This window comes from Bradyrhizobium vignae (genome assembly GCF_004114425.1).
Classification (GTDB): Bacteria; Pseudomonadota; Alphaproteobacteria; order Rhizobiales; family Xanthobacteraceae; genus Bradyrhizobium; species Bradyrhizobium vignae.
Genome location: NZ_RDQF01000012.1, coordinates 57,672 through 114,477, shown reverse-complemented (window position 1 = coordinate 114,477; position 56,806 = coordinate 57,672). Strand labels below are relative to the sequence as shown.

General features: G+C 64.3%; 48 protein-coding genes and 2 pseudogenes (2 of these 50 only partly in view). 27 read left to right on the top strand and 23 right to left on the bottom strand.

Features of this window, described 5'->3' with window-relative positions; genetic code table 11:
• A protein-coding gene (locus EAV90_RS13155) for a ferredoxin (protein ID WP_129143565.1) crosses the window boundary here: on the bottom strand, positions 1–136 show its 5' portion. 74 nt of this gene lie to the left of the window's left edge; 136 of the gene's 210 nt are visible here — the first part of the coding sequence; the start codon lies at positions 134–136; its stop codon lies beyond the left edge, outside the window.
• Between EAV90_RS13155 and EAV90_RS41660 the strand changes: the two are divergent.
• Both EAV90_RS41660 and EAV90_RS40485 read left to right on the top strand, forming a co-directional pair.
• Positions 86–388: pseudogene (locus EAV90_RS41660) on the top strand (DUF2958 domain-containing protein); the annotation flags it as partial. The gene EAV90_RS13155 and the pseudogene EAV90_RS41660 overlap by 51 nt on opposite strands.
• Positions 294–551 (top strand): DUF2958 domain-containing protein, encoded by a 258-nt coding sequence (locus EAV90_RS40485; RefSeq protein WP_245509497.1) that lies wholly within the window; start codon positions 294–296, stop codon positions 549–551. The pseudogene EAV90_RS41660 and the gene EAV90_RS40485, both read left to right, overlap by 95 nt.
• A 134-nt stretch (positions 552–685) precedes the next feature.
• Here EAV90_RS40485 and EAV90_RS40480 read toward each other — a convergent pair whose 3' ends face one another.
• Genes EAV90_RS40480 through hglS form a run of 3 tightly spaced genes read right to left on the bottom strand, consistent with a single transcriptional unit; the run spans position 686 to position 4,224 of the window.
• Positions 686–1,216 (bottom strand): hypothetical protein, encoded by a 531-nt coding sequence (locus tag EAV90_RS40480; protein WP_164936892.1) that lies wholly within the window; start codon positions 1,214–1,216, stop codon positions 686–688.
• Positions 1,217–1,227: 11 nt separating this feature from the next.
• Positions 1,228–2,790 carry an L-piperidine-6-carboxylate dehydrogenase gene (gene amaB, locus EAV90_RS13145; RefSeq protein ID WP_122404288.1) on the bottom strand — a complete coding sequence of 521 codons (1,563 nt, stop codon included), beginning with the start codon at positions 2,788–2,790 and terminating at the stop codon, positions 1,228–1,230.
• Positions 2,791–2,826: 36 nt separating this feature from the next.
• The gene (gene hglS / locus EAV90_RS13140; protein ID WP_129143564.1) at positions 2,827–4,224 is read right to left on the bottom strand and encodes a 2-oxoadipate dioxygenase/decarboxylase HglS; all 1,398 of its coding nucleotides are present in this window, start codon (positions 4,222–4,224) and stop codon (positions 2,827–2,829) included.
• A 396-nt stretch (positions 4,225–4,620) separates the two neighbouring features.
• Here hglS and EAV90_RS13135 point away from each other — a divergent pair, with 396 nt between their 5' ends.
• Together EAV90_RS13135 and EAV90_RS13130 are read left to right on the top strand one after the other, a co-directional pair.
• Positions 4,621–6,390, top strand: coding sequence for a tannase/feruloyl esterase family alpha/beta hydrolase (locus EAV90_RS13135; RefSeq protein ID WP_164936895.1), 1,770 nt, complete (start codon positions 4,621–4,623; stop codon positions 6,388–6,390).
• Positions 6,391–7,244: 854 nt separating this feature from the next.
• A complete protein-coding gene (locus EAV90_RS13130; RefSeq protein WP_122404286.1) occupies positions 7,245–7,892 on the top strand; it encodes a TetR/AcrR family transcriptional regulator in 648 nt (215 codons plus the stop codon).
• Here the strand turns inward: EAV90_RS13130 and EAV90_RS13125 are convergent.
• The 4 genes from EAV90_RS13125 to EAV90_RS13110 all read right to left on the bottom strand — a co-directional run bounded on the left by EAV90_RS13125 (position 7,889) and on the right by EAV90_RS13110 (position 11,929).
• Positions 7,889–8,539, bottom strand: a complete 651-nt coding sequence (locus tag EAV90_RS13125) for an aspartate/glutamate racemase family protein (protein WP_122404285.1) — start codon at positions 8,537–8,539, stop codon at positions 7,889–7,891. The two genes, EAV90_RS13130 and EAV90_RS13125, sit on opposite strands and share 4 nt — an antisense overlap.
• Before the next feature lie 141 nt (positions 8,540–8,680).
• Complete coding sequence (locus EAV90_RS13120) at positions 8,681–9,691, bottom strand: amino acid ABC transporter substrate-binding protein (protein ID WP_129143562.1); 1,011 nt, start codon at positions 9,689–9,691, stop codon at positions 8,681–8,683.
• A 12-nt stretch (positions 9,692–9,703) separates the two neighbouring features.
• Positions 9,704–11,053, bottom strand: coding sequence for an aspartate aminotransferase family protein (locus EAV90_RS13115; protein ID WP_129143561.1), 1,350 nt, complete (start codon positions 11,051–11,053; stop codon positions 9,704–9,706).
• Positions 11,054–11,056: 3 nt separating this feature from the next.
• Entirely contained in the window at positions 11,057–11,929 is an 873-nt protein-coding gene (locus tag EAV90_RS13110; protein ID WP_122404282.1) for a MurR/RpiR family transcriptional regulator, read from the bottom strand.
• A gap of 88 nt (positions 11,930–12,017) precedes the next feature.
• Between EAV90_RS13110 and EAV90_RS13105 the strand changes: the two genes are divergently transcribed.
• Together EAV90_RS13105 and EAV90_RS13100 are read left to right on the top strand one after the other, a co-directional pair.
• The gene (locus EAV90_RS13105) at positions 12,018–13,202 is read left to right on the top strand and encodes an amino acid ABC transporter permease (RefSeq protein WP_129143560.1); all 1,185 of its coding nucleotides are present in this window, start codon (positions 12,018–12,020) and stop codon (positions 13,200–13,202) included.
• Positions 13,203–13,204: 2 nt separating this feature from the next.
• A complete protein-coding gene (locus tag EAV90_RS13100; RefSeq protein WP_122404281.1) occupies positions 13,205–14,311 on the top strand; it encodes an amino acid ABC transporter permease in 1,107 nt (368 codons plus the stop codon).
• A 165-nt stretch (positions 14,312–14,476) separates the two neighbouring features.
• Here EAV90_RS13100 and EAV90_RS13095 read toward each other — a convergent pair.
• A pseudogene (locus EAV90_RS13095) lies at positions 14,477–15,893 on the bottom strand (amidase).
• A 147-nt stretch (positions 15,894–16,040) separates the two neighbouring features.
• Entirely contained in the window at positions 16,041–16,817 is a 777-nt protein-coding gene (locus EAV90_RS13090; protein WP_129143559.1) for an SDR family oxidoreductase, read from the bottom strand.
• 154 nt (positions 16,818–16,971) lie between these two features.
• On the opposite strand from EAV90_RS13090, the gene EAV90_RS13085 reads away from it, so the two are divergent.
• Positions 16,972–18,045, top strand: a complete 1,074-nt coding sequence (locus EAV90_RS13085; RefSeq protein ID WP_129143558.1) for a tartrate dehydrogenase — start codon at positions 16,972–16,974, stop codon at positions 18,043–18,045.
• A 56-nt stretch (positions 18,046–18,101) separates the two neighbouring features.
• Here the strand turns inward: EAV90_RS13085 and EAV90_RS13080 are convergent, their stop codons facing one another.
• From EAV90_RS13080 to EAV90_RS13065, 4 genes are all read right to left on the bottom strand, one after another.
• Positions 18,102–19,175 (bottom strand): malate/lactate/ureidoglycolate dehydrogenase, encoded by a 1,074-nt coding sequence (locus EAV90_RS13080; RefSeq protein WP_129143557.1) that lies wholly within the window; start codon positions 19,173–19,175, stop codon positions 18,102–18,104.
• Between the two features lie 11 nt (positions 19,176–19,186).
• Positions 19,187–20,098, bottom strand: coding sequence for an NAD(P)-dependent oxidoreductase (locus EAV90_RS13075; protein ID WP_122404276.1), 912 nt, complete (start codon positions 20,096–20,098; stop codon positions 19,187–19,189).
• A gap of 12 nt (positions 20,099–20,110) precedes the next feature.
• Positions 20,111–21,361: a Zn-dependent hydrolase gene (locus tag EAV90_RS13070; RefSeq protein ID WP_129143556.1), complete on the bottom strand. Its 1,251-nt coding sequence runs from the start codon at positions 21,359–21,361 to the stop codon at positions 20,111–20,113.
• 124 nt (positions 21,362–21,485) lie between these two features.
• Positions 21,486–22,403 (bottom strand): LysR family transcriptional regulator, encoded by a 918-nt coding sequence (locus tag EAV90_RS13065; RefSeq protein WP_129143555.1) that lies wholly within the window; start codon positions 22,401–22,403, stop codon positions 21,486–21,488.
• 120 nt (positions 22,404–22,523) lie between these two features.
• Here EAV90_RS13065 and EAV90_RS13060 point away from each other — a divergent pair, with 120 nt between their 5' ends.
• From EAV90_RS13060 to EAV90_RS13035, 6 genes are all read left to right on the top strand, one after another.
• A complete protein-coding gene (locus EAV90_RS13060; RefSeq protein ID WP_129143554.1) occupies positions 22,524–23,339 on the top strand; it encodes a putative hydro-lyase in 816 nt (271 codons plus the stop codon).
• An 89-nt stretch (positions 23,340–23,428) separates the two neighbouring features.
• Positions 23,429–24,673 carry an ABC transporter substrate-binding protein gene (locus EAV90_RS13055; RefSeq protein WP_162500370.1) on the top strand — a complete coding sequence of 415 codons (1,245 nt, stop codon included), beginning with the start codon at positions 23,429–23,431 and terminating at the stop codon, positions 24,671–24,673.
• 187 nt (positions 24,674–24,860) lie between these two features.
• Positions 24,861–25,739, top strand: coding sequence for a branched-chain amino acid ABC transporter permease (locus tag EAV90_RS13050; protein WP_122404271.1), 879 nt, complete (start codon positions 24,861–24,863; stop codon positions 25,737–25,739).
• Positions 25,739–26,722, top strand: a complete 984-nt coding sequence (locus EAV90_RS13045; protein ID WP_129143553.1) for a branched-chain amino acid ABC transporter permease — start codon at positions 25,739–25,741, stop codon at positions 26,720–26,722. The genes EAV90_RS13050 and EAV90_RS13045 overlap by 1 nt, the downstream gene beginning before the upstream one ends.
• Complete coding sequence (locus EAV90_RS13040; RefSeq protein ID WP_122404269.1) at positions 26,719–27,450, top strand: ABC transporter ATP-binding protein; 732 nt, start codon at positions 26,719–26,721, stop codon at positions 27,448–27,450. The genes EAV90_RS13045 and EAV90_RS13040 overlap by 4 nt, the downstream gene beginning before the upstream one ends.
• Entirely contained in the window at positions 27,434–28,138 is a 705-nt protein-coding gene (locus EAV90_RS13035) for an ABC transporter ATP-binding protein (protein WP_122404268.1), read from the top strand. Before EAV90_RS13040 ends, EAV90_RS13035 begins: the two co-directional genes overlap by 17 nt.
• 234 nt (positions 28,139–28,372) lie before the next feature.
• Here the strand turns inward: EAV90_RS13035 and otnC are convergent, their stop codons facing one another.
• Positions 28,373–29,047, bottom strand: a complete 675-nt coding sequence (otnC, locus tag EAV90_RS13030; RefSeq protein WP_164936894.1) for a 3-oxo-tetronate 4-phosphate decarboxylase — start codon at positions 29,045–29,047, stop codon at positions 28,373–28,375.
• A 102-nt stretch (positions 29,048–29,149) separates the two neighbouring features.
• Here otnC and ltnD point away from each other — a divergent pair, with 102 nt between their 5' ends.
• The 6 genes from ltnD (at position 29,150) to EAV90_RS12995 (ending at position 38,534) form a co-directional block, all read left to right on the top strand.
• Positions 29,150–30,067 carry an L-threonate dehydrogenase gene (gene ltnD / locus EAV90_RS13025; protein WP_129143551.1) on the top strand — a complete coding sequence of 306 codons (918 nt, stop codon included), beginning with the start codon at positions 29,150–29,152 and terminating at the stop codon, positions 30,065–30,067.
• Positions 30,068–30,082: 15 nt separating this feature from the next.
• Positions 30,083–30,865, top strand: coding sequence for a 2-oxo-tetronate isomerase (otnI, locus tag EAV90_RS13020; protein ID WP_129143550.1), 783 nt, complete (start codon positions 30,083–30,085; stop codon positions 30,863–30,865).
• A complete protein-coding gene (gene otnK, locus EAV90_RS13015; protein ID WP_129143549.1) occupies positions 30,862–32,136 on the top strand; it encodes a 3-oxo-tetronate kinase in 1,275 nt (424 codons plus the stop codon). Before otnI ends, otnK begins: the two co-directional genes overlap by 4 nt.
• Before the next feature lie 168 nt (positions 32,137–32,304).
• Entirely contained in the window at positions 32,305–33,996 is a 1,692-nt protein-coding gene (locus EAV90_RS13010) for a methyl-accepting chemotaxis protein (RefSeq protein ID WP_129143548.1), read from the top strand.
• Positions 33,997–34,165: 169 nt separating this feature from the next.
• Entirely contained in the window at positions 34,166–37,345 is a 3,180-nt protein-coding gene (locus EAV90_RS13000; protein ID WP_129143547.1) for an efflux RND transporter permease subunit, read from the top strand.
• Complete coding sequence (locus EAV90_RS12995) at positions 37,332–38,534, top strand: efflux RND transporter periplasmic adaptor subunit (protein ID WP_129143546.1); 1,203 nt, start codon at positions 37,332–37,334, stop codon at positions 38,532–38,534. The genes EAV90_RS13000 and EAV90_RS12995 overlap by 14 nt, the downstream gene beginning before the upstream one ends.
• Positions 38,535–38,733: 199 nt before the next feature.
• Here the strand turns inward: EAV90_RS12995 and EAV90_RS12990 are convergent, their stop codons facing one another.
• Both EAV90_RS12990 and EAV90_RS12985 read right to left on the bottom strand, forming a co-directional pair.
• Positions 38,734–40,251: an acetyl-CoA acetyltransferase gene (locus EAV90_RS12990; RefSeq protein WP_129143545.1), complete on the bottom strand. Its 1,518-nt coding sequence runs from the start codon at positions 40,249–40,251 to the stop codon at positions 38,734–38,736.
• Between the two features lie 153 nt (positions 40,252–40,404).
• Positions 40,405–41,538, bottom strand: a complete 1,134-nt coding sequence (locus EAV90_RS12985) for a nitronate monooxygenase (protein ID WP_129143544.1) — start codon at positions 41,536–41,538, stop codon at positions 40,405–40,407.
• Between the two features lie 255 nt (positions 41,539–41,793).
• Here EAV90_RS12985 and EAV90_RS12980 point away from each other — a divergent pair, with 255 nt between their 5' ends.
• Both EAV90_RS12980 and yghU read left to right on the top strand, forming a co-directional pair.
• On the top strand, positions 41,794–43,449 hold the full coding sequence (locus EAV90_RS12980; protein WP_129143543.1) for a flavin-containing monooxygenase: 1,656 nt from the start codon (positions 41,794–41,796) through the stop codon (positions 43,447–43,449).
• Between the two features lie 168 nt (positions 43,450–43,617).
• A complete protein-coding gene (yghU, locus tag EAV90_RS12975; protein ID WP_122404258.1) occupies positions 43,618–44,490 on the top strand; it encodes a glutathione-dependent disulfide-bond oxidoreductase in 873 nt (290 codons plus the stop codon).
• A 114-nt stretch (positions 44,491–44,604) separates the two neighbouring features.
• Here yghU and EAV90_RS12970 read toward each other — a convergent pair whose 3' ends face one another.
• The 3 genes from EAV90_RS12970 to EAV90_RS12960 all read right to left on the bottom strand — a co-directional run bounded on the left by EAV90_RS12970 (position 44,605) and on the right by EAV90_RS12960 (position 47,448).
• On the bottom strand, positions 44,605–45,882 hold the full coding sequence (locus EAV90_RS12970; protein WP_027571275.1) for an acyl-CoA dehydrogenase family protein: 1,278 nt from the start codon (positions 45,880–45,882) through the stop codon (positions 44,605–44,607).
• 295 nt (positions 45,883–46,177) lie between these two features.
• A complete protein-coding gene (locus EAV90_RS12965; RefSeq protein ID WP_122404256.1) occupies positions 46,178–46,558 on the bottom strand; it encodes a VOC family protein in 381 nt (126 codons plus the stop codon).
• 110 nt (positions 46,559–46,668) lie between these two features.
• A complete protein-coding gene (locus tag EAV90_RS12960) occupies positions 46,669–47,448 on the bottom strand; it encodes an SDR family NAD(P)-dependent oxidoreductase (RefSeq protein ID WP_129143541.1) in 780 nt (259 codons plus the stop codon).
• A 165-nt stretch (positions 47,449–47,613) separates the two neighbouring features.
• Between EAV90_RS12960 and EAV90_RS12955 the strand changes: the two genes are divergently transcribed.
• The 3 genes from EAV90_RS12955 to EAV90_RS12945 are packed head-to-tail and all read left to right on the top strand — an operon-like array spanning position 47,614 to position 49,766.
• Positions 47,614–48,402, top strand: a complete 789-nt coding sequence (locus EAV90_RS12955) for an enoyl-CoA hydratase/isomerase (protein ID WP_100230120.1) — start codon at positions 47,614–47,616, stop codon at positions 48,400–48,402.
• Positions 48,399–49,385 (top strand): phosphotransferase family protein, encoded by a 987-nt coding sequence (locus EAV90_RS12950; protein WP_129143540.1) that lies wholly within the window; start codon positions 48,399–48,401, stop codon positions 49,383–49,385. Before EAV90_RS12955 ends, EAV90_RS12950 begins: the two co-directional genes overlap by 4 nt.
• Before the next feature lie 3 nt (positions 49,386–49,388).
• The gene (locus EAV90_RS12945; protein ID WP_122404253.1) at positions 49,389–49,766 is read left to right on the top strand and encodes a DUF6285 domain-containing protein; all 378 of its coding nucleotides are present in this window, start codon (positions 49,389–49,391) and stop codon (positions 49,764–49,766) included.
• A 161-nt stretch (positions 49,767–49,927) separates the two neighbouring features.
• On the opposite strand, the gene EAV90_RS12940 is transcribed toward EAV90_RS12945, so the two are convergent.
• Positions 49,928–50,707: an enoyl-CoA hydratase-related protein gene (locus tag EAV90_RS12940; protein ID WP_129143539.1), complete on the bottom strand. Its 780-nt coding sequence runs from the start codon at positions 50,705–50,707 to the stop codon at positions 49,928–49,930.
• A gap of 211 nt (positions 50,708–50,918) precedes the next feature.
• On the opposite strand from EAV90_RS12940, the gene EAV90_RS12935 reads away from it, so the two are divergent.
• Complete coding sequence (locus tag EAV90_RS12935) at positions 50,919–52,193, top strand: acyl-CoA dehydrogenase family protein (RefSeq protein ID WP_129143538.1); 1,275 nt, start codon at positions 50,919–50,921, stop codon at positions 52,191–52,193.
• A 76-nt stretch (positions 52,194–52,269) separates the two neighbouring features.
• Here EAV90_RS12935 and EAV90_RS12930 read toward each other — a convergent pair whose 3' ends face one another.
• Together EAV90_RS12930 and EAV90_RS12925 are read right to left on the bottom strand one after the other, a co-directional pair.
• Positions 52,270–53,847, bottom strand: a complete 1,578-nt coding sequence (locus EAV90_RS12930; RefSeq protein ID WP_129143537.1) for a fatty acid--CoA ligase — start codon at positions 53,845–53,847, stop codon at positions 52,270–52,272.
• A 278-nt stretch (positions 53,848–54,125) separates the two neighbouring features.
• Positions 54,126–54,998: an SDR family oxidoreductase gene (locus EAV90_RS12925; protein ID WP_129143536.1), complete on the bottom strand. Its 873-nt coding sequence runs from the start codon at positions 54,996–54,998 to the stop codon at positions 54,126–54,128.
• A gap of 104 nt (positions 54,999–55,102) precedes the next feature.
• On the opposite strand from EAV90_RS12925, the gene EAV90_RS12920 reads away from it, so the two are divergent.
• Complete coding sequence (locus EAV90_RS12920) at positions 55,103–55,912, top strand: crotonase/enoyl-CoA hydratase family protein (RefSeq protein WP_129143535.1); 810 nt, start codon at positions 55,103–55,105, stop codon at positions 55,910–55,912.
• 115 nt (positions 55,913–56,027) lie between these two features.
• On the top strand, positions 56,028–56,806 hold the 5' portion of the coding sequence (locus tag EAV90_RS12915; RefSeq protein ID WP_129143534.1) for an acyl-CoA synthetase. It continues 766 nt past the right edge of the window; only the first 779 of its 1,545 coding nucleotides appear in the window; it begins with the start codon at positions 56,028–56,030; its stop codon lies beyond the right edge, outside the window.

Below are 56,806 nucleotides of genomic sequence, written 5' to 3'. Positions count from 1 at the left end.
GCGGCACGCTGCCGTCGCCGGTTTCGTGCGCGTTGCCATATTCGTCCAGCTCGAAAAGTTCCGGCGCGAGTGCATTGCAGCGGGCATGGCCTTGGCATTTGTCGGGATCGACGTGGACCTTCAATCGCTCTGCCATTGCGGCTCCCTTGGTCGTGCGCGCAGAGCCCGAAGGCGGCGCGTTTCCTCACCTGAATTCTATTTAAGTTATATCCTATTACATTCGCGATGGACTTCCCCTGTCAAGCGCAAACTTATAGCGGACAGTCTCGCAAATCGTGCGAAAACGTCACCAAATGTCGCGAAAGTTTCCAAACCCGACGAGATCGACTTGGAACCTGTCGTCAAGCCGTTCAAGTCCGGCGGTGCCGCCACCTGGTTGCTCACCGAGATTGATCCCGGACGATTACACCGTTGCCTGGGCCCTTCGCGATCTTGGCATAGGCTTCCCCGAGTTTGGCACCGTCAGCCTGACGGAGCTCGCAGCCTTTCGCGGGCGATCAGAGTCGGGATCGAACGCGATCTTCACGGGCACGCGGGCCGATCTCGGCTGACGTTCAAATCGCCAGTAAAGCGTTGGATCGAGCATCAGGTTTCCCGGTTTCCCCAACGGTCTTTCCCAGGCTCAATCACCCGTTGGTCCGCCAGTTGCAGCCGCAAGCTGGCGGACCTGTCCTTTAAAGATCTCTCAGGCGCCGGGCCGCTGTCCCAACCAGCCTGGGCTCGGCTCGCCTCTCACTTCGCCAAAGTAGATCGCAAAGGTTTGGCGCCACCTTTCGACCAAGGCTCGATCTTCCATGAAGCGTGGAAACTCGGCGAAATTGGAGTTTGCATAGTCCCAAACCGGCTTCAGGCCGCCTTGCGGCTGCACGTCCGTGCGAACGGACCAGCCGTTATAGGCCTTGCGCTGGTTCTCCTCCGAGATCTGGCAATTCATGTACAGCTTGGCAGCAGCCTTGTGAGGTGCCTCCTTGAGGATCGCGGCTCGTTGCCCCCAAGCAAGGAATGGATGTCCGTCCGCGATGGCCCATTTCACCGGCGCGTTGGCCGGTGTCGTCAGCGATCCGGATCCGCCGAGACCGAGGATGATGATGATGTCCCGACCCCGGCGCTTCATCTCAGCGGCAAGCCCGCTGATCTTCAGGATCTCCGACACGCCGATCGACGAAAGGCGGCGGGAGGGGCGGAATAATGCCGAGCTGTGAAGAGGCGCGTTCATCTATCTTTTCTTTACGCCACGTCGAACTTGACGCCCTGCGCGAGCGGCAATGTGCGGCCGAAATTGATCGTATTGGTCGCGCGGCGCATGTAAGCCTTCCAGGCATCCGAGCCCGACTCGCGTCCACCGCCGGTTTCCTTCTCGCCTCCGAAGGCGCCGCCGATTTCGGCGCCGGATGGGCCGATATTGACATTGGCAATGCCGCAATCCGATCCGCGCGCCGACAGGAACGCTTCGGCCTCGCGAAGGTCGTTGGTGAAGATCGAGGACGAGAGTCCCTGCGGCACTGCGTTGTGCAGGTCGAGCACCGCATTGAAGTCGCGGTATTTGATCACGTAGAGAATGGGCGCGAAGGTTTCGTGCACGACCGGGCCAGTCTGTTCTGAGATCTCGACCAGCGCCGGGCGAACATAATACGCCTCATCGGCGCCGTCGGCGAAAACGCGCTCGCCGCCGAACACCTTGGCGCCCGCGGCGCGCGCCTCGCTCAGTGCCTTCTGCATCGAGGCGAAGGCTGCGGCGTCGATCAGCGGACCGACCAGGGTGCCGTCCTTGAGCGGGTCGCCAATGGTGACGGATTCATAGGCGCGCTTCAGTCGCGGCACGAACGTGTCATAGACGCTTTCGTGGACGAAGAGGCGTCGCAGCGTCGTGCAGCGCTGGCCTGCCGTGCCCATGGCGGCAAATGCGACGCCGCGCAGGGTCAGGTCGAGGTCAGCAGTCGGCGCGACAATTGCGGCGTTGTTGCCGCCGAGTTCGAGAATCGCGCGGGCAAAGCGTTTCGCGAGGCGCGGTCCGACGATACGCCCCATCGCCGTCGAGCCGGTTGCCGACACCAGCGGGACCTTGGCGTGATCGACAAGAATTTCGCCGATCTCGCGGCCGCCGAAGAGAACGGTGGACAGAGCGTCCGGCGCCTTGCCGCCTTCCGCCTTGAAGCGCGCGAGTGCGCGATCGAACAGTGCTTCCGTCGCAAGGGCCGTCAGCGGCGTCTTCTCGGACGGCTTCCAGACGATGCTGTTGCCGCAAATCAGCGCCAGCGCCGCGTTCCAGGACCATACGGCAACGGGGAAGTTGAACGCCGAGATGATCCCGGTGACGCCGAGCGGATGCCAGCTTTCCATCATCCGGTGGTCGCTGCGCTCCGTCGCGATGGTCAGGCCATAGAGCTGGCGCGACAGACCCACCGCGAAATCGCAGATATCGATCATCTCCTGGACCTCGCCGAGGCCCTCGGAGGCAATCTTGCCGGCCTCGATCGACACGAGCCTGCCGAGCGCCTGCTTGTTGGCGCGCAACTCCTCGCCGAGCAGGCGGACGAGCTCGCCGCGCTTCGGCGCTGGCACCAGTCGCCATTCGAGGAAGGCCGCATGCGCCTTGTCGATTGCCGCCTGTGCATCGGCGGCGCCGATCTCGTTGACATGGCCCGTGATCTCGCCGGTGATCGGCGATCGTGCGATCAGCTTGCCGCCGGTGTACCGGCTGCGCTTGACGCCGAGCGAGATCAGGAGCGCGTCTGCCTCGCCCGCCAGGGAATTGATGGCGCGAGTTGAAGTCTGGGTCGTGGTCGTCATGGCGGTTTTCTCTTGGACGTTTGAAAGGCGGTTCGATTAGGCCATCGCGCGGCGTGCGAGGTGCGGTGATCCGAGCTGGACCAGAGCTTGCTCCAGGGAATCCCTTTCCGCCCGCGCGTAAAGCTCCATCTCGTCGTAAACCTTGGCACCGAGGGCGGCTTCGAACGCAGTCCGGTTGGAACGCGCGGCGTAGTTCTGCTGCTGGTCGGCGCCGAGATTCGACTGGAAGATTCCTGCCGCGCTGACAGGGAGGAAATCCTCGTAGACGATCGGATCGTAGTGCAGAAAGCCCGCAGACACCAAATCCTCGAGGCTGGATGGCGGAGCGTGCCGCCTGCATGCCTCAATGCCTGCTTGCGTCGCCAAATAGCGGAAGAAGGCGAGCCCCTGCGAGCGAAGCTTCGACCAATCGTCCGGAAACGCTTTGAATTGATCGGCCAATTCGGTATCGTAGTCGCGCGCGGTCGCGCCCGCCTGCCGCACGGAGGCGAGCAATCGGTCGTAGAGCTCGCGGCCTTTGGGAGTGAGAGCGGCACCGCGCTGCTCGATCTCACCGAAGCGGGCCGTATGCGTCCCGGCGACCTTTGTGGCGTTTGCCTGTCTGAACAGCATGGGCTCTTCGAGCGCCTTGAAGCTGGTCTGGCGCAGCAGGATCGGGCAGTCGCGGCGCGGCGGCCCTTCGATCACGGCCTTCGGCGCAATGCCGCGTCGTGGCATCCCGGCCTGGACGGCATCGATGTCCAGCGTGCGCGGTGTCAGATGGTTGATGTGAGGCCCTCTGAAGCTCACCACGTCGGCGATCAGCCGATGCGTGTCATGCAGCCGCTTGTAGACCTCAAGGCTCACTGTCGCTTCGCTATGCCAACGGAAGGTGTCGAGCGCTTCGCGCACGAACTCCTCCGCCTGCGCGACGGTCAGGTGACCTTCCGTCTCGAAAATGTTCACGAGCTCGAGTGCGCGCGGCGTAAAGATGCGGCGCTCACCAAGGATTCGCTCCGCCTGGGCGCGAAGGGTCTCATCCTCGATCAGGTCGAGGCGCAGCAGCGAGGTGAATACCCGGAACGGGTTGCGCCGGAGAGCGGCATCGTCGATCGGCCGAAAGGCCGTGGCATGGACGGGCACGCCGGCCACCGACAGGTCATAATAGCCGACCGGGTGCATGCCCATCACCGCAAAGACGCGACGCATGTCGAACAATTCGTCCGCCCGCCCGAGGCGAATGGCGCAGTGACGCTCGACGTCTAACCGCTCGAGTTCATCACTTCGCTCGAGGCTCGCACGAAGCTCCTCGTGCTGGCGCAACGTTTCGCGATTGGTGTCGTTGACGAGTTCCATCAGGGTGCCGTATTGCGGCACTTCGACCCGGTACATGTCCGACATGGCGCGGGAGAACAGAGTGCGGATCTCGTCCGCGTCCGCGCGCAGCGCTGGCATCAAAATCTCCATCGACGGCGGATCGGCCGTCCTCGTTGGCTAGATCCAAGGATCATGCAGTTTCATCATGATCCTGGCGATTAGACCTTGCCTATTCGGCTAGTTCAAACGATGTTTAATCAGAAGATCATTCTAAAACGGAATGAAGAGGGATGATCTGCGCGCGCCTTGACCAGACGGGCGCTGCGCGCACGCGGCGGCGCGCGAGACGGCGCTTGGGCGGCGCCGATGTCGCGACCCGACTCGCCGCGCAGACCCGCGAGTCGCGGCCGCTGACGATTGTGGATTAAGGCGGCCGCGGGCTGCCAACAGAAAACAATAAGCGAGGGGAGAGAACCGATGCCGATCGCGCGAAGGAATTTATGGGCAATACTGCTGGTGGCTGCGACTTGCCAGATGACATCGGCATCCGCCGAGCCGATGGCTTGTGACGACGGCATCAAGGCTGCCTTCCATCCCGACGAGATCACGACGGTGATCGCGGTCCGCCAAGTCAAGAAGGGTGAGGAGTTGTTGGCGCCCGATGCGCCGAAGCCGATCACGGCGGCAGCCGATCTTTGCCTCGTGAAGCTGCTGGTCGGTCCCGGCGTCACGGCTGAGAAAGACAAGACCGCGCCGTCTTATTCAGAAGGTATCGGCATCGAAGTCTGGCTGCCAACGCAGGGTAACTGGAATGAGCGCATCCGCAACTATGGCGGCGGCGGCTGGGTCGGCGGCGGCCATCGCTACCCCGACAAGATCGGCAGCAAGGTGCCGGCGATCGTCAATGCCAATATCGGATATGCCTCCGGAACAACGGATGCGGGCCAGCCCTGGTATCAGGACGGCTCGTTCGCCTTCCTCTCCGACGGCAAGGTCAACGTCGAGGGCCTGCGCGACTTCGCGGTGCGGGCGATGGTCGAGCAGGCGGTCAAGACCAAAGCGCTGGTCAATCTCTACTACGGCAAGGTGCCGAAATTCGTCTACTACGATGGACACTCGCAGGGCGGCCGCCAGGGCCTGAAGATCCTGCAGGAGTATCCCGAGCTCTATGACGGCTACATGATTGCGCAGCCTGCGCTGAACATCGCGAAGTTCGGCACCACCAGCCTCTATCCGCAGATCGTGATGAAGACCGAGCTGGGCTTCACAGCAATCAACAAGCCAGAGGCCGCCGCTTTCGCCGCCAAGGTCGAGGCAGCCAATAAGCGCGCTGTTGCGACCTGCGACAAGGCCGGCCTCGGCTTCCTGCTTGATCCCTTCGCCTGCGACTACAATCCCGCGCGTGACGCGGTGCTGCTTTGTGCGGGCGAAGCGGGCGACGGCGTCACCGGCAGCAATGGCGACACGGCGGCCTGCATGAGCGCGAAGGAAGCGGGTGCGCTCAATAAGATCTGGTACGGGGCGACCCGCGATGGCAGCGTCGATCCGGCTCAGACGGCGGAAGCCCGTAGCGGTAAAGCGCTCGGCGTGAAGCAGCTGTGGTGGACTTTTACCAAGGGCACGTCGATCTCGATGCAGATCACGAGCGCGTCGACTGACAATTTTGCGCTCGGCATGCAGGACGTCAGCTACGCCGCCGATGCCAGCGCGACGTCAGCCATTCCGATCACCAACACCTCGACCGCCAAGCGTAACCGCTGGCTCGAGCTCGACTATGCCGACCTCGCCGCTGGCGTCGACAAGAACGTCGCGCTGCAGCCCACGCTGTTCAGCAATCTGATCACTGACAAGACGGATCTCTCCAAGCTGCGCGATCTCGGCCGCAAGGTGATCGTGTGGAGCGGACTTGCGGATGATGCGATCCCGCCGGCCGGCAACGTCAACTATCACGAGCGCGTGCTTGCTGCGATGGGCGGCGATGCCGAGGTCTCAAAATTCATGCGGATGTATCTGGTGCCGGGGGTCGCGCATTCCTCGCAGGGTCGCTCGTACACCGTGACCGGCAAGAACGACGCCGTGCCGCTGCCGAAGCTGCCAGGCAACGCCAACCAAACGCCGACCCGCGACAAGGACCAGTTCTTCTCCGCATTGACCGATTGGGTCGAGAAGGGAGTCGCGCCGGGCGAGATCACGTTGACCTCGCGCGATGGCAGTGTGAGCTATCCAGTCTGCGTCTATCCCCAGCGGACGACGTGGGATGGCCACGGCCCGGCGACGCAGTCTTCTAGCTTCAGCTGCCGCTAGTCCCTGAAGCGTTGCCGGCACCCAAACCTGATTGTTGCGATACCGGCCGAGGCGAGGGTCGCCGTCTTGGGGCCCATTTTGCAGGAGAAGCTATTTCCTCCTCGCGAATTGAACCTGCCCTGGGTCGATCATGGCGAGCTCAGCGTCATTGGTTGGGCAGCCGTTTGAAGCTTGCTGCAAATCGCGTCGTTTGAACGGGGAATGAGCACCGTCAAAACTAAGCTCTCACAAACAAAAGCGGGAGAGCCGGTTTTGGGTTAAGCATACGCCTTGAGACACCGAGGCAACTCGTCGGGTCCGGTGTGTGCTGGCTAACAATGCGCCGCCGTGGGCAGCCATGATCTAGATCGAGCTACGTTGGCGCGAGGGAGCTTCAACATATTTTGGGGAACGAGATGGCAGTGGTGGCGTGCGGGTATTCCGTCATCAGCGTCGTCCGCACCGTATCGAGATCGCGCGCGACGACCAGCGGCAATCTCACATCGAGGAGGTCTTTGAACCCAGACTACCGGCTTTGGGCCGTTCAGTACGGACCGGTCACGCATAGTGTTCGACAGCTGCTGGAAGCGCATGCCCTGGCTCATGGGTGCTGATCCTGACGGGTGCCGAAGAATTAGAACATTCAGGGCAGCTTCCGCCGCGGCGAGCCGGATCGCGTTGAACGTGCAATCCCACATCGAAGTCGCGTATGGATACAGAATGAGAATCCTTTCGCACGTTTTGCTCGACTTGTCGCTTTATCCCGCACTTTTTGCTTGGTAAGTTTCGCAATCGACGGGGAAACTAAATGTCTGAAAGTGCTGCAATGATATTCTCGGTAATTGCCTGACGGACCATATAGGCTTCGCCTCAACATGCACTCAAAACTCGCCCGCAAGCCCGTGAAGACCTACCACCATGGCGATCTTCGCGATGCGTTGATCAAGGCTGCGCTGCACGAAGCAGAGCAGGGTGGCGCCGAGGCGATCAGCATCAAGGCGCTTGCAAAGAAGCTCGGTGTCTCGCAGCCGGCGCCATACCGGCATTTTGCCGACCGCGAGGCGCTGCTCGCGGCAGTCACCGCGGAGGCATTCCGGCAGCTCTCGGCGCTTCTACGCGAGGCAATGGCAAAGCCGTCGAAGCAGTCGAAACTCTCGCGGCTCGCGCAGGCGACACTCGATTTCGGTCTGCGCCGAAATGGCATCTACCGATTGATGTTCGCTTCGCGCACGGTGTCCTGTGCGGCCAAGGGCAGCGAGCTGCACGAGGCGACACGGGAGACCTTTGCGCTCGTGATCGAAGCTTTGGAAGCGCCCGCTGTCGGCTACTTGCGTGAACGGCAGGCGCTCAAGATCTGGGCGGCGCTCCACGGTGTGGTGATGCTGGCCGAGCAGGGCTTGTTCACCGGCGAGGCGGCGCATGCCACGCGCGAGGAGCTGGTCGAGGATTTCGTCCACGAGACGAAGGCTGCGCTTGCGGTCGCGATCAAGGACGTCCAGCGTCGAAAAAGGGCTGGCGCTTAAGCCTTCGCCTTCAGCAGTCTCATCAGCTTGTCGACCGCGCTGTCCGGCGTCGTCACGACAGGGCGACCGGTTGCCTCCGCGACCAGCGGCGCCGTTGCCGCAATGCTGAACTGCGCCAGTGCGACGACGTCGCAATCGCGCAGCTCCCTTGAAGCCTCCGCAATCAGCCGGTCATGTGTGGCGCGGTCGCCGCGGTCGAGCGCAGCCAACGCGCCCTCGGCGAGTTTCGGAACGATTTGGACGGAGGTCGGAAATTCCGGCGGCATCGAGACCAGCGTCGGCGGAAAAGTCGAGAGCAGGCCGATGCGCTGGCCCATCGTCACCGCGCGCTCGATCATGGCCTCGTTCGGCTTGAGCACCGGCATCGATGCATGCGCGCGCGCCACCGCCTCGATGCAGGGGCCGAAAGCGGAGCAAGTGAACAAGATTCCATCCGCTCCCGTCGCCGCTGCGTAATCGCCGAGCGCGAGGAAGCGATCGGTCATGGTGTCGCTGAGCGAACCGTCGCGCGCCAGGTCCGCCGACAGGCTGTCATCGAGCAGGTTCATCAGCCGCGCCTCGGGCCACGCCTTTGCAAACGCCGCTTCGATCGGGGCGATGGAATGCTTGAGGGCGTGGATCAGGGCGATGCGAGGGGGCGTTGCCATTGAACGTATCTACTGGTTCCGTGCCCCGGACGGAGCGCAATGCGCAGCACTGCGCTCCGGAGCCGGGGTCCATTGTCGCTGCTGGGTCCCGGCTCTGCGCAGGAGCGTTGCACTGCAGCGCGTCCGGGACACGATCAATATCTACTTGAACGGAATGGCGTACATCAGGCCGCCCTTGCTCCAGAGGCCATTGAGCCCGCGATCGAGCTTGAGCGGGCTCGCCTTGCCGACGTTGCGCTCATAGATCTCGCCGTAGTTGCCGGTGGCCTTGATCGCCGTGGCCAGCCATTTGTTGTCGAGCCCGAGTCGCGAGCCGAGGTCGCCCGAGGTGCCCAGCAGGCGCTGGATCGCCGGCGTCTGCGACTTCGTCATCTCCTCGACATTGGCCTGCGTGACCCCGAGCTCCTCGGCCTCGATCAGGCCGTAGTGCAACCAGGTGATGATGTCGCTCCAGACTTCGTCACCGTTGCGGGTGAAGGGGCCGAGCGGCTCCTTGCTGATGGTCTGCGGCAGCACGACGTAGTCGGCCGGGTTCGGCGCCGCCGTAATCACCGCGCCGGCGAGTGCGGAAGCGTCCTGGGTCATGGCATCGCAGCGGCCGCCGAAAAAGGTCTGGTACATGGTGTCGACGCGATCGAACACCAGCGGCTTCCAGTCGATGCCGTTGGCTCGGCCGTAATCGCCGAGCGTGACCTCGTGCGTGGTGCCTTGCGCGACGCAGACGGTGGCGCCCTTGAGGTCCTTCAGCTCCTTCACGCCGAGGTCCTTCTTCACGACAAAACCCTGGCCGTCGTAGAAGTTGATCGGGCCCTGGCGCAGGCCCAACGTCACGCCGCGCAAGTAGGTCTGCGTCGAGTTGCGGTACAGCACGTCGATCTCGCCTGATTGCAGCGCGGTGAAGCGGTTCTGGGCCGTCAGCGAGACGTAGCGCACCTTGTTGGGGTCACCGAGCACGCCGGCGGCAAGCGCGCGGCAATAGTCGACGTCGAGACCCTTGTAGTTGCCTTGCGAGTCCGGCGCGGAGAAGCCGGCGAACCCGGCGCTGACGCCGCAGACCAGCGTGCCGCGGCTCTTCACCGTGTCGAGCGTCGCCGCCGACGCCATCACCGTTGATGCTGCGAGCACGCTCGCTGCGATAACCACTTTCCTCATACTACTCTCCCCTCAGTGATTGATGCTACGCAACACGTTATCGACGGCGGTGCCGAGCTTGTCGACGATCAGGTCGATCTCGTCGACTGATGCGATATAGGGCGGCGCCAGCAGCACGTGGTCGCCGCGCACACCGTCAACGGTGCCGCCGCCCGGATAGCAGCCGAGCCCGCCGGCGAAGGCTTCGGCCTTGATCTTCTGGTGCAGCTTGAGCGCTGGATCGAAGGAGGCGCGCGTCGCGCGATCGGCGACGAGCTCGATCGCCCAGAACAGGCCGCGGCCCCTGATGTCGCCGACATGGCGGTGATTGCCGAAACGTTCGGTCAGGCGCTGCTCGAGCTGCCGGCCGCGCTCCTTGACTTGCTCGAGCAGACCGTCCTCGCGGATCACATCCTGCACCGCGAGCGCGGCCGCGCAGGCGAGGGGGTGCGCGAGATAAGTGTGGCCGTGCTGGAATGCGCCCGAGCCCGAACGGATGGTGTCGATGATCTTGCCGCTTGCGAGCATCGCACCGATCGGCTGATAGCCGCCGCCGAGCCCCTTCGCGATCGCCTGGATATCAGGCGCCACGCCCTCCTGCTCCCAGGCATGCGTCGTGCCGGTGCGGCCCATGCCGCACATCACCTCGTCGAGGATCAGCAGAGCGCCGTGGCGATCGCAGATCTCGCGCACGGCTTTGAAGTAGCCGTCCGGTGCGGTCACGGCGCCGGCGGTGGCGCCGACGACGGGCTCGGCGAGGAATGCCGCCACGGTGTCGGGGCCGAGCCGCTGAAACTCGACTTCGAGCTCGGCGGCGAGCCGTGCGACGAACTGCGCATCCGACTCGCTCTCGCGCTTCTCGTGGTAGGCGAAGGCCGGCGTCACGTGACTGAAAGCGGTCGAGAGCAGCGGCGCATAGGGTGCGCGGCGCCAGGCATTGCCGCCGGCGGCGAGCGCGCCGAGCGTGTTGCCGTGATAGCTCTGCCGCCGGGCGATGAAGTGCTGCCGCTGCGGCTCGCCGCGCTCGATGAAATATTGCCGCGCCAGCTTGATGCTGGCTTCGATCGCCTCCGACCCGCCGCTGACGAAATAGGCGTAGGCGAGGCCGCCGGGCTCGTGTCCCACCAGCGTTTCGGCAAGTGCTTCTGCCGGCTCGGAGGAGAAGAAAGCAGTATGCGCATAGGCGAGAGTGGAGGCCTGCTTTGCCATCGCCGCGACCACGCGCGGATGCTGATGGCCGAGGCAGGAGACCGCCGCCCCGCCGGAGGCGTCGATGATGCGGCGCCCGTCCTCGGCGAAGAGATAAACGCCTTCGCCGCCAATCGCCTTCGGCGGCGTCTCGCGTAGCGAGCGATGCAGCACGCGGCTGGTGCGAGTACTCATGGATCAACCTTTCTCCGAGACGTAAGTCGAGGCCGCAGCAAGCCGCGCCTCGGTATTCTCCAGACGTTTTTTGGCGGCCGTACCGCCGAGCGAGAACATCACCGCAGCGAGCGACTGGGCGATCGCGATGGCGCCGGTGAGGCTCGGGAAGAAGCCGGGCGATGAGGCTGCTTCGAACAGCAGCACGTGGTCGGCGCCCTCGGCCATCGGCGCTGCGAGACTGTCCGCAATCGCGATCAGCGTTGCGCCACTGCGATGAGCGGCTTGCGCGACGCGGACGCTCGCATGTGTGTAAGGCAGGAAGCCGATCACGATGACGGCTTCGCCGGGACGGAAGGCGCCGAGATCGAGATCGTCGGGACCGGATGCGCCGACGAGCTGCACCTGCTCGGGGCGGAACAGTCGCAGCTCGTAATTCAGGAGCTCCGCAACGCTGCGGCAGCTTCGATAACCTGCGATCCAGATCCGCTTGGCATCGTGCAGCGCGCGCGCCGCTTCTGCAATGAGTTGCGCTGGAATGCGCGGAAGGCCGGCGGCCTCGGCCTCGAGCTTGTCGATGACAAGTGCGACATCGGCGTTCGGCCCATGGCGACGGCCTTTTGTGCGCCCGGAGAAGGGCGCGGTCTGCGACGGCCGCCGTGCCTCGGTCAGCGCCGCACGCAGTTCGTCCCAGCCAGAATAGCCGATCGCCTTGGCAAGCCGCGTGAACGCGGCTGGATCGGCGCCGGCCTCTGCCGCGAGATCGCGCATTGAGCGGGTGGTGGCGTCATAGTCATTGGCCGCGACGAAGCGCCCGACCTCCTGCAGCCGCATCGGCAGCGATGGCAACGCGATGCGCAGTTCGCTCAAGGGCGAGGATTTCGCGGGCTCAGCCATGAAACATTTGTTGCATGAAACGGGGTTTGGTGCAACACTTGACGTGCGCCGCCGGAAATCGCTGCATTTTGAGAAGGATTTTTGTGCTGTGACTGCCGATCATCCCAGACCGCCGCCGCGCCGCCGCCTGTTCGCGCTTGGGCGGAACGAATTGGAGGGCCTGTTCTGGCAGGTCCTGGTGGTCGGCATCGCGGTCGCAGTGATCGTCTTCCTCTGGTCCAACACCGTCACCAATCTCTCGGCCCGGCGCATCACGACTGGCTTCGCCTTTCTGGGCCGCGAGGCCGGCATGCCCATTGCCGACAGCCTGCTCGCCTACAATCCGAGGGACACCTATTTCTGGGCGTTCGTCGTCGGCATCGCCAACACCTTGCGCGTCGCGGTGATCGGCATCGTCCTTGCGACGATCTTGGGCACGTTGATCGGGATCTCGCGGCTGTCGGCCAACTGGCTGCTGTCGCGGCTCGCCGCCGTCTATGTCGAAACGCTCCGCGATATCCCGCTGCTGCTTCAGCTCCTGTTTTGGTACGTGCTGATGCAGGCCTTGCCGGCTGCACGCGCCGCCTGGCGACCCGTCGAGGGCGTGTTCCTCTCCAATCGCGGCCTGATCCTGCCGGCGATCCCGTTCGGTCCGCCGCAACTCGCGGTGCTCGGCGCTGCGGTATTGGGTTGCGCGGTGTCCTATGTCATTCGGCGATGGCTGGTCGCGCAGCAGATGCGCGACGGAAGGCCGCGGCCGGCCTGGCCGTTTGCGCTCGGCCTCATCGTCGTGATGCCGGTGGCGGTCTCGCTCGCGCTCGGCGTGTCCTGGTCGATCGAATGGCCGCAGCTGCGCGGCTTCAACTTCGTTGGCGGGCTGACGCTCGCGCCGGAATATTTCGCGCTGCTGATCGCGCTCGTCACCTACACCTCGGCCTTCATCGCCGAGATCGTCCGCAGCGGCATCCAGTCGGTGCCGCGCGGCCAATGGGATGCCGCCAACGCGCTCGGCCTGCGTCGCAGCTTCATGCTGCGGCAGATCATCCTGCCGCAGGCGCTCCGCGTCATCGTGCCGCCGATGACGAGCCAGTATCTCAATCTGACCAAGAACTCCTCGCTCGCGGTCGCGATCGGATACCAGGACGTGGTCTCGATTGCCAACACCACGCTGAACCAGACCGGGCAGGCGATCGAAGCCATCGCCCTGATCATGGCGGTGTTCCTGACCATCAGCCTTTCGATCAGCTTCTTCATGAACTGGTACAATGCGCGCATCGCGCTGGTGGAGCGCTGATCATGACCGCAATCACGGAGATTCCGGACGCCCCGCGCGCCGCCCGCCGTCCGCAGATAGGCAATCCGGTGCTGCGCTGGCTGCGCACCAATCTGTTCTCCTCGATCCCGAACGGCATCATCACGGTCGTGCTGCTGGCGCTGCTCGCCAAGGGCATCTTCAGCTTCGTGCAATGGGGCATGGCGAACGCGGTCTGGCTGACGCCGCCGAACGATTCCAGCGCCTGCCGCGCAGTGCGTGGCGTCGGTGCCTGCTGGGCGATCATCCCCGAGAAATATCGCTTCATCCTGTTCGGCACCTATCCATTCGACGAGCAGTGGCGGCCAGCGCTATCAGTCGGGCTGTTCATCGTGCTGTACTACCTCTCGACCCGCCGCGCACTGTGGCGGCGCGAGCTTGTCTATCTCTGGATCGGTGCGCTGGCGCTGATCAGCGTGCTGATGTGGGGCGGCGTGCTCGGACTGTCCTTCGTTTCGCAAGACCGCTGGGGCGGACTGCCGGTGACGCTGATCCTGGCGACGTTCGGTCTCGCCTTCGGCTTCCCGCTCGGCATCCTGGTCGCGCTCGGCCGTCGCTCGAAGCTGCCGGCCATCCGCTCGCTCAGCGTGCTCTATGTCGAGCTGATCCGCGGCGTGCCGCTGGTGAGCCTGCTGTTCATGGCGAGCGTGATGTTTCCGCTATTCATGCCCGCCGGATTCAACATCGACAAACTGCTGCGCGCACAGATCGCGATCATCCTGTTCGCCGGCGCCTACCTCGCCGAAGTGATCCGCGGCGGGCTTCAGGCGGTGCCGCGCGGGCAATATGAAGCCGCCGACGCGCTGGGCCTGTCCTACTGGCGCAAGCACCGGCTCATCGTCCTGCCGCAAGCGATCCGCCACGTCATCCCGCCGCTGGTCAACACCTTCATCGCCTTCTTCAAGGACACCAGCCTCGTGCTGATCATCGGCATCTTCGATCTGCTGACGACGGCCAAGACCGCGATCATCGATCCGGCCTGGCAGCAGTTCTCGGTCGAGGTCTACGTCTTCGTCGCCGCGATCTACTTTGTCTTTTGCTTTGCGATGTCGCGCTACAGCCGGAGCCTGGAGGCAAGGAGCGGGAGATGAGGTCTCGTGTCCCGGACGAGGTGCAGCGCGCCAGCGCTGCGCCGGAGAGCCGGGACCCAGGAATTCACGGGAGCTCGCGGAGAGATGGGCCCCGGCTCTGCAGCGCACCGCACCGGACGATCCTTCGCACCGCCCGGGACGCTGCGCTGCGCCCGGAGCACGAGGTTACCGCTTCACCTTTGGATCAATCGGCGTCGTGGCGCGAAGGTCCAGAATATCCTCCAGCACCTTCGCGCCGGCGATCACCTGCGCGTCGGCGCGGGGGGCGCCGACCACCTGCACGCCGACGGGCAAGCCTGATGCCGTGAAGCCGCACGGCAGCGACAGCGACGGGCAGCAGGCCAGCGTGATGGCGTAGACGATGCCGAGCCACTCGATGTAGCTCTCGAACCTCTTGCCGGCGCATTCGGCGACATAGCGATGTTCGATCGGGAAGGGCGGCACGATCGTCGTCGGTGTCAGCAGCAGATCGTAGGTCTTGAAGAATTCGACCGCGCGCGCGGTCATACCGACGCGTTGCTCCTCGGCGCGCGCCAGCCGATCGACCGTGAGCTTGAGGCCTTCCTCGATGTTCCAGATCACCTCAGGCTTGAGCAGGTCCCGCCTGGTGCGTAGCAGATTGGCCTTGCTGATCGCGAAATCGAAGGCGCGCAGCACGTGGAAGCATTCATGCGCCTCGCGCCAATCTGGATGCGCCTCCTCGACGATCGCGCCGGCTTCGGCAAAGCGTTCCGCCGCTTTGCGCGTAATCGCTTTCACTTCGGGATCGACCGGGGTGATGCCGAGATCGGGCGAATAGGCGATACGCTTCGGCTTCTTGCCTGCGCGCGCGGATGTCAGGAACGAGGTTGCGGGCGCCGGCAGTGACAGCGGATCGTCGGCGTAGTCGCCGCTCATGGCATCGAGCAGAAGCGCGAGGTCCTCGACGTTGCGCGCCATCGGGCCCTGCACGCCGAGATTGCGATCGATACCCGCCTTCGGCGTATGCGCGACGCGGCCGATGCTCGGCCGCATGCCGACGATGCCGCAGAAGCTAGCCGGGCTGCGCAAGGACCCGCCCATGTCGGAGCCCTGTGCCAGCCAGGCCATGCCGGTCGCAAGCGCCACCGCCGCGCCGCCGGACGATCCCGCTGCCGATTTCGTCGTATTCCAGGGATTGAGTGTCGCGCCGAACACCTCGTTGAAGGTGTTGGCGCCGGCGCCGAATTCCGGCGTGTTCGACTTGGCGTAGACGAGGGCGCCGTTGGCCTCGAGGTTCTCGACCATGAGGTCGGATTTCGCGGGGATGTTGTCCTTGAAGATCGGCGAGCCCTCTGTTCAGTACGCCCGCGACGTCGGTCAGGTCCTTGATCGGCACCGGCAGGCCTGCGAGCAGCCCGCGCGCACCGGCCGGCTTCTGCATCAGCGTCTTCGCACTCTCGCGCGCGCGATCGAAGCACAGTATCGGCAGCGCGTTGACCTTGCCGTCAACCTCAGCGATGCGCTTCTCCAGTACATCCAGGAGCTCGAGCGGCGAGACGTCGCCGGAGCGCAGCTTGTCGACGACGGTGCAGGCGGTTTCGCGGATCAGGTCTTGAGACAACTATCTTACTCCTACCTCTGGATCGTCATTCCGGGGCGCCCGAAGGGCGAACCCGGAATCTCGAGGGTTCTCAGGTGCGCAACTGCACCATGGTTCGCTGCTCTTGCATCGCCCCGGAACGACGGTGCCTAAATCATTTCGGGGCGGTTAACCCCACCCCGCGCTGATGCCGCCGTCCACCGTGTAGATCACGCCCGACGTGTAGCCGGCGCGGTCCGACGCCAGGAACGCCATGAGGTCGCCGATCTCGCGCGCATGCGCGGGGCGGCCGAGCGGCAGGCTCTTCTGGAATTCTTTGTAGCGACTCTCGTCGCCGAATTGGTGCTTGGCCCGTGTCTTGAGCAGGGTGACGTGGCGGTCGGTGCCGACCGGCCCGGGATTGATGCCGACGACGCGGATGTTGTCAGCGAGGCTCTTGCCGCCGAGCGCACGTGTGAACGCCATCAGGGCCGCATTGCCGGCGCTGCCGCAGATGTAGTTTGCGTCGAATTTCTCGCCCGCTGCGCCGATGTCGTTGACGATGACGCCGCCGCCCTTCGCCTTCATCTGCGCATAGATATGCCGCGTGAGGTTGATGTAGCCGAACACCTTCAATTCCCAGGCGTGCCGCCAGGTCGCCTCGTCGATCTTGTCGATCGAGCCGCCGGGGATATCGCCGGCATTGTTGACGAGCACGTCGACGTCGGCAGCTTCTTTCGCCAGCCGCGCGACGTCCTCTTGCTTGCGCAGATCGACGATGCTCGTCGCGGCGTCGATCTGGTGCGCTGCGCGCAAGCGGTCGGCCAGCGCGTTCAGCGCCTCACCGCTGCGGGCCGCCAGCAGGAGATGCGCGCCTTCCTCGGCGAACGCCTCGGCGGCGGCTGCGCCGATGCCCTTGGACGCGCCGGTGATCAGGACGCGCTTGCCACGCAGATGCAGATCCATGAGGGGTACTCGTTCGTGGGAACAGGATCAAATCAGTAGGCGCTTGGCCGCGCCATGGTCAAGATTGCAGTGCAGCGTTGCACTGCCGCCGCGTTTGGTCCATTGCAGTGCGGTCAAAACGCGGCGGCTGCCGGACCAACCAAGGACGTTATCGATGAGCAAGAAGCAATACCGGATCGCAGTCATTCCTGGCGACGGCATCGGCAAGGAAGTGATGCCGGAAGGTCTGCGCGTTCTGGAGGCGGCCGCCAAGAAGCACGGCGTCTCCGTGCATTTCGACCATTTCGATTTCTCGTCCTACGACTATTACGAGAAGCACGGCCAGATGATGCCTGATGACTGGAAGGACAAGATCGGCAAGCACGATGCGATCTATTTCGGTGCGGTCGGCTGGCCGGCCAAGATTCCGGATCACGTCTCGCTGTGGGGCTCCTTGATCAAGTTCCGCCGCGAGTTCGACCAGTACGTGAATTTGCGTCCGGTGCGGCTGATGCCCGGCGTGCCGTCGCCGCTGGCGGGTCGCAAGCCCGGCGACATCGATTTCTGGGTGGTGCGCGAGAACACGGAAGGCGAATATTCCTCCGTCGGCGGCCGCATGTTCCCGGATACCGACCGCGAGTTCGTGACGCAGCAGACGGTCATGACCCGCACCGGCGTCGACCGTATCCTGAAGTTCGCCTTCGAGCTCGCGCAGTCGCGGCCGAAGAAGCACCTGACCTCGGCGACCAAGTCCAACGGCATCTCGATCACCATGCCCTATTGGGACGAGCGCGTGGAAGCGATGGCCAAGAAGTTTCCGGGCGTGAAGTGGGACAAGTACCACATCGACATTCTCACGGCGAATTTCGTGCTGCATCCGGACTGGTTCGACGTCGTGGTCGGCTCGAATCTGTTCGGCGACATCCTCTCCGACCTCGGCCCGGCCTGCACCGGCACCATCGGCATCGCACCGTCCGGCAACATCAATCCCGAGGGCGATTTCCCCTCGGTGTTCGAGCCTGTTCACGGCTCGGCGCCCGATATCGCGGGGCAGGGCATCGCCAACCCGATTGGCATGATCTGGTCCGGCGCGATGATGTTCGAGCATCTCGGCGAGAAGGAAGCCGGCAAATCGATCGTCGAGGCGATCGAGCGCACGCTGGCCGAACGCACGCTCCGCACCAAGGACCTCGGCGGCAATGCCGATACTACGGCCTGCGGCAAGGCGGTCGCGGATATGGTGGACTAAGTTGTTCTGGCGCGTTCACGCATCCAAGGCGGAACGCGCCAGCGTCCGACAGTTTATCACCCCACGATCTTCTCGATCGCCGCCTGATCCAGCCCGAACTTCTTCCCGGCTTCTAGAATCTCCTGCCAAGTGGTCGGATCGATCGGAATGCCTTCGGCAAGGCGCTTCGTCTTGGTCTCGCGCTCGGGATCGCCGGCGATCCTGACCTTGTCGACGCCGGGTGCGGGCGGCGAGCCGGTGTGCCAGGCGACGAAGCTCTCGACTTCGCGCGCGAGATTTTCGCCGGTGCCGAGCTTGCCCGGGTCGATGACGATCGAGAGCATGCCGTTGAGGACGTTGTACTTGCCGTCGGACGGACCCTTGACCACCTGTCCGCCGGAGAGGGCGCCGCCGAGGATTTCGCAGACCAACGCGAGGCCCGACCCCTTATGCTCGCCGAACGGCAGGATGGCGCCGTACGGGGGAATCACGGTGTAGCGCGGATTGACCGTGGGCTTGCCTTCATTGTCGATGATGGTGCCGGGCTCCAGTTCGACGCCCTTGTTGTGGGCGACGCGGGTCTTGCCCTGCGCGATCCTGCTGGTGGCGAAGTCGAGCACGATGGGGTTCTTGCCCCTGCGCGGAATGCCGACGCAGAACGGGTTGGTGCCGTGGCGCGCATCGCTGCCGCCCCAGGGCGCCACGATCGGACGCGAGATCACGTTGACGAAATGGATCGACACCAGCCCGTGGTCGATGCACTGCTCGGCCCAGTGGCCGATGCGGCCGATGTGGTGCGAGTTGGAGAGGCCGACGAGACACACGCCGTTGCGCTTGGCGCGCTCGGCCGCCAGCTCCATCGCTTCATGGCCGATCACCTGGCCGTAGCCGGTGAGGCCGTCGAGGGTGAGGAGCGGACCGGTGTCGAGCACGATCTTGACGTGCTGGTTCACGGCGAGGCCGCCATTGGTGACGCTTTGGACATAGCGCGGGATCATGCCGACGCCGTGGGAGTCGTGTCCCTTCAGATTGGCCTCGACGAGGTTGGTGGACACGAGCTCGGCTTCGCGGTCCGAGGAGCCGCCGGCCTTGACGATGGCGCGGATGGCGTTGGTGAGCGGCTCTGCCTTGATGATACGATAGTCGGCCATTGTTGTTGCTCTTATCCTTGCACGATGCGGCGACAGTGGATCCAGGCCGCTTCAATCAGATTTTCGCTCGCTTCCGGCGTGCGGAATGCGGAATGCGCCGACAGCGTCACGTTCGGCAGCTTCGTCAGCGGATGATCGCCGGGCAACGGCTCGATGTTGAAGACATCGAGGCCGGCATGGCGGATGTGGCCGGATTTCAGCGCATCGATCATGGCGGCCTCGTCGACGATCGCGGCGCGGGCGGTGTTGACGAGGATGACACCGCGCTTCATCGCAAAGATCCTCTCGCGCGTGATCATGCCGCGGGTCTCGTCGTTGAGCAGCAGATGCAGCGACACGACGTCGCTTCTGGCCAGCACCGTATCGAGATCGGTGAACTCGACCCCGGGATGGCTCTTGGGCGAGCGGTTCCAGGCGATCACCTTCATGCCTGAGCCGGACGCGATGCGCGCAACCTCGGCGGCGATACCGCCGAAGCCGATCAGGCCGAGGGTCTTGCCGGTGAGCTGCATGCCGTCCTCGCGCAGCCAGTTGCCGGCCCGCATCTCGCGGTCCATCATCGCGATGACGCGGGCCGAGGCCCACATCAGCGCGATCGCGGATTCGGCGACCGCCGTGTCGCCATAGCCCTTGATCAGATGGACGGAGATGCCGAGCTCGCTGAGCTCCTCCGGGTTCATGTAGCTGCGCGCGCCGGTGCCGAGGAACACGACGTGCTTCAAGCCGGTGCATTTCTTTGCCACCTCGGTTGGCAGCGCGGTGTGGTCGACGATGGCGATCTCGGCGCCATCGAGGATCTCGGGGTATTGCTCGGGCTTGATGTCGGGATCCCGGTTAATCCGGACCTTGGGATCATCAGGCTTGTTCAGCCGCTCCATGATCGCCGCGAGGGTTTCATTGGCGTCGACGAAAACTCCGCGCATGGTTCTCTCCGGTCAGGATGCGACGCCGGCGATCGCCAGCACGGTATGCATGAGGACGTTGGTGCCGGCGGCGCAGTCGCCCTGCGTGGCGTCCTCGAGCTCGTTGTGGCTGATGCCGTCCTTGCAGGGCACGAACACCATCGCCGCCGGCATGACGGTGTTGAGGTTGCAGGCGTCGTGGCCGGCACCGGAGGTGATGCGGCGGGAGGAATAGCCGAGCGTCTTCGCGGCGTTCTCGACTGCCGCAATCAGCTTCGGATCGAAATGCGTCGGCGCCTTGCGCCAGACTAGATCGATCTTGACCTCGACCTTGCGGCGTGCGGCGATGTCTCCAATCGAGGCGCGCAAATCGCGATCGAGCGCGTCCATGATGGCGTCATCCGCGCTGCGGCAGTCCATGGTGAAGGCGATCTCGCCGGGAATGACGTTGCGCGATGGGTTTGCGATCACGGCTTCGCCGATGGTGCCGACTGCGTTCGGTCCGTGCTTCTTCGCGATGGACTCCATCGCCAGTACGATCTCCGACAAGGTCGCCAGCGCATCGCGCCGCAGCAGCATCGGGGTCGAACCCGCATGGCTCTCGAAGCCGGAGATCTTGCCGTCATACCACAATACGCCCTGACCGGAATCGACCACGCCGATGGTCTTGCCCTCCGCTTCCAGAATTGGACCCTGCTCGATGTGCAATTCGACGAAGCAGCCGAGCTTCTGGAAGCCGACCGGCTTGTCGCCGCGATAACCGATGCTGTCGAGCGCCTGGCCGACGGTCGTGCCTTCGGCGTCCTTGCGCGACAAAATGTCGTCGGTGGTGAAGTCGCCGACATAGGCGGCAGAGGCCATCATCGCAGGTGCGAAGCGCGAGCCTTCCTCGTTGGTCCAGTTGACGACGCAGATCGGCGCCTCGGTCTCGATGCCGGCATCGTTCAGCGTGCGGATTACCTCCAGCGCGCCGAGCGTTCCCAAAATGCCGTCATACTTGCCGCCGGTCGGCTGGGTGTCGAGATGCGAGCCGATACCGACCGGCGGCTTCGACATGTCGCGTCCCTTGCGCAGGCCGAATATCGAGCCAAGCGCGTCGACGTGGACCTCCAGGCCGGCATCCTCGCAGGCCTTGCGGAACCAGTCGCGCACCTGTTTGTCTTCGCTGCTGAGCGTCAGCCGCCGCACACCGCCCTTGGCGGTCGCGCCGAATTGAGCAGTCTCGTGGATGGAGCCCCACAGGCGGGCGGAATCGATTTGCAGATTGGTGGCGGCTCGGCTCATGCGGTCAGTCCATTTTGGCTGTCGTTCGGGAGCGGCTCGAAGAGCCGAACCCGGAATCTCGAGATTCCGGGGTCGATGCTGTCGCATCGGCCCGGAATGACGTTGAAGGTTGTCCGGCGCTTTTTCAATGACGCGCCAGCGCGGGCGCGTCAACCGCGAGGCTGCTCTGCGCAATCTGCCGTGCGAGTTCGGCAACGCGCTCCACGGCGACGACGTCGGGCGAGGCGAGCCAGCTCGCGGTGAAGGTCAGCGGCGCGATCGCAAGATCGGTGTCGAGCAGTTGCAGCCGCCCGTCGGCAAGCTCGTTCTCGACGATGGCGTCGGGGATTACGGCGATACCGAGTCCCTCGACCGCCATATGGATGACCGTCGCCAGTGAGGCGGAGGCATGCAGGCGGATCGGCGGCAGCTCCGGGCGGTCGAACACCTCGCGCACGACTTCGTAAGGCTTGGTCTTGCGCGGGAACGTGATGATCGGAAACCGCGCAAGCTCCGCCGGCGTCACCGGGCCATTGCCGAGCCCCAGCGAGGGGCTCGCGAGGAAGCCGATCGGATAATCGGCGAGTACGCGATTGTGCACACCGGAGGCGGACAACGGCCCCACCACGAAAGCGAGCTCGATCTCCTGCGCGAGCAGGCGCGCGGTCAGGTTCGGCGTGATGTCGACTTCGATCTCCAGCGACAGGTTCGGGTAGACCTCGTTCACGCTCTTCACGAGCCGCGGCAGCCAGGTGTGCACGATGGTTTCGGCGACGCCGAGCCGCATCACCCCGCGCATCGCCGAGCGGTCGCCGATCTCCGCCATCATCTGCGCGCGCAGGCCGATCAGCTTCTCCGCATAGACCATCATTTGCCGGCCGCTCGGCGTCGGCGAGGCGATGCGATGATCGCGGTTCAGGAGCTTCACGCCCATCTCGCGTTCGAGCTGGGCGATGCGCTGGGAGATCGCCGGCTGGGTGGTGTTGAGCCTTTGCGCGGCGCCACGAAAGCTGCCGAGCTTCACAACCCATAGGAACGTCTCGATCGACCTGAAGTCCAGCATTGGAAGGATTTTCCTAGTCGATAAATCAGATTTATCGAGATTGATTAGAAACGACGATTAGACTTTATAGCACGCTTGGTGTTGGCTTGTCTTTGTCGAGTTTATAGGCAGGTCGATCACATGACTGTTTTGGTGGCAGCGCAGCAAACTGAAACGCCCGACGCCCTTCCGAGCCGTAAGGCTCGGCTCGCCTACCGCGCGGGGCTGGTCGCCTCCACGGCCGGCGTCGCCCCCGGATACGTTCAGGGCAATCTGGCGATCCTGCCGGCGGAATATGCCGGCGCCTTTCACCGCTTCTGCCAGCTCAATCCGAAGCCGTGCCCGATCATCGGCATGTCCGAGGTCGGCAGTCCTTTCATCCCATCGCTCGGCGCCGATCTCGACATCCGCACCGACGTTCCCCGCTACCGCGTCTGGCGTGACGGCGAAGTCGTTGACGAGCCGACCGATGTGTCCAAGTATTGGCGCGACGATCTCGTGACCTTCGTGCTCGGTTGCTCCTTCTCGTTCGAGGAGGCGCTGCTGGAGGAGGGCATGCCGATCCGCCACATCGAGAAGAACGTGCGCGTGCCGATGTATCGCACCAACATCGCCTGTGGTGAGGCGGGACCGTTCGCCGGTCCCATGGTGGTGTCGATGCGTCCTTTCAAGCCGGCGGATGCGATCCGCGCGGTGCAGATCACCTCACGCTATCCCGCCGTGCACGGCGCGCCCGTGCATCTCGGCCATCCGCATCTGATCGGTATCAAGGACATTGCGAAGCCCGACTACGGCGATCCGGTGCCCGTCGCGGATGACGAGATCCCGGTGTTCTGGGCCTGTGGCGTGACGCCGCAATCGGTGATCAACGCCGCGAAGCTCCCATTCGCGATCACGCATTCGCCCGGCTTGATGCTGGTGACGGATCTCAAGAACAGGGCCATGGCCGTGATTTAGTGGGCAGCGTTTGCCGCTTCTTCAGGCTTTACCGAATCCATCAATCGCTTCATTCGATCGGCCGAAATTCAGTAACAGGGGACATTGCCATGACGATCACTCGCCGCGACGTGTTGTTGGGAGCCACCGCCACTGCCGCTCTGGTGCCGCTGGCAGCGCGCGCACAGACCTCGGAAGTCGTGATCGGCGTGATCTATCCGTTCTCCGGCGGCAGCGCGCAGCAGGGCGTCGACGCGCAGAAGGCCTATGAGACTGCGCTCGAGGTCATCAACAAGGACACTGATTTCGACCTGCCGCTGGCCAAGGGCGAGGGCCTGCCGGGTCTCGGCGGTGCGAAGATCCGTCTCGTGTTCGCCGACCACCAGGCCGATCCGCAGAAGGGCCGCGCCGAGGCCGAGCGCCTGATCACGCAAGAGAAGGTCTGCGCCATCATCGGCACCTATCAGAGCGCGGTGGCCGTCACCGTCAGCCAGATCTGCGAACGCTATCAGGTCCCGTTCGTTTCCGCCGACAACTCCTCGCCGAGCCTGCATCGCCGCGGCCTGAAATATTACTTCCGCGCTGCGCCGCATGACGAGATGTACTCGGCCGCGATGTTCGACTTCTTCGACGCCATGAAGAAGAAGGGCGCCAAGATCGAGACGCTGTCGCTGTTCCACGAGGACACCATCTTCGGCACCGACTCCGGCAATGCCCAGACCAAGATCGCCGGTGAGCGCGGCTACAAGATCGTCACCGACATCAAGTATCGCACCAACTCGCCCTCGCTCTCGGCCGAGGTGCAGCAGCTCAAGACCGCCAATGCGGACGTGCTGATGCCCTCGAGCTACACCACCGACGGCATCCTCTTGGTCAAGACCATGGCCGAGCTCGGCTACAAGCCGAATGCAATCGTGGCGCAGGACGCCGGCTTCTCCGAGAAGGCGCTCTATGATGCCGTCGGCGACAAGCTCGAAGGCGTGATCTCGCGTGGCACCTTCTCGCTCGACCTCGCGCAGAAGCGCCCGATGGTCGGCAAGATCAACGAGATGTTCAAGGCGCGCTCGGGCAAGGATTTCAACGACCTCACCTCGCGCCAGTTCATGGGCCTGATCATTCTCGCCGACGCCATCAGCCGCGCCAAGTCGACCGACGGCGAGAAGATCCGCGATGCGCTGGCGGCGACCGACATTCCGGGCGAGCAGACCATCATGCCCTGGAAGCGCGTCAAGTTCGACGAGATGGGCCAGAACAACGACGCCGACCCGGTGCTGCTGCAATATGTCGGCGGCAAGTTCGTCACCATCTTCCCGCCGCAAGCCGCGATCGCCGAGGCGATCTGGCCGATGAAGTAGGTGTTGGGGGGCAAGCATTTGGCAGTTTAGCCAATAGAGCTGCCTCCCCGCACGTCATTGCGAGCGAAGCGAAGCAATCCAGAAATGGATCCACGGAGACAGTCTGGATTTGCTTCGTCGCAAGGCCTCCTCGCAATGAGGAGGAGGTAGTTTCCGCGCTTATCCAGTCATTTGTGGGGGACGACTTTTGACAGCCCAAGCCATTATCCAAAGTCTCGCGAGCGGCCTTCTTATGGGCCTGCTCTATGGACTGATCGCGGTCGGCCTTGCGCTGATCTTCGGCCTGATGGACGTCGTGAACTTCGCCCATGGCGAGTTCCTGATGATCGCGATGTATGCGAGCTTCTTCCTGTTCGCATTCTTTGCCATCGATCCCTTGCTGTCGGCGCCGCTGGTCGCCGCGGCACTCTTCGTGTTCGGGGCAGTGGTCTACCTGCTCGTTGTACGCTTCGCCATGCGGGCCAAGGCCAATGCCGGCATGGTGCAGATCTTCTCCACCTTCGGCCTCGCCATCGTGATGCGGGGCCTCGCGCAATTCTTCTTCACGCCGGACTATCGCAGCATTCCGCAGTCCTGGCTCGGCGGCAAGACGGTGTCGATCGCGGGCATCTTCCTGCCGGAGCCGCAGCTGATCGGCGCGCTGGTCTCGATTCTCGCCTTTGCCGGCCTCTACTTCTTCATCAATCGCACCGATTTCGGCCGCGCGCTGGAGGCGACGCGTGAGGATCCCGGCGCCGTCGCCCTCGTCGGCATCGACAAGAACCGCGTGTTCGCGCTCGGCTGGGGCTTGGGTGCCGCACTGGTCGGTCTCGCCGGCGCGATCATGGCGGTGTTCTTCTACATCTATCCCGACGTCGGCGCGTCCTTCGCCCTGATCGCCTATGTCACGGTGGCGCTCGGCGGCTTCGGCAGCGTGTTCGGCGCCTTCGCCGGTGGCATCATCGTCGGCCTCGTCGAGGCGGTTACGGCCCTGGTGCTGCCGCCATCGCTGAAGTCGGTCGGCATCTACGCCGTCTATCTCCTGGTCGTGTTCATTCGGCCGCGTGGCCTGTTCGGATCGATGTGATGGACAAGAATTTCGCTGCGCGGCGCCGCCGCGACCTCATCATCGCCGCGGTGCTGGCCGGGCTCGCGGCGCTGGCGCCGCTGTTCATCAAGGACGTCTACGTCCAGAACATCCTGATCCTGACCTTGATGTATGCGGCGCTGTCGCAGAGCTGGAACATCCTGTCCGGCTATTGCGGCCAGATCTCGCTGGGTCACGCGCTCTATTTCGGCATCGGCGCCTACACCACCGAGCTCTTGTTCACCAAGTTCGGCGTGCTGCCCTGGTTCGGCATGCTCGGCGGCGGCGTGATCGCCGCACTCATCGCGATGGGACTCGGTTATCCCTTCTTCCGCCTGCGCGGCCATTACTTCGTGATCGCGACCATCGTCATTGCCGAAATTGGCCTGCTGCTGTTCCAGAACTGGGAGTGGGCGGGAGCCGCGATGGGCATCACCGTTCCGATCCGCGGCGACAGCTGGCTGAAATTCCAGTTCCTGCGCACCAAGCTGCCATACTTCTATTTCGCGCTGGCGCTCTGCTGCCTCGCCTGGTTCGTCACCTGGTGGCTGGAGGACTCCAAATGGGGCTTCTGGTGGCGCGCAGTGAAGGACAATCCGGAGGCGGCCGAGAGCCTCGGCGTCGTCGTGTTCAACTCCAAGATGGGCGCGGCCGCCGTTTCCGCCTTCCTGGTCGCCATCGGCGGGGCCTTCTATGCGCAGTTCCTCGCCTATATCGATCCTGAAAGCGTGATGGGCTTCCAGTTCTCGCTGCTGATGGCGCTGCCGGCCGTGCTCGGCGGCATCGGCACCCTCTGGGGGCCGGTGCTTGGCGCCGCCATCCTGATCCCGATGACGGAGCTGACGCGCTCCTATATCGGCGGCTCCGGTCGCGGCGTCGATCTCATCGTCTATGGTGCGCTGATCGTAGCGATCTCGCTGGCGTTGCCGCGAGGCTTGGTGAGCCTGTTCTCCCGTGCAAAACCGAAGGGAGCCACGCGATGACCGCACTCCTGGAAACCCGCGGCGTCTGGCAGCGCTTCGGCGGCCTGGTCGCCAACAGCGACGTCTCGATCTCGGTCGGCCGCGGCGAAATCGTCGGCCTGATCGGTCCGAACGGTGCCGGCAAGTCGACGCTGTTCAACCTCATCGCCGGCGTGCTGCCGCCGACCCAAGGCTCGATCTGGTTCGACGGCGAGGATGTCACCCACATGCCGGCGGCCGAGCGCTGCCAGCGCGGAGTGGGCCGCACCTTCCAGGTGGTCAAGAGTTTTGAGACCATGACCGTCGTCGACAACGTCATCGTCGGTGCGCTCGTGCGCAATACCGTGATGCGCGAAGCCCGTCGCAAGGCGCATGAGGTGCTTGAGTTCACCGGACTTGCCGGGCGCGCGGACGTGCTCGCGAGCGACCTCGTGCCGGCCGAGAAGCGCCGCCTCGAAGTCGCGCGCGCGCTCGCGACCGAGCCAAAGCTGCTGCTGCTCGACGAAGTCCTCACCGGCCTGACGCCGACCGAGGCGCAGACCGGCGTCGCGCTGGTGCGCAAAGTGCGCGATGCCGGCATCACCGTCTTGATGGTCGAGCATGTGATGGAGATCGTGATGCCCTTGGTCGACCGCGCCATCGTGCTCGACCTCGGCAAGGTGCTGGTCGAGGGCAAGCCTGCCGACGTGGTCCGCGATCCCAAGGTGATCAGCGCATATCTCGGAGATCGTCATGCTGTCGGTGCGTGAAGTCACGACGGCCTATCAGGGCCTGGTCGCGATCTCCGCGGTCTCGATCGAGGTCGAGAAGGGCGAGATCGTCTGCGTCGCCGGCGCCAACGGCGCGGGCAAGTCGACGCTGCTGAAATCCATCGCCGGCGCCGAACGTCCGCGTTCTGGCACGGTGACGTTCGACGGCAAGCGCCTCGAGGGGATGGCGCAGCATCACATCACCGCAACGGGCATCGCCTATGTGCCGGAAAACCGCCGCCTGTTCCCGCGCCTGTCCGTGCGCGACAATCTTCGCCTCGGCAGCTACCTCTATCGCAGCGAAGCCGACCGCGAGGGGCCGCTCGATCTCGTCTTCAACCTGTTTCCGCGCCTCTCCGAGCGCCTGGAGCAGCGCGCCGAGACGCTAAGCGGCGGCGAGCAGCAGATGCTCGCCATCGGCCGCGCGCTGATGACGCGCCCGCGGCTCTTGATGCTGGACGAGCCGTCGCAGGGCATCATGCCGAAGCTGGTCGACGAGATCTTCCAGGCGGTGAAGCGCATCCGCGACGCCGGCATGACCGTGCTGATCGTCGAGCAGCGCATGGCCGAATGCCTCGAGATTGCCGACCGCGCCTACATCCTGCAGACCGGCCGCGTGCTGATGCAGGGCCCGTCCGCGGAGATCAAGGGCAATCCGGATGTGAGGAAGGCGTATCTGGGGCTGTAACCACAAGCGCCCTGCCGTAGCCCTGATGAGCGTAGCGATATCCGGGACAGGCCGTCCCACATGTCGCTGCGCTCATGCGGGCTACGATGATCGCCACAATCTCAGTCATCGCGAGCGTAGCGAAGCAATCCAGAATCTCTCCGCGGAAAGACTCTGGATTTCTTCGCGGAGCCTGTCATCGGGCCGCGCTTCGCGCGGACCCGTTGGCTCGCAATGACGAGCAGGGAGGCGGGCTCAATGCCCGTGCCCATCCTCGGGCAGCGTTACCCCGAACACCTTCACCAGATCCTTCACCTGCTCCGGCGACAAGTACCGCGGGTTCATCCCGCGCAGCAGCAGGTACAGCTTCGCCGTCTCCTCCAGTTCCTCCGTGGCGAACACCGCAGCCTCCAGCGTGTCGCCGGCGACGACCGGGCCGTGATTGGCGAGCAGCACGGATGAATATTTCCCGGCGAGACCCTTGATCGCATCCGCAACGGCCGGGTCGCCCGGGCGGTAATAGGGCACGAGCGCGGTGGCGCCGCATTTCATCAGGTAATAGGCCGTCATCGGCGGCAGCGCGGCACGCGGGTCGATCTCGGGCAGCATCGAAAGCGCGACCGAATGGGTGGAGTGCAGATGCACGATCGCCCGCGCACTCCCGCGCGTGTCGTAGAGCGCGGTGTGCAGCGGAACTTCCTTGGTCGGCGCATCGCCCGAGACCAGCTGCCCTCGGCTATCCAGCCGCGACAGCTTCGCAGGGTCGAGGAAGCCGAGCGAGGCGTTGGTCGGCGTCACCAGCCAGCCGCCATCGTCCAGCCTGACGCTGATATTGCCGGAGGAGCCCGGCGTCAGCCCGCGCTCGAACAGGGACCGCCCGAAGCGGCAGATATCCTCGCGCAGCAATGTCTCGTTGCTCATGGCCGTCATGCCTGCTTGTCTCACGCTTTGGCAGCGCGGCCAAGCCGTGATATTCGGTTGCCAGGCTGCCGCAAAGGGCGGCTATTCGGGAAACGTTCAAGGGTCAGTTGCATGTCCGCCTCCACGTCACAAAATCAGCGTATCGCCGTCGTCGGGCTCGGCTCGATGGGTTTTGGCATGGCGACCTCGCTGAAGCGCGCCGGCCATGCCGTGACCGGCTGCGACGTCTCGGCGGATGCCGTCGCGCGCTTCGTGAAGGATGGCGGCGCGGGCGCCAGGACCCCGGCCGAAGCGGCCAAGGAGGCCGATATCGTCGTCAGCGTCGTCGTCAATGCGGCGCAGAGTGAGGCGATCCTGTTCGGCAAGGATGGTGCCGCCGAGACCATGCCGAAGGACAGTGTCTTCATATCCTCCGCCACCATGGATCCCGACGTGGCGCGGCGCCTCGCCAAGCAGTTGGAGGCGACCGGCCGGCACTATCTGGATGCGCCGATCTCGGGCGGGGCCCAGCGCGCCGCGCAAGGCGAGTTGACGATTCTCGCCTCCGGTAGCTCCGCCGCTTTTGCCAAGGCGCGGCCCGCGCTTGATGCCATGGCGGCAAAGCTGTACGAGCTCGGCGATGCCGCCGGACAGGGCGCGGCGTTCAAGATGATCAACCAGCTTCTCGCGGGCGTCCACATTGCTGCCGCCAGCGAAGCCATGGCCTTTGCGGCCAGGCAGGGCCTCGACATCCGCAAGGTCTATGAGGTGATCACGGCATCCGCCGGCAATTCCTGGATGTTCGAGAACCGCATGCCGCATGTGCTGGACGGCGATTACACACCGCGAAGCGCGGTGGAGATCTTCGTCAAGGACCTTGGCATCATTCAGGACATGGCGCGCAGCGCCAGATTCCCGGTGCCGGTCTCTGCCGCAGCGCTCCAGATGTTCCTGATGACATCAGCCGCCGGCATGGGCCGCGACGACGATGCGTCGGTCGCGCGTATGTATGCGCAGGTCACCGGCGTCAAGCTGCCCGGCGACAAGTAAGCAAGAGGATCTGCAATGCCGCGTTTCGCCGCCAATCTCTCGATGATGTTCACCGAGGTGCCGTTCCTCGACCGCTTCGATGCCGCCGCGCAAGCGGGCTTCACTGCCGTCGAGTTCCTCTTTCCTTACGAGCATCCGGCCGAGGCGGTCGGCGAGCGGCTGCGGCGCAACGGCCTGACGCAGGCGCTGTTCAACTTGCCGCCGGGCGACTGGAACGCCGGCGAGAAGGGTTTTGCGGCGCTCCCGGCGCGATTCAATGATCTCAAGGCGAGCCTGGAGACGGCGCTGCCTTATGCCAAGGCGACCGGCGCCAAGCGGCTGCACCTGATGGCCGGCATCGCCAACCGCGGCGAGCGCGTCGCGATCGAGGCCTTCTACAAATCGGTGGCATGGGCCGCGGAATTCTTCGCGCCGCACGGCATCGACGTCGTGATCGAGCCGATCAATGCGCGCAACGTGCCCGGCTACTTCCTCAACGATTTCGGCTTCGCACGTGATCTGATCCAGGAGCTGAGGCTCGCGAACCTGAAACTCCAGTTCGACATTTATCACTGCCAGATCATCCATGGCGACGTCACCATGCGGCTGCGCGAGATGATGCCGATCATCGGCCACATCCAGATTGCCAGCGTTCCCTCGCGCAACGAGCCTGACGGCGAGGAGTTGAACTATCCGTTCCTGTTCGAAGAGCTCGACCGGCTCGGCTATGCCGGCTTCGTCGGCTGCGAATACAATCCGCGCGGCAAGACCACCGACGGCCTCGCCTGGTTCAAGCCTTATGCTGGAGTGAAGTCGTGACACTTGCGTTGGGCTGCATCGCCGACGACTATACCGGCGCCTCCGACCTCGCCAATACGCTGACGCGCGCTGGCTTGCGTACCGTGCAGACCGTCGGCGTGCCTGCGGACGATCTCGCGCTGCCCGAGGTCGACGCCGTCGTGGTGTCGCTGAAGAGCCGCTCGATCGAGGCGGGCCTTGCCGTGTCGCGCTCGCGTGCGGCGGAGGCGTGGCTGCGCGGCCGCGGCGCGGGCCACGTCTTGTTCAAGATTTGCTCGACCTTCGATTCCACCGATGCCGGCAATATCGGTCCCGTCATGGACGCGCTGCGCGCCGATTGCGGCGAGGGTGCCGTTCTGGTGACGCCGGCCTTCCCGGAGACCGGCCGTACCGTCTACCAGGGCAACCTCTTCGTCGGCGCCGTGCCGCTCAACGAGAGCCCGCTGAAGGACCATCCGCTCAACCCGATGCGCGATTCCAATCTGGTGCGCGTGCTGGCGCGTCAGAGCAGGACGCAGATCGGCCTCGTCGATCTCGCCACCGTCACGCGCGGGGCGGATGCCGTGCGGGCGCGACTGGCCGAGCTGGCGGGCAAGGGCATCGGCGCTGCGATCATCGACGCCGTGTTCGATCGCGACCTCGAGACCATCGGCCTTGTCGCCGCCGGACATCGGCTCTCGGTCGGTGCCTCCGGCATCGGCCTTGGGCTCGCGCGCGCGTTGGTGTCGACGGGCAAGGTCAAGTCGGCGTCGCCGAGCGGCGAAACCGGCGCTGCGGTCGGCGGGCTGGCGGCCTGCCTTGCCGGAAGCTGCTCGCAGGCGACGCTTCAGCAGATCACCAACGCCGAGCGCATCATGCCGGTGCTTCATCTCGATCCAGACCGCATCATTTTGGGGGCAGGCGAAGTGCAGCGCGCGCTGGACTGGGCAAGACCACGACTGGGCGAGGGTCCGGTGCTGATCGCATCGAGCTCGACACCCGATCAGGTCACCGCGCTGCAAGCGCGCCACGGTCGCGACGCCGCCGGCCATGCGATCGAGCAGGCCATGGCCGATATCGCAGAAAACCTCGTCAAATCAGGCGTGCGGCGACTGATCGTTGCCGGCGGCGAGACGTCCGGAGCCGTTGTCGATCGGTTGAAGATTCCCGGATTTCTCGTGGGAGTGGAAATTGCGGCAGGCGTTCCGGTGCTGCGCGCGGTCGGCGCCGAAAGCGACATGCTGCTCGCTCTGAAGTCCGGAAATTTCGGCGGCGGAGAGTTTTTCTCCGATGCGCTTATGCTCATGCGCTGAGCACAGTGCATTCTTTGCTGCCTGTTCATTTCATTGGGCTCCGTACTCGTACGGAGTCGCAGTTAACATTTGCGCAGGTGCTCTGGTGTTGGATGTCGGTGCCGCTCCTTTTAGTTGATTCGTAAAGTTTCCGGACGCGCCACCGCGTCAGCACAAAGAGACCCGATTATGCTCGCCACCATTTCCATCCGCGCCAAGATTATCAGTGTCGTGGCGTTCCTGCTGGTCGTGATGGCCGGCATGGGGCTGCTCGCCGTCATGAAGATGCGGACGATCAACGCCAACACCGTCGATATCACCACGAACTGGATGCCCAGCGTCCGCGTGATCGGCGACCTCCGTGCCGGCGCCATCACCTACCGCAACGTGATCCGCGAGCACATGCTGGCGGAGACACTGGAGGAAAAGCTTGCGGCCGAGAAAACCCTGGCAACAGTGGTCGAGGCGAACACGAAGTTCCGCAAGTCTTATGAGGGTATGATCGCCTCGCCCGAAGAGAGAGCACTTTACAGCGATTGGTCGAAAAAGTGGGAAGAGTACAAGAATGGCACCCAGGAAGTCATGGCGCTGTCGCGCCGGGATGCCAACAAGATCCCGCACGACGCGCACGAGTTGGACAGCAAGACAGTCAACAAGATCGGGCTTGAGGCCGATGCCATCCTGGCCAAGGATATCGAGCTCAACACCAAGGGCGGTGATCAGGCCGCTGCGGATGCCGCCGATACCTTCTATTACGCCTTCATGCTGGTTGCGATCATCCTGGGCGCCGCCGTCATCTCCGGCATCAGTGTCGGCTTCTACCTCGTCCGCGACGTCTCCAGCGGCATCAATTCGATCATCCAGCCGATGCAAGCGCTCGGCAAGGGCGACCTTTCCGCCGAAGTCCCGCATCGCGGCGAGAAGACCGAGATCGGCGCCATGGCCGACGTGCTCCAGATCTTCAAGGAGGCGCTGATCGCCAAGAAGGCCGCGGACGAAGCCGCCGCGGCCGATGCCGAGGCCAAGATCGAGCGCGGCCGCCGCGTCGACAACATCACGCGCGAATTCGAAACGATGATCGGGGAGATCGTCCAGACCGTGTCGTCGGCCTCGAGCCAGTTAGAGGCCTCCGCCTCGACCCTGACTGCGACCGCCGACCGCTCGCAGCGGCTTGCGACCACGGTTGCCGGTGCTTCGGAGGAAGCCTCGACCAACGTGCAATCGGTGGCCTCGGCCACGGAGGAGATGGCGTCGTCGGTCGGCGAGATCAGCCGTCAGGTGCAGGAATCGGCGCGGATGGCGGGCGATGCCGTCGGCCAGGCGCGTGCCACCACCGAGCGCGTCAGCGAACTCTCCAAAGCCGCCTCGCGCATCGGGGATGTCGTCGAGCTGATCAACACCATCGCCGGCCAGACCAATCTCCTGGCGCTGAATGCCACCATCGAGGCGGCGCGCGCGGGCGAAGCCGGTCGCGGCTTCGCTGTCGTCGCCTCCGAGGTGAAGGCGCTCGCCGAGCAGACCGCGAAGGCGACCGGCGAAATCGGCCAGCAGATTTCCGGCATCCAGGCGGCGACCAACGACTCGGTCGGTGCGATCAGGGAGATTTCCTCGACCATCGAACGTCTGTCGGAGATCTCGTCGGCGATCGCGGCGGCGGTGGAAGAGCAGGGCGCGGCGACGCAGGAGATCGCCCGCAACGTGCAGCAGGCCGCGCAGGGCACCCAGCAGGTGTCGTCCAACATCACCGACGTTCAGCGCGGTGCGACCGAGACCGGCACAGCCTCCTCGCAGGTGCTGTCGGCGGCCCAGATGCTGTCGAACGATTCGAACCGGCTCAAGACCGAGGTCGGCAAGTTCCTCGCCAACGTCCGTGCGGCGTAGGACGCGCAGCTGCATGGCTGCGATGTAGATTCCGCAGTGCGGTAGCAGGGAAGTGAATGCGTGAAAGCCGCCGGAGGTTAGCGTTTCCGGCGGTGCTCAGGTAAAGGGGACGGAGGATCCCCGTGGGGGCGGATTCCGTATCCCTGCCTGACCTGGAATTTCCTGGCGCATGATTGCTCTGGTCCGTATTGCCCTGAGCCGGCCTTATACGTTCGTCGTGCTGGCGCTGCTGCTGCTGATCATCGGACCGCTCGCGGCGCTGCGGACCCCGACCGACATCTTCCCGGACATCCGCATTCCCGTGATCGGCGTGGTCTGGCAGTATACCGGGCTGCCGCCGGATCAGATGTCAGGCCGCATCACCACGCCCTTCCAGCGCGCACTGACGACCACGGTCAACGACATCGAGCACATCACGGCCAACTCCTACAACGGTTTTGGCATCATCAAGATCTTCTTCCAACCTAACGTCGACATCCGCACCGCCAACGCGCAGGTGACCGCGATTTCGCAGACGCTGCTCAAGCAGATGCCGCCGGGTGCGACGCCGCCCTTGATCCTGAACTACTCGGCTTCTACCGTACCGATCATCCAGGTGGCGTTGTCAGGTGAGGGGCTCACCGAGCAAAACCTCGCCGACATCGGCATCAACCAGCTTCGCACCCCGCTGGTCACCGTGCCTGGCGCTGCGATTCCCTATCCATTCGGCGGCAAGCAGCGCCAGGTCCAGATCGACCTCGATCCGACCGCGCTCCAGGCCCGCGGCCTGTCCGGCCAGGACGTCGCCAATGCGCTTGCCGCGCAAAACCTGATCACGCCGGTCGGCACCCAGAAGATCGGCCAGTTCGAATACAACATCCAGCTCAATAACTCGCCGCTTCGGATCGACGAGCTCGGCAACCTGCCGATCAAGACCGTCAACGGCGCCATGGTCTATGTGCGCGACGTCGCCACCGTGCGTGACGGCAATCCGCCGCAGACCAACATCGTCCATGTCGACGGCAACCGCTCGGTGCTGATGATGGTGCTGAAGGCGGGCGCGACCTCGACGCTCGATATCATCGCCGGCATCAAGCAGAAGGTCATCGACGTCAAGGATCAGTTGCCCGACGCGCTCAGGATCGGCTTCATCGGCGACCAGTCGGTGTTCGTTCGCGGCGCGATCGAGGGCGTCGCCTTCGAGGGCGTGATCGCGGCGCTGCTGACCAGCGTCATGATCCTGTTGTTCCTCGGCAGCTGGCGGTCGACCATCATCATCGCGGTCTCGATCCCGCTCTCGGTGTTGGGCGCCATCATCATGCTGTCGGCGATCGGCGAGACGCTGAACATCATGACGCTCGGCGGCCTCGCGCTTGCGGTCGGCATCCTCGTCGACGACGCCACCGTCACCATCGAGAACATCAACTACCATCTGGAGCAGGGCAAGCCGGTCGAGCAGTCGATCCTCGACGGCGCCAACCAGATCGTGACGCCGGCGTTCGTATCGCTGCTCTGCATCTGCATCGTGTTCGTGCCGATGTTCTTCCTGACCGGCGTCGCGCGCTTCCTGTTCGTGCCGATGGCTGAAGCGGTGATGTTCGCGATGATCTGGTCGTTCATCCTGTCGCGCACTTTGGTGCCGACCATGGCGAACTACCTCCTGCAGGCGCATGTCCATCACGAGGGCGCTCCGCCGAAGTCGCGCAATCCTTTTGTCTGGTTCCAGCGCGGTTTCGAGGCACGGTTCGAGCGCGTCCGCGGCTTCTATCGCGGGCTGCTGGGCCTTGCACTGGCGCATCGCGCGGTGTTCGCGATCGGCTTCGTCTGCGTGGTCGGCGCGTCCTTCGCGCTGGTGCCGTTCCTCGGCCGGAATTTCTTTCCCGCGGTCGATGCCGGCAACATCCTGATGCATGTCCGCACGCAAGTGGGCACCCGCGTCGAGGAGACCGCCAATCAGCTCGCCGACGTGCAGAAAGCAGTCCGCAAGCTGATCCCCGGCGAGATCGAGACCATGACCGACAATATCGGCATGCCGATCTCCGGCATCAACATGACCTACAACAACACCGGCGTGATCGGCCCGCAGGACGGTGACATCCAGATCAAGCTGAAGGAAGGCCACAAGCCGACCGAAGAGCACGTCAAGGTGCTGCGTGAGCAATTGCCGCGGCTGTTCCCCGGCGTCAGCTTCGCGTTCCTGCCGGCCGACATCGTCAGCCAGATCCTGAATTTCGGCGCGCCGGCGCCGATCGACCTGCAAATCCGCGGCGCCAATCTCAGCGCCAACTTCGCCTATGCCAACAACCTGCTGGCCAAGGTCCGCAAGATTCCGGGCGTTGCCGATGCGCGCATCCAGCAGTCGCCGAACAATCCGACCTTCAACATCGATGTCGATCGCACCCGCGCGCAATATGTCGGCCTGACCGAGCGCGACGTCACCAACAGCCTCGTGGTCAATCTCGCCGGCTCCTCGCAGGTGGCGCCGACCTACTACCTCAATCCTGACAACGGCGTGTCCTACTCGATCGTGATGCAGACGCCGCAATACCAGATCGACTCGCTCAGTGCGCTGCAGACGCTGCCGATCACGGCTGCCGGCAACGCGCAGTCGCCGATCCTCGGCGGCATCGCCGACATCAAGCGTTCGACCTCGAGCGCGGTGGTGTCGCAATACGACATCCAGTCGATGGTGCAGATCTTTGCCACGACCTCGGGCCGCGACCTCGGCGCGGTCGCCGCCGACATCCGAAAAGTGATCGCCGACACCGCCAAGGAGGTTCCGAAGGGCTCGTCCGTGCTGCTGCTCGGTCAGGTGCAGACCATGAACAGCGCCTTCACCGGACTCTTGTTCGGCCTGCTCGGGGCCGTCGTGCTGATCTATCTCCTGATCGTCGTGAACTTCCAGTCGTGGTCCGATCCGTTCGTGATCATCACCGCGCTGCCGGCCGCGCTCGCCGGCATCGTCTGGATGCTGTTCACGACGGAGACCACCCTGTCGGTTCCGGCGCTCACCGGCGCGATCATGTGCATGGGCGTTGCCACCGCCAATAGCGTGCTCGTGATCTCCTTCGCGCGTGAGCGCTACGAGGAGCTCGGCGATCCCATCGCCGCCGCGCTCGAAGCCGGCTTCGTCCGGTTCCGCCCCGTCCTGATGACCGCGCTCGCCATGATCATCGGCATGGCGCCGATGGCGCTGGGGCTCGGCGAAGGCGGCGAGCAGAATGCGCCGCTCGGCCGCGCCGTGATCGGCGGCCTGATCTTTGCAACCTTCGCCACGCTGATGTTCGTTCCCGTGGTGTTCAGCATGGTCCACAAGAAACAAGGCGTCAAAGCCGCCGCCGCATTGGAGACTCCGCATGTCGCCCACTGAACCCCGCTCGGCGGTGTCGCACCGGAAACTGGGCATCTTCGGCGTGGTGGCGTTGATCGCGGCGGGCCTTGTCGTCGGCACCGGCATCAGGGCCCGCGAGGAGCAGGGCATCAAGCTGAAGGAATGGACTGACGACCAGGCCGTTCCGAGCGTGGCGGTGACGCTGCCCAGCGCCAAGGACCTCAACGCCACCATCGATCTGCCGGGCCGATTGGAAGCCTACTACCGCGCGCCGATCTTCGCGCGCGTCTCGGGCTATCTGAAGAGCTGGAGTGCCGACATCGGTGCCCGCGTCAAAGCCGGCCAGGTGATTGCCGAGATCGAGGCGCCCGATCTCGATCAGCAGCTGCTGCAGGCGCGCGCCGACCTCGCCAGCCAGCAGGCCAGCGCCAGGTTGTCGGAGGCAACGCTCAACCGGCGCAAGACGCTGGTCGCCTCCAACTTCGTCTCGGCGCAGGAGATCGACGAACGCACCGCCGACCTCTCCAACAAGAAGGCGGCCGTCAATTCGGGGCAAGCCAATGTCGAGCGGCTGGAAGCGCTCGCTGGCTACAAGAAGATCACTGCGCCGTTCGACGGTGTCGTCACCGCGCGCGACACCGACGTCGGCGCGCTGATCAATGCCGGTGGCGGTTCGGGTCCGGCGATGTTCGTGATATCAGACATCACCAAGCTGCGCGTCTACGTCAACGTGCCCCAGAACTACGTGCCGGCGATCAAGATCGGCGCCAAGGCCACCATCACGCTGCCGGAATATCCAAACCGGACCTTCCAGGCGACGGTGGAGGCCTCCTCGCAGGCCGTCGATGTCGCCTCCGGCACCACGCGCATGCAGCTCGGGCTCGACAATTCCTCAGGCGAGCTGATGCCTGGCGGCTATGCCAGTGTGAAGCTGAACCTGCAGCGTGACGCCGCGCCGCTCAGCATTCCCGCCAGCGCCCTGATCTTCAACGGCAGCGGCCTGCGTGTGGCCACCGTCGGCGCGGACGACAAGGTGCGGTTCAAAACGGTGGCGATCGCCCGCGATCTCGGCCGCGAGATCGAGCTGGCCTCGGGGATTACCGCGGATGACCGCGTCATCACCGCTCCGCCCGATGGCTTGTCGGATGGCGATCCGGTTCGCGTCGTTGGCGCCGGCGCCAAGGGCAAGCCGGCGACCGCGTCCGAGAAGCAGCCGCCGCGGAGCTAAAGCATGATCCGGAAAAGTGCGAAGCGGTTTTCCGGAAAGATCATGCGTAAACAACAAGCTAAAGCGCGATGACGATTCATCCAAATCTCATCGCGCTTTAGGTCAGTCCAGTGCCCGGGACGCAGCGCAGCATGAAATGATGCGCTGCTGCGCCGGGATCCATCTCTCTCCCAGCGGTACACGTTGCTGTCTGAGTCAGCTACGCCACCCGCCACTCCGGCACGCCATCCGCAGCCATCGCTATCTCACCGAGCGAGCCCACCGGCGTGCGATCCATGTCGAGCAGATGCGCCAGCGTCGCACTATCGCTCGCCGGAATCCGCGCCAGCGTACGCCGATCATCGGTCGTGCGCAGCATCACCACGCCATGCTCGACATCGCCGCCGCGGCCGTAGAGCACGGTAAAGCTCTCGACTTTGCCCTTGCCTGAGGCCTCCGTGACGAACTCCGGCACCGCGTGCTTGTTGCGGTCGGCTTCGCCTTGCACGCTCGTCTCCTGCGCCAGAGACTCGCGCGGCGCCGTCTTCGACACCACCAGCGCGTGATGCTTGGTGACGAAGCCGCCCTGGCCGTAGAGCAGGCCGAGTCTTGCGCCGCCGCGCACACGCCGCACCATCGCGCAGGCCGCATGCGTCATGTAGGTGTTGAGCGGAGCGCCAAAGAAGGTGAGGCCGCCGGTCACGGTCGGCTGCACGTCGGCAGAAAGGCCCAGCGTCCGCCGCGCCATCTTGGGTACGCACGGAAAGCAGCTGTAGAGCTCGATCGCGTCGAATTTCCTGCCGTCGCCGCCGGCGAGGTCCATCACGCTTCTGAGCACCGCGTTCTGCGGATGGCTCTCGTAAAACTGGTCGCGCAACAGATAATCGCGCGGCTCTTCCGCCGAGGCGCCGCCGAGCGGATAGACCAGCTTATCTTGCGCGATACCGAGTGCCCGCGCCTTGGCAAGGCTCGTGAGCAGCAGGGCACCACCCATGTTGACGCTGGGATTGGCGACCATCAGCTTGTTATAGGGCCACGCGATCAGGCGGTTGTCGGCGGTCGGGGTCGTGATCTCCTCGGGCACATAGCGCCGCTTCAGCCAGGCATTGGGATTTTGTGCGGCGGCTTCCGAATAGCGCGACCACAGCGTGCCGGACTCCGCCATCGCCTCGCGCGGCGTCTGGCCCCAATGCGCAGCGGAGGCCGCCTCGTAGAAGGGATAGACCGTGACCGGGCGGAACACGCCGAGCTTCACCGCCAGCGGCTTCTGGAACGCCGCGCCGCGCTTGGGCTCCTCGACATCATGGGCGAACGGCGTCCATGGCAGCTTGACGCCGGCGCGCTCCGCCTTGGTCGCGGTCGACTGCGCCTCCGCGCCGCACACTGCGGCGACGCCGCATTCCCCGCGCGCGATGCGCTTGGCCGCTTCGTGGACGTAGCGGACCGGACTCTCGCCGCCGACCGGGCCGTAATAGCAATGCGCGGGCGAGATGCCGAAGCGCTGCGCCAGGAGCTTCTCCGGATCGCGATAGCGCCAGCTCAGGAAGTTGACGACGTCGAGCGACTGCACCTCGCCGAGCAGCTTTGCGCCGGCATCAGCCTCGGCGCGCCGCAGTGCCTGTTCGAGCAGATCGAGCGGCTCGAGACCATCGGTGATCTCTTTCGGGCGGTCGACGATCTCGCCAATGCCGACGATGACGGGGATGCGGTCTTCGGAGATGGGGTTCTTGTCAGTCATAATCTCGATTCACGACGTTAGTTGCTTCGTCAATTGCGAGGAGCCCGCGACAAAATTGCGAAGCAATTCTGCGCTGGCGACGAAGCAATCCAGAAATGGATCCGCGGAGGCAGTCTGGATTGCTTTGCTGCCCTCGCAATGACGATGTAGTGACTACTGCGCCACCAGCGCATTCATGTGCTCGACGGCTTCGGCGAACTCTTCCTTGAACTCCTGCACCACGGCACCCGCCGATTTCACGCTGTCGATCAGGCCGACGCCCTGGCCGACGAAATAGCTGACGAGATCGCGCGCCTTGGCGTTGCCGCTCGCGGCGGCTCGGTCGATGGAATGGAAGGCGTCGCGGCTGATGATGCTCTGCAGCGGCATCGGCAGCGCGCCCGGGCTGTCCGGCGCGCGGTCCCAGGCATCGGTCCAGACCGAGCGGAGCTGCCGTGCCGGCTTGCCGGTGCGGCCCTTGGAGCGGACGGCGTCGCGGGAGGACGCCGCGATCATCTTCTCGCGGAAAATCTCCGTGGTCTCGGCCTCGACGGTGGCAAGCCACACCGAGCCGGTCCAGACGCCGGCCGCGCCCATCGCCATGCAGGCCGCCATCTGCCGTCCCGTCATGATGCCGCCGGCCGCCAGCACCGGCACGTCGCGAATGGGCTTGATGGCCTTGATCACCTCCGGCACCAGCACCATGGTTGAGACCTCGCCGCAATGGCCGCCGGCCTCGGTGCCCTGCACCACGAGGATGTCGACGCCGGCCGCGACCTGGCGCAGCGCGTGCTCCTTGGCGCCGACCAGCGCCGCGACGGGGACGCCGCGCGTCTTGCCCATTTCGATCATCGCCTTCGGCGGCACGCCCAGCGCATTGGCGATCAGCCGGATCGGATGATTGAAGGAGACCTCCAGCAGCTGAAGCGCGGTCTTCGCATCGAACGGTTGCGGCTGGTTGTCCGCGACGTCGGTGGTGGTCAGTTCGATGTCGTACTTCTTCAGGAGATTTCGCGTGTAATCGCGGTGCTCTTGCGGCACGCGCGTTTCCAGGCTCTTCCAGGTGACGTCCTTCTCACCCGCGGTCGAGATGTTTTCGGGGATCAGCACATCGATGCCATAAGGCTTGCCATCGACGTGATCGTCGATCCACCTCAGCTCGCGCTCGAGCGTATCAGGCGTGTGCACGGTCGCGCCGAGCACGCCGAAGCCGCCGGCGCGGCTGACGGCGGCGACGACATCGCGGCAATGGCTGAAGGCGAGCAGTGGGAATTCGATGCCCAGCATGTCGCAGATCGGCGATTTCATGGTTCTCTCCCGGCAGCAGCCTTCCGCGTTGCTGTTGTTGTTTTGCTTGCGAAGGCCCCGCGACGCTAGCCCATCGTCGCCCGCGATGCCAATCCGGATTTGGCGGCGCATCTTGCGTACAGGCGCCACGAAGCGGATGAGCCATTCCGCTCTACAAAATAAGCAGCCCAGAGCCTGCCGATTTGCCTCTTGCGCTTTCGAGGACGAAAGCAAATGCTGGCGTACAACAACAGAAAAATCAGGGAGCGCCAATCAATGTCGTCAGCGCAATCGAACCCCGCCCGCGCCGCCGAGGCCTACGATGTGGTTGTCGTCGGCGCCGGCTTTGCCGGCATGTACATGCTGCATCGCTTGCGCGGGCTCGGCTTCTCCGCACGCATATACGAGCAGGGCGGCGGCGTCGGCGGCACCTGGTATTGGAACCGCTATCCCGGCGCGCGCTGCGACGTCGAGAGCATGCAATATTCCTACTCGTTCTCCGAAGAGCTCGAGCAGGAATGGGACTGGAGCGAACGCTACGCGCCGCAACCGGAGATCCTGAAATACGCCAATCACGTCGCCGATCGCTTCGATCTGCGTCGCGACATCCAGTTCAACACCCGGGTCGAGCGCGCTGTGTTCGACGAGCGCGCGGAGCGCTGGTCGGTGACGATCTCCGACGGCAAGACCGTTCAAGCGCAGTTCGTCGTGCTTGCCACGGGCTGCCTTTCGAATGCACGCAAGCCCGACATCAAGGGGCTCGAAGATTTCAAGGGGCCCGTCTACCACACCGGCGACTGGCCGCATGAAGAGGTCGACTTCACGGGCCTGCGCGTCGGCCTGATCGGCACGGGATCATCGGGCATCCAGTCGGCACCCGTCATCGCCGAGCAGGCGAAGCATCTCACCGTGTTCCAGCGTACAGCCAATTTCTCCGTTCCGGCCCGCAACGCCGCGCTGACCGCTGAGGAGCGCAGCGCGTTCCGCAGGAACTATCCCGAAATCCGTCGCTTCGCCCGCGAGGTCGCCCGCAATGGCATCTATGCCGCGCAGCCGGATCGTGGCGCGCTCGATGACGACGACGATGTCAGGCGCGCAAAGTATTCGGCGCGCTGGGAGCGCGGCGGGCTCACCTTCATGTACGCCTATAACAATCTCGCCCTCGACCGGGCCGCGAACGACACCGCGGCGGATTTCGTGCGCGGCAAGATCGCCGAGATCGTGAAGGACCCTGAGACCGCAAAGCTGCTTCAGCCGAACAGCCATCCGATCGGCACCAAGCGCATCTGCGTCGACACCGACTATTTCGCAACCTTCAACCGTTCCAACGTCTCGCTGGTCGACATCAAGATCAATCCGATTCAAGAGATCACCGCAAACGCCGTGCGCGTCGCGGGGAAGGACCACGAGGTCGATGCGCTGGTGCTTGCGACGGGATTCGACGCGATGACCGGCTCCGTCGCCAGGATCGACATTTTGGGTCGTGGCGGGCAGACGCTGAAGCAGAAATGGGCGGGAGGTCCAAAGACCTATCTCGGCCTGATGAGCGCGGGCTTTCCGAACCTCTTCATCATCACCGGCCCGGGCAGCCCCTCGGTCCTGTCGAACATGATCGTGTCGATCGAGCAGCATGTCGACTGGATCGCAGACGGCCTCCTCCACATGCGCAAGCAGGGCCTCGCGACGATGGAGGCGGGCAGGGAAGCCGAGGAGAGATGGGTGGCGCATGTCAACGAGATCGCCCACGGCACGCTCTATCCGCAGGCCAATTCCTGGTACATGGGGGCCAACATCCCCGGCAAGCCGCGCATCTTCATGCCCTATATCGGCGGCGTCGGCGTTTACCGGCGGATCTGCGAGGAGGTCGCCGCGAAGGGATATGAAGGATTTGTGATGAAGCATGAGGAGCAGCCGCAAGCCGCGGCGTCCTAGGTGGCGCCGTCATTCCGGGCTCGTCCTGCGGGTGCCCCGAAATGAGATGGGGAGGGGTGCCATGACAAAACGTGGAGTTGGCCCATCCGACAATGCATTTCGGCGCCCTTGTCATCGGCCGTTCGCGGGCTAATTAATGCAGGCGCATCTTTCCGCCGGAGCCCTTGCATGACTGACACCCCTTACGTGCCGCCCAAAGTCTGGACCTGGAACAAGGAGAATGGCGGGCAGTTCGCCAACATCAACCGGCCCATTGCCGGCCCCACCCATGACAAGGAGCTGCCGGTCGGCAAGCATCCCCTCCAGCTCTATTCGCTGGCGACGCCGAACGGGGTGAAGGTGACCGTGATGCTGGAGGAACTCCTGGCGCTCGGCCACAAGGGGGCCGAATACGACGCTTGGCTGATCAGGATCGGCAACGGCGAACAGTTCGGCAGCGGCTTCGTCGACATCAATCCGAATTCCAAGATTCCAGCGCTGATGGATCGTTCCGGCCCCGAGCCGATCCGAGTGTTCGAGTCCGGCTCGATCCTCCTCTACCTCGCCGAGAAGTTCGGCGCCTTCCTGCCGAAGGACATCAAGACCCGCGCCGAGGCGATGTCCTGGCTGTTCTGGCAGATGGGCAGCGCGCCCTATCTCGGCGGCGGTTTCGGCCATTTCTACGCCTATGCGCCGACCAAGATCGAATATGCCATCGACCGTTTCGCGATGGAAACCAAGCGCCAGCTCGACGTGCTCGACCGGCGCCTTGCCGACAACGAATATCTCGCGGGCAAGGAGTATACCATCGCCGACATGGCGGTGTGGCCCTGGTATGGCGCGCTCGCCAAGGGGCTGGTCTATGGCGCCGGCGAATTCCTCTCGGTACAGGACTACAAGAACGTGCAGCGCTGGACCGACCAGATCGCCAAGCGTCCGGCGGTGAAGCGCGGCCGCATGGTCAACCGCATCTCGGGTGACCCCGCCAGCCAGCTCCATGAGCGTCACGACGCATCCGATTTCGAGACCAAGACGCAGGACAAGCTCGCGCCCGCGATGTAGTTCGAACGGTGTAAGGTGGACAAAGCGAAAGCGTGCCCACCACTTCTTGCGAGGTCACGGTGGTGGGCACGGCGCGAAGAGCGCGCCTTTGCCCACTCTACGGCACCTCGTGACTCACGCCATGCTCAGCTCGTGGCGTCCGACCACCATCCAGTGCACCTCGTCCGGACCGTCGGCGAAGCGCAGGTGCCGCACGTCCTGGTACATCTCCGCGAGCGGGGTCCAGTGCGAGATGCCGGTGGCGCCGTGCATCTGGATCGCCTGGTCGATGATCTTGCAGGCGCGCTCCGGCACCATGGCCTTGACCATGGAGACCCAGACGCGGGCCTCCTTGTTGCCGAGCACGTCCATCGCCTTCGCCGCCTTCAGCACCATCAGCCGCATCGCCTCGATCTCGCAGCGCGCCTGCGCGATGATCTGCATGTTGCCGCCGAGATGGGCGATCTTCTTGCCGAAGGCTTCGCGGGTGAGGCCCCGCTGCACCATGAGGTCGAGCGCCTTCTCGGCCTTGCCGATGGTGCGCATGCAGTGATGGATACGTCCCGGGCCGAGGCGGAGCTGCGAGATCTCGAAGCCGCGGCCTTCGCCGAGCAGGATGTTCTCCTTCGGGACGCGCACATTGTTGAAGCGCATGTGCATGTGGCCGCGCGGGGCATGATCCTGGCCGAACACGTACATGGGGCCGAGCACCTCGACGCCGGGCGTGTCGCGCGGCACCAGGATCTGCGACTGCTGCTTGCTCGGCGGCGCGTCCGGATTGGTCTTCACCATCACGATGAGGATCTTGCAGCGGGGATCGCCGAGACCCGAGATGTAGTACTTCTCGCCGTTGATGACCCATTCGTCGCCGACGAGCTTCGCGGTGGTCGAGATGTTCTTGGCGTCGGAGGAAGCGACGTTCGGCTCGGTCATGACATAGGCCGAGCGGATTTCGCCGTTGAGCAGCGGCTTCAGCCACTTCTCCTTCTGCTCCTTGGTGCCGACGCGCTCCAGCACCTCCATGTTGCCGGTGTCGGGCGCCGAGCAGTTCATGGTCTCGGATGCCAGCGGGCTCTTGCCGAGCTCGGCGGCGATATAGGCGTAGTCGAGATTCTTCAGGCCCTGGCCGGTCTCGTCATCGGGCAGGAAGAAATTCCAAAGGCCTTCCTGCTTGGCCTTGTTCTTGGCCTTCTCCAGCACCTCGAGCTGCTTCGGCGTAAAACTCCAGCGATCCTCCTTGCCTTCGCCCGCCTTGGCGAACTCGATCGACATCGGCTCGACGGTGTCGCGGATGAACTTCTTGACGTGGTCATAGAGCGGCCGGACCTGGTCCGACATCCTGAGGTCGTTGAGTTCGTCGCCGGGATTGAGCGTGTAATTGGTGGTGCGGGGAATGTAGGTGTGTTTTGTCATTGTTCCTCCCGGGGACGCTGAGATCGTTCTGGGCGCAAGAATAGTCGCAGCGCTGCCAAAGTGCGAGCGCGCATTTTGCGCGCAAGCCATGCCATGCGATGGAATATCGCGAGGACGTTTGAAATGTTGTTTGAATGGGGCGGCGTAGGGAAGCGGCAGGTCCGCGCCTCACTCTCCGCTGTCATCGCCCGACTTGATCGGGCGATCCAGTACTCCGAAACGGCAGCGATTGAACCGAGAAGCTGCGGCGTACTGGATTCCCCGCCTCCGCGGGGAATGACGGCATCCTGCGCGATCAGTTCGCCATCCGATGCATCGCGCAGATCTTGTTGCCGTCGAGGTCGCGCAAGTAAGCGAGATAGAGCTTCACTCCGGAGCCCTCCCGGATGCCGGGCGGATTTTCGATCGGCGTTCCACCAGCGGCGACGCCCGCGGCGTGCCATCTGTCGACCTGCTCAGGCGAATTGGCGGCAAAGCCGATGGTGCCGCCGTTGGCGCAGGTCGCTGGCTCGCCATTGATCGGCTTCGAGACCGAGAACACGCCGGTCTTGGTGATATAGAAAATGCGATGGCCGTCAACCTTGGCTGGCCGCACCTCGAGCGTGCCCAGCAGTTGGTCGTAGAACGCCTTGGCTTTGTCGAGGTCGTTGGTGCCGACCATGATGTGCGAGAACATTTGCCCATTCCCTCAGTGTTGTAGCCCGGATGGAGCGCAGCGAAATCCGGGTCTTGCCTCACGGTTACGCCGGTCCCGGATTGCGCTGCGCTCCATCCGGGCTACGAAAATCAAAACGCCGTATAGCCGCCGTCGATCACGAACGTATCCGCCGTGTGATACGACGACGCCTTGCTCATCAGATACACCGCGATGCCGCCGAAATCGGAGGCTTCGCCGAAGCGCCGCATCGGAATCCGCGGCATCACGTTGGCGACGAACTTGTCGTTGGCCATGAGCCCTGCGGTCATGTCACTCTTGATCCAGCCTGGCAGGATCGCATTGGCGGTGACGCCGTAACGCGCCAGCTCGACCCCGAGTGCGCGCACCAGGGCGTTGATGGCGGCCTTGGTCGCGGCATAATGCTCGTTGCGCGCCGTGCCGAAGATCGAGGCGAGGCTCGAGGTCGCGACCAGCCGGCCGAAGGGATCGCCTGCATTGGCGCGATCGGTCATGTGTTTCGCCGCGGCCTGGAACGCGTGGAACACGCCATCGAGATTGGTCGCGAACATCGTGCGCCATTCCTCCTCGGTGCGCTCGATGAAGGCGCGCCGGCCGCCGCCACCGATGCCGGCATTGGCGAAGCAGCCGTCGACGCGGCCGTAGGTGTCGAGCGTCGCCTTCATCGCCGCATTGACCGAGGCCGGATCGGTGACGTCGCAGACGCGGGTGTCGACCTTGCCGGCAAGGTCGGCCAGGCTCGCGGCGGCACTCTTGTTCTTGTCGGGATTGCGGCCCCAGATCGAGACGTTGCAACCCTGGGCCGCAAGCGCCTGCGCGATGCCGAGCCCGATGCCGCCGTTGCCGCCGGTGATCACGGCGACGCGGCCGGAGAGGTCGAAAATGGTCATGGCGCGTTTCCTGTTTTTGGTCTGCGGCCCGTCAGCCGCTGCGCGCAAGATTGCTTGCTATGCTCTGATCACCATGGACAAGACCGCGACAAAAATCAAATATGCACTCCGGCAAAAACTAATTCCGGTCTGCGAAACATCGCGGCCGCAACTGACGAGGAAACAATGCAGTTCAAACACGTCACGCTCGATTTCGATGGCTCGGTCGCGATCCTCAAGCTCGACCATCAGGAGGTGATGAACGCGGTCTCCGTGGATATGCTGGGAGGTCTCGCCGAAGCGCTCGACGCGATCGAAGAGAAGAAGGACGAGGTGCGCTGCGTCGTCTTGACCGGCGCGGGCCGCGCGTTCTGCACCGGCGCGAATCTTCAAGGCCGCAACAACCAGTCGAAGAAGACCAAGGCCGGCCTGACGCTCGAGACCGGTTTTCACCCCTTCCTGCGCCGCATCCGCAACCTGCACTGCCCGATCGTCACCGCGGTCAACGGCCCGGCTGCCGGCGCCGGCATGAGTTTCGCGCTGCTCGGCGACATGATTTTGTGCGCGCGTTCCTCCTACTTCCTGCAAGCCTTCCGCCGCATCGGCCTCGTGCCGGACTGCGGCTCGACCTGGCTCCTGCCGCGTCTCGTCGGCCGCGCGCGCTCGATCGAATTGTCGCTGATGGGCGAGCGGCTGCCGGCCGAGAAGGCGCTGGAGTGGGGCCTCGTCAACCGCGTCTATGACGACGGCGTGCTGATGGAGGAGGCGATGAAGCTCGCACGCGAACTCGCCAGCGGCCCCACGGTCGCGCTGTCACTGATCCGCAAGCTCTATTGGGACAGCCCGGAAAACTCCTTCGAGGATCAGCTCAATCTCGAATTCCAGTGCCAGCTCCGCGCCGGCGACACCCAGGATTTCCGCGAGGGCGTCGGCGCGTTTCTGGAGAAGCGTCCCGCGCAGTTCAAGGGCAAATGATCGAGGCGGAGCTCTCGCGCAGCGTTGCGCGCTGGTGCCCGGGCGCGACCGGCGTCACAGGCGCCGCAAAACTGTCCGGCGGCGCGAGCCAGGAGACCTGGCGCTTCGACATCGTGCATCCCGATGGTCCGATCGGTGCGATCCTGCGCCGCTCGCCGAAGGGCTATGGCGCCGCACCGACGCGTGCAGCGGGCCTTGGCGCTGAAGCGCAGCTGATGCAGCTCGCCTATGAGGCCGGCGTGCCGTCCCCGCGCGTGATGCATGTGCTCACGCCGGAGGACGAGCTCGGCACCGGCTTCATCATGCAGCGGGTCGAGGGCGAGACCATCGCGCGCAAGATTCTTCGCGATGAGGAGTACGCGGCGGCGCGGCCGCTTCTCGCGCGGCAGATCGGCGGCATTCTCGCTGGCCTCCACAGGCTGCCGCAAGACAAATTGCCTGCGCTGCGCAGCCGGGGGGCGACACAGGAGATCGGCGAGTTCGAGCGCGACTATCGTAGCCTGAACTGGCCCAAGCCCGTGTTCGAGCTGGCACTGCGCTGGCTGCGCGACCACGATCCCGGTCCCGCGGCCGAGACCACGCTGGTGCACGGCGATTTCCGCAACGGCAATCTCATCATCGGCTCGGACGGCGTTCGCGCGGTGCTCGACTGGGAGCTCGCTCATCTCGGCGATCCCATGGAGGATCTCGGCTGGGTCTGCGTCAATTCCTGGCGCTTTGGCGAGATCGACAAGCCGGTCGGTGGGTTTGGCACGCGCGAGGAATTGTTCGCGGGCTATGAGGCCGCAGGCCGCAAGGTCGATCCGGCGCGCGTAAAATTCTGGGAAGTGATGGGGACGCTGCGCTGGGGCATCATGTGCGGCGGCATGATGCAACGGTTTCGCGAAGGGCCGGACCATTCCATGGAGCGCGCCATGATCGGCCGCCGCGCCTCGGAGACCGAGATCGATCTGTTGCGGCTCTTGGCGCCGCGCGGGAGCTGACGCATGCAGGATGAACCGACGCCCATCGAGCTGACGAAAGCAGTCGCCGATTTCCTCCGGAGCGACATCACGCCGCTGATCTCCGGCCACCAGGCCTTCAAGCTGCGCGTCGCCATCAACATCCTCGAGCTCGTCACGCGGCAGCTGACGCGGGAGAAGGAGAGCGACGCTGCGGAGGTGGAGCGCCTGCGTACGCTGCTTGGCATCGACGGCTCGGTCACCGAGCTCAACCGCGCGCTCGCCGAGCGCATCGCCCAAGGCGAGGTTGATCTGACAACGCCCGGTCTCGCCGAGCATCTGTGGGCGACCACGATGGACAAGCTCGCCGTCGATCAGCCGAATTATGCGTCCTACAAGCGGGAGCTGTCTCGAGGCGGGTAGGCGGCGCCTCAACCTCCGCCGTCATCGCCCGCGAGGGCGGGCGATCCAGTATTCCAGAGACCGCAGGGAGATACGGAGAAGCCGCGGCGTACTGGATGCCCCGGTCAAGCCGGGGCATGACACAGATGGTGTCGGGCGTCTCATCGTGAGGAGCGGAGCCGCTACTTCCCGACCCATTTCGGCGGCCGCTTCTCCGCAAACGCTTTCGGACCCTCGATATAGTCCTGCGAGGCCACCATTGCCTTGACCGCCGGATACTCCCGCTGCTCGGCGATCGCCTGCTCCAGCGACACGCCAAGCCCACGCTGGATGGCCTGCTTCGAGGCCCGGATCGACATCGGCGAGTTCTTGGCGATCATCTCGGCCCAGCGCAGCGCGGCGTTGAGCGCCTCGCCCTGTGGCACCACCTCATTGACGAAGCCGAGCTCAAGACCTTCCTTTGCGCTGACATGGCGCGCGGTGAGGATCATGCCCATGGCGCGCTTGAGGCCGATCTGCCGCGGCAGACGGTGCAGGCCGCCGGCGAGTGCGGCGAGGCCGACGCGCGGCTCGGGCAGCGCGAAGGTTGCGTTCTCCGCGGCGATGATGAGGTCGCAGGCCAGCGCGATCTCGAAACCGCCGCCCATGGCAACGCCGTTCACTGCGGCGATGATCGGCTTGTCGCAGTCGAAGCGCGAGGTGAGGCCTGCAAAGCCGCCCCTGTCCCAGCCGCGCTTGCCGCCGGCGGCCTGCCATTTCAGATCGTTGCCGGCGCAGAACGCCTTGTCGCCGCTGCCCGTGACGATCGCGATCCACTGCTCGGGATCGGCGGAGAAATCGTCGAACACTTTTTGCAGCTCGAAATGCGCATCGGTATGCAGCGCGTTGTAGACCTCGGGCCGCGACAGCGTCACGATCGTGATCGATCCCTTGCGTTCCACCTTGGAAAAGTTCAGCTCCATCGCGCGGCTCCCGCATTTTCTTGTGAAGGAATATCGGCGTCATACTAGCGCGCGTCGCCGCTCGAGCACCATCGAATTGCGTAGGTGCGCCTTGCGCCGCCGGCACGTCTCGGCTCGCTTGACTTGGCGAGGCTCTTCTCACCTTAATCATGCGAAGCAAAGACGCGCCTAGCGCCTCAACGCAAAACGAAAATCAATCCGGGAGAGAACCGTGGATTTCTCATTGCCTGCCGATCTCGTCGCTTATCTCGGAGAGCTCGACCGTTTCATCGAACGCGAGATCAAGCCGCTGGAGGAGGCCGAGGACAACATCCGCTTTTTCGATCATCGCCGCGAATGGGCGCGCACCGATTTCGAGAATGGCGGTCTGCCGCGGCATGAATGGGAAGCGCTGCTGCGCAAGGCCAAGGATCTCGCCGACGCCGCCGGCCATCTGCGGTTCCCGGTGCCGAAGCAATATGGTGGGAAGGACGGCTCCAACCTCTGGATGGCCGTGATCCGCGAGCATTTTGCCGCAAAGGGCCTCGGCCTGCACAACGATCTCCAGAACGAGCACTCGATCGTCGGTAACTTCCCCGTCGTCACCATGCTCGACCGTTACGGCCGCGACGACCAGAAGGCGATGATCGACGGTTCGATCAGGGGCAAGTACCGCATCACCTTTGGCCTCACCGAGCCGCATCACGGCTCGGACGCCACCCACATGGAGACGCGCGCGGTGCCGGCCACGCGCGACAACGTCAAGGGCTGGATCATCAACGGCGAGAAGATGTGGACCACCGGCATGCACGTCGCCACCCATTGTGCGCTGTTCGCGCGCACCGGCGGCAATGACGGCGATGCCCGCGGCATCACCTGCTTCCTGGTGCCGGCCAAGAGCCCCGGTGTGAAGGTCGAGGAATACATGTGGACCTTCAACATGCCGACCGACCATCCGCGCGTCAGTTTCACCGATGTGTTCGTGCCCGAGGATGCGCTGTTCGGCGAGGTCGGCCGCGGCCTCTCCTTGGCGCAATGTTTCGTGCACCAGAACCGCATCCGCCAGGCCGCGAGCTCGCTGGGAGCGGCCGTCTACTGCATCAACGAGAGTGTGAAATACGCCCGAGAACGAAAACCGTTCGGCAAGGCGCTCGCGGAAAACCAGGCGATCCAGTTCCCGTTGGTCGAGCTCGCCACCCAAGCCGAGATGCTGCGCCTGTTGATCCGCAAGAGCGCCTGGGAGATGGACCAGCTCACCGAGGAGCAGATCGAGCGCACGCTCTCCGACCGCGTCTCGATGTGCAACTACTGGGCAAACCGCCTCTGCTGCGAATCCGCCGACCGGGCGATGCAGGTCCATGGCGGCATGGGCTACTCACGCCACAAGCCGTTCGAGCACATCTACCGCCATCACCGCCGCTATCGCATCACCGAGGGCAGCGAGGAGATCCAGATGCGGAAAGTGGCGGGTTTCTTGTTCGGCTATATGGGGCCGGGGAAGCATTAGCGTCATTGCGAGAGCAGCGAAGCAATCCAGAAATGTTGCCTCGGAGGGACTTGGGATTGCTTCGCTCGCAGCGGGGCTAATTCACCCGTCGATCCTTCCCCGCCCAATACGGCTCGCGCAATTGCCGCCGCAAAATCTTGCCGCTCGGATTGCGCGGCAGCGCCGGCAGGAATTCCACGCTCTTCGGCGTCTTGTAGCCGGCGATGCGCGTCCGGGTGAAATTGATGATGTCGGTGGCAGTCGCCTGTTTGCCGGGCTTCATCACCACGACGGCCTTCACCGCTTCGCCCCATTTGTCGTCGGGCACGCCGATCACGGCAGCTTCCGCGATATCAGGATGATCGCAGAGCGCGCTCTCGACCTCGGCGGGGTAGATGTTCTCGCCGCCGGAGATGATCATGTCCTTGATGCGGTCGTGGATGTAGAGGTAGCCGTCCTCGTCCATGTAGCCGGCATCGCCCGTGCGCAACCACCCGTCACTGCGCAGCGTCGCAGCGGTGGCCTCCGGCAAATTCCAGTAGCCGACCATATTGGAGCCCGAGCGCGTCGCGATCTCGCCGACCTGGCGCGGCGGCAGCGGCTTGCCGTCGGCGTCCAGAATTGCGATCTCGACGCCCGGCAGGGCCTTGCCGGCCGAGCGCATCCGCTCCAGTCCCTCGACATGGTCCTCAGGCGGCAGCGCGACGATGGTGCCGGTCGTCTCGGTCATGCCGTACAGCTGCACGAAGCCGCATTTGAACACCTCGATGCACTCCTTCAGCAGCGCCGCCGGGATCGGCGAGGCGCCGTACAGCATGTATTTCAGCCGCGAGAAGTCCATCGTCTTGGCCCGCGGCTGCCGCACCACGAACTGCATCGCCGCCGGCACCATGAACAGTTTTGTGATGCCCGACTGCTCGAAGAAATCCAAAACCTTGGTGGGGTCGAACTCGCGCGCGATCACGCCGCGGGAGCCGTGATAGAGCCCCATCACGCCCCAGCCTGAGCCGCCGATGTGGAAGATCGGCATCGCTACCAGCGAGACGTCGTCGGTCGACCACCGGTTCCACTCCGGCTTGTCCTCGGCATTGCCTGTCTGCACGAGGTTGAGGAAGTTCGCGTGGCTCAGCATCGCGCCTTTCGGCTTGCCTGTGGTGCCCGAGGTGTAGAGCTGGATCGCGATGTCCTTCGTGTCGATCGGCACCTTTGGATCGTCGCCGCTCTGTGCATCGCGCCACGCCGTAAAATCCCGCCACTCCGGCGCGCCGCCCTCGGTGGTGATGACGGTGCGCACGCCCGGTATCTGATCCCTGATCTGGCGAACCTGTGTGATGAACTCCGGCCCGACGAACAGCACTGGCGCCTTGCAATCCGAAACGATGAAAGCGACTTCGGGCCCCGCGAGCCGCCAGTTCACCGGCGCCATCACCACACCGGCCTTGATCGCGCCCAACAGCAGCTCGAAATAGAGATCGCTGTTCTTGCCGAGATAGGCGATGCGATCACCCTTCTTCACACCCATTGCAATCAGCGCGTTGGCAACCTTGTTCGTTTTGATGTCGAACTCGGCAAAGCTGGTGAGGCGGCCCTCGAACTCGTAGGCGATGGCATCGCCGCGGCTGTTGGCGCGCTCACGCACCATGTCGGCGAGGTCAGCCAGTTTCTGTGTGGACATGTTTCTCCCGTGACGTTTTGTTTTTATTGCGGGGGAGTTTGGCGGCATCTGCGGGTGAAGACAAGGTGGGGGAGCCCCGCGGTCGTCCCGGACAAGCGCAGCGAAGCGGAGCGCAATCCGGGACCCATAGCCCCTAAACGCAATTTGGCGAAGACTGGTCATTGCCAATCTTCGCCAAGCTAACTTCTGTGGTTATGGGTCCCTGCGTTCGCGGGGATGACAGGTGAGGGTGGCGTGAGGGGGCGTCAGCTCCTCACGCCTTCATTCGGGCGACACAACTAGCCCCGCTTCGCCCGGTCCTTTTCGTTCTGCGCCATGATGCTCTCGCGCGCGGTCTTCCAGTCCTCGTCGCTCCAGTCGCGCAGCTGGTAGAAATTGCCGCCCATGGCCAGCGCCTGGGCGCCGTCCATGGCGATGGTCTCGCCGTTGATCCAGTTGCAGCCGCCTGAGATCAGGAACACCGCGAGGTTCTGCAATTCCTCCATGGTGCCGACGCGGCCCATCGGGTTCATCGCCTTGGTGCGCGCGCCGGCCTCGTCACCCGGCTTGATGCGTTTGCTCATGCCCTCGGTCGGGATCTCGCCGGGGGCAATCGTGTTGAGGCGGATGCCGTAGCGGCCCCATTCGGTCGCCAGCGACATCGTCATGGCGTGGATCGCCGACTTGCTCATCGCTGACGGCACCACATAAGGCGAGCCGTTGCGCACCCAGGTCACGGTGATCGACACGACGTTGCCCGGCTGCTTCAAGGCGATCCAGCGCTTGCCGACCGCATGCGTCACATAGAACGTGCCGTGCATGACGATATTGGCGACTGCGTCGAACCCGCGCGGCGAGAGCTCCTCGGTGCGGGAGATGAAGTTGCCGGCGGCGTTGTTGATGAGATCGGTGAGGGGACCATCGCGGAAGATGGCCTCGATCATCTCCTCGACCGCGAGCGCATTGCGGATGTCGACGCCGTGGCTGGTGACGCGGCCGCCATAGAGATCCATCAGCTCGGTCGCGGTCTCGTCGCACACGATCTTGCGTCGGCCGCAGATGTGCACCTCGGCGCCGAGCTGGAGGAAGCGCGCCGCCATCGACTTGCCGAGACCGGTGCCGCCGCCGGTCACGAGAATGCGCCGGCCGGCCAGAAGATTTTCCTTGAACATGGCTGTTTCCCCCGTAGGGATTGTCAGTTAATTGGTCGATTGACTAAATCCGGCCTCCAGCGTCCTGTAAAGCGGCACTGAACAAGAACAGGGAGAATTCGTCCATGGAAGATCGCGTCTCGATCTCGATCTCGGAAGGCGTCGCCGACGTGCGACTGGTGCGCAGCGACAAGATGAATGCGCTGGATCAGCCGATGTTCGAGGCCCTCGTTGCCGCAACCGACCGACTTTCCAGGGAAAAAAGTGTCCGCGTCGTCGTGCTCTCAGGTGAAGGCCGCGCCTTCTGCGCCGGGCTCGACATGGGGCGTTTCGCCGCCATGAAGGAGAAAGGCGGCGATGGAATTCCGGGTGGCGAAAATCGGGATCTCACGGTGCGCACGCATGGCAAGGCGAATTTTCCGCAGCAGGCAGTGTGGGGCTGGCGCCAGCTTCCGGTGCCGGTCATCGCGGCGGTGCACGGCGTTGCCTTCGGCGGCGGCTTCCAGCTCTCGCTCGGCGCCGACATGCGCTTCCTGGCGCCCGATGCGCGGATGTCGATCATGGAGATCAAATGGGGTCTCGTCCCTGACATGGCGGGCACGCCGATCCTGGCCTCACTGGTGCGCGACGACATCTTGCGCGACCTCACCTACACGGGCCGCATCTTCTCCGCCCAGGAGGCGATGACGTATGGGCTCGCCACGCGCATCTGCGATGACCCGCGCGCCGCGGCGCTGGAGACCGCGCGCGAGATCGCCGGCAAGAGCCCCGATGCGATCCGTGCGGCCAAGCGGTTGCTGAACAATCTCTCGGTCGATCCGGGCCCGGCGCTGCTCGCCGAGTCCGTCGAGCAGCAGAAGCTGATCGGCAGCCCCAACCAGACCGAAGCGGTGCGCGCCAACCTGGAAAAGCGTGCGCCGAAGTTCGCGGATTAGCCCTTGTCGTTCCGGGATGGTCCGAAGGACCAGACCTCGGGTGCGCAATTGCGCACCAGAGTTCGGCTCTCCGAGCCGCCCCGGAATGACAAACACAACAACAAAGAAAAACAAAATGAGCGAAACGTCCCCATTCCTCGGCATCGTCTCCGGCGACCGCCGCCGTTCCCATGCCGAAGTCGCCGATCGCGCCGACCGCATCGCGAGCGGCCTTGCCAAAATCGGCGTCAAGCAAGGCGATTGCGTCTGCATGCTGATGCGCAACGACATCGCCTTCCTCGAAGCCGCCTACGCCGCGATGCGCCTGGGCGCCTACGGCGTGCCGATCAACTGGCACTTCAAGCCGGAGGAGATCAATTACATCTTGAACGACACCGGCACGTCCGTGCTGATCGGGCACGCCGACATGCTGCACGCGCTGCGCGATGCGATCCCGCGCGGCGTCACCGTGCTCAGCGTGCCGACGCCGCCGGAGATCCGCTCCAACTACAAGATCGATCCGGCTCATCTGGCGACGCCTAGCTTCGCGATCGATTTCGAATCCTGGCTCGCGCAGCAGCAGCCCTATGACGGCCCGGTCGTGCCGCAGCCCATGAACATGATCTACACCTCGGGCACGACAGGCCATCCCAAGGGCGTCCGGCGGAAGGCGCCGACGCCGGAGCAGCAGGCCGCCGGCGAGCGCATGCGCGCGATGATCTATGGACTGAAGCCCGGGGCCTGCGCGCTGCTGCCGGGCCCGCTCTATCATTCCGCGCCGAACTCGTTCGGCATCCGCGCCGGCAAGCTCGGCGGGGTACTGGTGCTGATGCCGCGGTTCGAGGCGGAAGAATTTCTGCAAGCGATCGAGCGATACAAAATCGACACCATCTTCATGGTGCCGACCATGTTCAT

What these genes read in the sequence shown, in the direction of transcription:
- EAV90_RS40485 (WP_245509497.1), top strand. Translation starts at nt 294, where the DNA reads ATGTCGCGAAAGTTTCCAAACCCGACGAGATCGACTTGGAACCTGTCG.
- EAV90_RS40480 (WP_164936892.1), bottom strand. Translation starts at nt 1,216, where the DNA reads ATGAACGCGCCTCTTCACAGCTCGGCATTATTCCGCCCCTCCCGCCGC.
- amaB (WP_122404288.1), bottom strand. Translation starts at nt 2,790, where the DNA reads ATGACGACCACGACCCAGACTTCAACTCGCGCCATCAATTCCCTGGCG.
- hglS (WP_129143564.1), bottom strand. Translation starts at nt 4,224, where the DNA reads ATGCCAGCGCTGCGCGCGGACGCGGACGAGATCCGCACTCTGTTCTCC.
- EAV90_RS13135 (WP_164936895.1), top strand. Translation starts at nt 4,621, where the DNA reads ATGACATCGGCATCCGCCGAGCCGATGGCTTGTGACGACGGCATCAAG.
- EAV90_RS13130 (WP_122404286.1), top strand. Translation starts at nt 7,245, where the DNA reads ATGCACTCAAAACTCGCCCGCAAGCCCGTGAAGACCTACCACCATGGC.
- EAV90_RS13125 (WP_122404285.1), bottom strand. Translation starts at nt 8,539, where the DNA reads ATGGCAACGCCCCCTCGCATCGCCCTGATCCACGCCCTCAAGCATTCC.
- EAV90_RS13120 (WP_129143562.1), bottom strand. Translation starts at nt 9,691, where the DNA reads ATGAGGAAAGTGGTTATCGCAGCGAGCGTGCTCGCAGCATCAACGGTG.
- EAV90_RS13115 (WP_129143561.1), bottom strand. Translation starts at nt 11,053, where the DNA reads ATGAGTACTCGCACCAGCCGCGTGCTGCATCGCTCGCTACGCGAGACG.
- EAV90_RS13110 (WP_122404282.1), bottom strand. Translation starts at nt 11,929, where the DNA reads ATGGCTGAGCCCGCGAAATCCTCGCCCTTGAGCGAACTGCGCATCGCG.
- EAV90_RS13100 (WP_122404281.1), top strand. Translation starts at nt 13,205, where the DNA reads ATGACCGCAATCACGGAGATTCCGGACGCCCCGCGCGCCGCCCGCCGT.
- EAV90_RS13090 (WP_129143559.1), bottom strand. Translation starts at nt 16,817, where the DNA reads ATGGATCTGCATCTGCGTGGCAAGCGCGTCCTGATCACCGGCGCGTCC.
- EAV90_RS13085 (WP_129143558.1), top strand. Translation starts at nt 16,972, where the DNA reads ATGAGCAAGAAGCAATACCGGATCGCAGTCATTCCTGGCGACGGCATC.
- EAV90_RS13080 (WP_129143557.1), bottom strand. Translation starts at nt 19,175, where the DNA reads ATGGCCGACTATCGTATCATCAAGGCAGAGCCGCTCACCAACGCCATC.
- EAV90_RS13075 (WP_122404276.1), bottom strand. Translation starts at nt 20,098, where the DNA reads ATGCGCGGAGTTTTCGTCGACGCCAATGAAACCCTCGCGGCGATCATG.
- EAV90_RS13070 (WP_129143556.1), bottom strand. Translation starts at nt 21,361, where the DNA reads ATGAGCCGAGCCGCCACCAATCTGCAAATCGATTCCGCCCGCCTGTGG.
- EAV90_RS13065 (WP_129143555.1), bottom strand. Translation starts at nt 22,403, where the DNA reads ATGCTGGACTTCAGGTCGATCGAGACGTTCCTATGGGTTGTGAAGCTC.
- EAV90_RS13060 (WP_129143554.1), top strand. Translation starts at nt 22,524, where the DNA reads ATGACTGTTTTGGTGGCAGCGCAGCAAACTGAAACGCCCGACGCCCTT.
- EAV90_RS13055 (WP_162500370.1), top strand. Translation starts at nt 23,429, where the DNA reads ATGACGATCACTCGCCGCGACGTGTTGTTGGGAGCCACCGCCACTGCC.
- EAV90_RS13045 (WP_129143553.1), top strand. Translation starts at nt 25,739, where the DNA reads ATGGACAAGAATTTCGCTGCGCGGCGCCGCCGCGACCTCATCATCGCC.
- EAV90_RS13040 (WP_122404269.1), top strand. Translation starts at nt 26,719, where the DNA reads ATGACCGCACTCCTGGAAACCCGCGGCGTCTGGCAGCGCTTCGGCGGC.
- EAV90_RS13035 (WP_122404268.1), top strand. Translation starts at nt 27,434, where the DNA reads ATGCTGTCGGTGCGTGAAGTCACGACGGCCTATCAGGGCCTGGTCGCG.
- otnC (WP_164936894.1), bottom strand. Translation starts at nt 29,047, where the DNA reads ATGACGGCCATGAGCAACGAGACATTGCTGCGCGAGGATATCTGCCGC.
- ltnD (WP_129143551.1), top strand. Translation starts at nt 29,150, where the DNA reads ATGTCCGCCTCCACGTCACAAAATCAGCGTATCGCCGTCGTCGGGCTC.
- otnI (WP_129143550.1), top strand. Translation starts at nt 30,083, where the DNA reads ATGCCGCGTTTCGCCGCCAATCTCTCGATGATGTTCACCGAGGTGCCG.
- EAV90_RS13010 (WP_129143548.1), top strand. Translation starts at nt 32,305, where the DNA reads ATGCTCGCCACCATTTCCATCCGCGCCAAGATTATCAGTGTCGTGGCG.
- EAV90_RS13000 (WP_129143547.1), top strand. Translation starts at nt 34,166, where the DNA reads ATGATTGCTCTGGTCCGTATTGCCCTGAGCCGGCCTTATACGTTCGTC.
- EAV90_RS12995 (WP_129143546.1), top strand. Translation starts at nt 37,332, where the DNA reads ATGTCGCCCACTGAACCCCGCTCGGCGGTGTCGCACCGGAAACTGGGC.
- EAV90_RS12990 (WP_129143545.1), bottom strand. Translation starts at nt 40,251, where the DNA reads ATGACTGACAAGAACCCCATCTCCGAAGACCGCATCCCCGTCATCGTC.
- EAV90_RS12985 (WP_129143544.1), bottom strand. Translation starts at nt 41,538, where the DNA reads ATGAAATCGCCGATCTGCGACATGCTGGGCATCGAATTCCCACTGCTC.
- EAV90_RS12980 (WP_129143543.1), top strand. Translation starts at nt 41,794, where the DNA reads ATGTCGTCAGCGCAATCGAACCCCGCCCGCGCCGCCGAGGCCTACGAT.
- yghU (WP_122404258.1), top strand. Translation starts at nt 43,618, where the DNA reads ATGACTGACACCCCTTACGTGCCGCCCAAAGTCTGGACCTGGAACAAG.
- EAV90_RS12970 (WP_027571275.1), bottom strand. Translation starts at nt 45,882, where the DNA reads ATGACAAAACACACCTACATTCCCCGCACCACCAATTACACGCTCAAT.
- EAV90_RS12965 (WP_122404256.1), bottom strand. Translation starts at nt 46,558, where the DNA reads ATGTTCTCGCACATCATGGTCGGCACCAACGACCTCGACAAAGCCAAG.
- EAV90_RS12960 (WP_129143541.1), bottom strand. Translation starts at nt 47,448, where the DNA reads ATGACCATTTTCGACCTCTCCGGCCGCGTCGCCGTGATCACCGGCGGC.
- EAV90_RS12955 (WP_100230120.1), top strand. Translation starts at nt 47,614, where the DNA reads ATGCAGTTCAAACACGTCACGCTCGATTTCGATGGCTCGGTCGCGATC.
- EAV90_RS12950 (WP_129143540.1), top strand. Translation starts at nt 48,399, where the DNA reads ATGATCGAGGCGGAGCTCTCGCGCAGCGTTGCGCGCTGGTGCCCGGGC.
- EAV90_RS12945 (WP_122404253.1), top strand. Translation starts at nt 49,389, where the DNA reads ATGCAGGATGAACCGACGCCCATCGAGCTGACGAAAGCAGTCGCCGAT.
- EAV90_RS12940 (WP_129143539.1), bottom strand. Translation starts at nt 50,707, where the DNA reads ATGGAGCTGAACTTTTCCAAGGTGGAACGCAAGGGATCGATCACGATC.
- EAV90_RS12930 (WP_129143537.1), bottom strand. Translation starts at nt 53,847, where the DNA reads ATGTCCACACAGAAACTGGCTGACCTCGCCGACATGGTGCGTGAGCGC.
- EAV90_RS12925 (WP_129143536.1), bottom strand. Translation starts at nt 54,998, where the DNA reads ATGTTCAAGGAAAATCTTCTGGCCGGCCGGCGCATTCTCGTGACCGGC.
- EAV90_RS12920 (WP_129143535.1), top strand. Translation starts at nt 55,103, where the DNA reads ATGGAAGATCGCGTCTCGATCTCGATCTCGGAAGGCGTCGCCGACGTG.